The sequence below is a fragment of the Acrocarpospora sp. B8E8 genome (assembly GCF_039871605.1).
Lineage (GTDB): Bacteria > Actinomycetota > Actinomycetes > Streptosporangiales > Streptosporangiaceae > Acrocarpospora > Acrocarpospora macrocephala.
On record NZ_JBDPLV010000088.1, the window covers coordinates 1 to 42,907 of the forward strand.

Annotated in this window: 41 protein-coding genes and 1 tRNA gene; 19 read left to right on the plus strand and 23 right to left on the minus strand. The window is 66.4% G+C overall.

Annotated elements, in window-relative coordinates; all coding sequences use genetic code 11:
* Window positions 1–105: 105 nt before the first annotated feature.
* From ABGB08_RS47260 to ABGB08_RS47285, 6 genes are all read right to left on the minus strand, one after another.
* The gene (locus ABGB08_RS47260) at window positions 106–870 is read right to left on the minus strand and encodes a LysR family transcriptional regulator (protein WP_347604687.1); all 765 of its coding nucleotides are present in this window, start codon (window positions 868–870) and stop codon (window positions 106–108) included.
* Between the two features lie 172 nt (window positions 871–1,042).
* The gene (locus ABGB08_RS47265; protein WP_347604690.1) at window positions 1,043–1,873 is read right to left on the minus strand and encodes a carbohydrate ABC transporter permease; all 831 of its coding nucleotides are present in this window, start codon (window positions 1,871–1,873) and stop codon (window positions 1,043–1,045) included.
* On the minus strand, window positions 1,863–2,804 hold the full coding sequence (locus ABGB08_RS47270; protein ID WP_347604693.1) for a sugar ABC transporter permease: 942 nt from the start codon (window positions 2,802–2,804) through the stop codon (window positions 1,863–1,865). Before ABGB08_RS47270 ends, ABGB08_RS47265 begins: the two co-directional genes overlap by 11 nt.
* Window position 2,805: 1 nt before the next feature.
* Window positions 2,806–4,080, minus strand: a complete 1,275-nt coding sequence (locus tag ABGB08_RS47275; protein WP_347604696.1) for a sugar ABC transporter substrate-binding protein — start codon at window positions 4,078–4,080, stop codon at window positions 2,806–2,808.
* A gap of 41 nt (window positions 4,081–4,121) precedes the next feature.
* Window positions 4,122–5,726 carry an FAD-dependent oxidoreductase gene (locus ABGB08_RS47280; RefSeq protein ID WP_347604699.1) on the minus strand — a complete coding sequence of 535 codons (1,605 nt, stop codon included), beginning with the start codon at window positions 5,724–5,726 and terminating at the stop codon, window positions 4,122–4,124.
* Window positions 5,719–6,759: a LacI family DNA-binding transcriptional regulator gene (locus ABGB08_RS47285; RefSeq protein WP_347604702.1), complete on the minus strand. Its 1,041-nt coding sequence runs from the start codon at window positions 6,757–6,759 to the stop codon at window positions 5,719–5,721. The genes ABGB08_RS47280 and ABGB08_RS47285 overlap by 8 nt, the downstream gene beginning before the upstream one ends.
* 185 nt (window positions 6,760–6,944) lie before the next feature.
* Here ABGB08_RS47285 and ABGB08_RS47290 point away from each other — a divergent pair, with 185 nt between their 5' ends.
* Window positions 6,945–7,922 (plus strand): hypothetical protein, encoded by a 978-nt coding sequence (locus ABGB08_RS47290; protein ID WP_347604705.1) that lies wholly within the window; start codon window positions 6,945–6,947, stop codon window positions 7,920–7,922.
* Here the strand turns inward: ABGB08_RS47290 and ABGB08_RS47295 are convergent.
* Window positions 7,833–8,825, minus strand: coding sequence for a LysR substrate-binding domain-containing protein (locus ABGB08_RS47295; RefSeq protein WP_347604708.1), 993 nt, complete (start codon window positions 8,823–8,825; stop codon window positions 7,833–7,835). The genes ABGB08_RS47290 and ABGB08_RS47295 overlap by 90 nt on opposite strands.
* A 253-nt stretch (window positions 8,826–9,078) precedes the next feature.
* Between ABGB08_RS47295 and ABGB08_RS47300 the strand changes: the two genes are divergently transcribed.
* A complete protein-coding gene (locus ABGB08_RS47300) occupies window positions 9,079–9,645 on the plus strand; it encodes a hypothetical protein (protein ID WP_347604711.1) in 567 nt (188 codons plus the stop codon).
* A 349-nt stretch (window positions 9,646–9,994) separates the two neighbouring features.
* Here the strand turns inward: ABGB08_RS47300 and ABGB08_RS47305 are convergent, their stop codons facing one another.
* Both ABGB08_RS47305 and ABGB08_RS47310 read right to left on the minus strand, forming a co-directional pair.
* A complete protein-coding gene (locus ABGB08_RS47305; protein ID WP_347604714.1) occupies window positions 9,995–10,309 on the minus strand; it encodes a SpoIID/LytB domain-containing protein in 315 nt (104 codons plus the stop codon).
* Window positions 10,310–10,416: 107 nt separating this feature from the next.
* Complete coding sequence (locus ABGB08_RS47310) at window positions 10,417–11,103, minus strand: hypothetical protein (protein WP_347604717.1); 687 nt, start codon at window positions 11,101–11,103, stop codon at window positions 10,417–10,419.
* 494 nt (window positions 11,104–11,597) lie between these two features.
* Here ABGB08_RS47310 and ABGB08_RS47315 point away from each other — a divergent pair, with 494 nt between their 5' ends.
* The 4 genes from ABGB08_RS47315 (at window position 11,598) to ABGB08_RS47330 (ending at window position 13,926) form a co-directional block, all read left to right on the plus strand.
* The gene (locus ABGB08_RS47315; protein ID WP_347604720.1) at window positions 11,598–12,080 is read left to right on the plus strand and encodes a hypothetical protein; all 483 of its coding nucleotides are present in this window, start codon (window positions 11,598–11,600) and stop codon (window positions 12,078–12,080) included.
* Window positions 12,080–12,652, plus strand: a complete 573-nt coding sequence (locus ABGB08_RS47320) for a transcriptional regulator (RefSeq protein WP_347604722.1) — start codon at window positions 12,080–12,082, stop codon at window positions 12,650–12,652. The genes ABGB08_RS47315 and ABGB08_RS47320 overlap by 1 nt, the downstream gene beginning before the upstream one ends.
* Window positions 12,653–12,828: 176 nt before the next feature.
* Window positions 12,829–12,969 carry a dihydrofolate reductase family protein gene (locus ABGB08_RS47325; RefSeq protein ID WP_347604725.1) on the plus strand — a complete coding sequence of 47 codons (141 nt, stop codon included), beginning with the start codon at window positions 12,829–12,831 and terminating at the stop codon, window positions 12,967–12,969.
* Window positions 12,970–13,032: 63 nt separating this feature from the next.
* Entirely contained in the window at window positions 13,033–13,926 is an 894-nt protein-coding gene (locus ABGB08_RS47330) for an LLM class F420-dependent oxidoreductase (protein ID WP_347604728.1), read from the plus strand.
* A gap of 174 nt (window positions 13,927–14,100) precedes the next feature.
* Here ABGB08_RS47330 and ABGB08_RS47335 read toward each other — a convergent pair whose 3' ends face one another.
* Window positions 14,101–14,592 carry a metallophosphoesterase family protein gene (locus ABGB08_RS47335; protein ID WP_347604731.1) on the minus strand — a complete coding sequence of 164 codons (492 nt, stop codon included), beginning with the start codon at window positions 14,590–14,592 and terminating at the stop codon, window positions 14,101–14,103.
* Between the two features lie 149 nt (window positions 14,593–14,741).
* On the opposite strand from ABGB08_RS47335, the gene ABGB08_RS47340 reads away from it, so the two are divergent.
* Window positions 14,742–15,419, plus strand: a complete 678-nt coding sequence (locus ABGB08_RS47340; RefSeq protein WP_347604734.1) for a hypothetical protein — start codon at window positions 14,742–14,744, stop codon at window positions 15,417–15,419.
* Here ABGB08_RS47340 and ABGB08_RS47345 read toward each other — a convergent pair.
* The 3 genes from ABGB08_RS47345 to ABGB08_RS47355 form a co-directional block, all read right to left on the minus strand.
* Window positions 15,388–15,846, minus strand: coding sequence for a PASTA domain-containing protein (locus ABGB08_RS47345; RefSeq protein WP_347604737.1), 459 nt, complete (start codon window positions 15,844–15,846; stop codon window positions 15,388–15,390). The two genes, ABGB08_RS47340 and ABGB08_RS47345, sit on opposite strands and share 32 nt — an antisense overlap.
* Window positions 15,847–16,478: 632 nt before the next feature.
* Window positions 16,479–16,787 carry a hypothetical protein gene (locus ABGB08_RS47350; protein ID WP_347604740.1) on the minus strand — a complete coding sequence of 103 codons (309 nt, stop codon included), beginning with the start codon at window positions 16,785–16,787 and terminating at the stop codon, window positions 16,479–16,481.
* A gap of 259 nt (window positions 16,788–17,046) precedes the next feature.
* Complete coding sequence (locus ABGB08_RS47355; protein WP_347604743.1) at window positions 17,047–17,865, minus strand: DUF6461 domain-containing protein; 819 nt, start codon at window positions 17,863–17,865, stop codon at window positions 17,047–17,049.
* 476 nt (window positions 17,866–18,341) lie between these two features.
* Here ABGB08_RS47355 and ABGB08_RS47360 point away from each other — a divergent pair, with 476 nt between their 5' ends.
* The 3 genes from ABGB08_RS47360 to ABGB08_RS47370 all read left to right on the plus strand — a co-directional run bounded on the left by ABGB08_RS47360 (window position 18,342) and on the right by ABGB08_RS47370 (window position 21,281).
* On the plus strand, window positions 18,342–19,016 hold the full coding sequence (locus tag ABGB08_RS47360; RefSeq protein ID WP_347604746.1) for a DUF2637 domain-containing protein: 675 nt from the start codon (window positions 18,342–18,344) through the stop codon (window positions 19,014–19,016).
* A gap of 366 nt (window positions 19,017–19,382) precedes the next feature.
* On the plus strand, window positions 19,383–19,766 hold the full coding sequence (locus tag ABGB08_RS47365) for a hypothetical protein (RefSeq protein ID WP_347604749.1): 384 nt from the start codon (window positions 19,383–19,385) through the stop codon (window positions 19,764–19,766).
* Between the two features lie 57 nt (window positions 19,767–19,823).
* Entirely contained in the window at window positions 19,824–21,281 is a 1,458-nt protein-coding gene (locus tag ABGB08_RS47370; protein ID WP_347604752.1) for a DNA phosphorothioation-associated putative methyltransferase, read from the plus strand.
* Between the two features lie 38 nt (window positions 21,282–21,319).
* On the opposite strand, the gene ABGB08_RS47375 is transcribed toward ABGB08_RS47370, so the two are convergent.
* The 8 genes from ABGB08_RS47375 to ABGB08_RS47410 form a co-directional block, all read right to left on the minus strand.
* Window positions 21,320–22,096, minus strand: a complete 777-nt coding sequence (locus ABGB08_RS47375) for an FtsK/SpoIIIE domain-containing protein (protein WP_347604755.1) — start codon at window positions 22,094–22,096, stop codon at window positions 21,320–21,322.
* Between the two features lie 87 nt (window positions 22,097–22,183).
* Complete coding sequence (fxlM, locus tag ABGB08_RS47380; protein ID WP_347604758.1) at window positions 22,184–23,437, minus strand: methyltransferase, FxLD system; 1,254 nt, start codon at window positions 23,435–23,437, stop codon at window positions 22,184–22,186.
* 76 nt (window positions 23,438–23,513) lie between these two features.
* Window positions 23,514–23,753, minus strand: a complete 240-nt coding sequence (locus tag ABGB08_RS47385) for a hypothetical protein (RefSeq protein ID WP_347604761.1) — start codon at window positions 23,751–23,753, stop codon at window positions 23,514–23,516.
* Window positions 23,754–23,879: 126 nt separating this feature from the next.
* Window positions 23,880–24,758: a helix-turn-helix transcriptional regulator gene (locus ABGB08_RS47390; protein ID WP_347604764.1), complete on the minus strand. Its 879-nt coding sequence runs from the start codon at window positions 24,756–24,758 to the stop codon at window positions 23,880–23,882.
* 23 nt (window positions 24,759–24,781) lie between these two features.
* Window positions 24,782–25,306, minus strand: a complete 525-nt coding sequence (locus tag ABGB08_RS47395) for a DUF6879 family protein (RefSeq protein ID WP_347604767.1) — start codon at window positions 25,304–25,306, stop codon at window positions 24,782–24,784.
* Window positions 25,303–25,557: a hypothetical protein gene (locus ABGB08_RS47400; protein ID WP_347604770.1), complete on the minus strand. Its 255-nt coding sequence runs from the start codon at window positions 25,555–25,557 to the stop codon at window positions 25,303–25,305. Before ABGB08_RS47400 ends, ABGB08_RS47395 begins: the two co-directional genes overlap by 4 nt.
* 504 nt (window positions 25,558–26,061) lie before the next feature.
* Entirely contained in the window at window positions 26,062–26,556 is a 495-nt protein-coding gene (locus ABGB08_RS47405) for a hypothetical protein (RefSeq protein ID WP_347604773.1), read from the minus strand.
* Window positions 26,557–27,067: 511 nt separating this feature from the next.
* Window positions 27,068–27,156 (minus strand) — tRNA-Leu (locus ABGB08_RS47410).
* Between the two features lie 132 nt (window positions 27,157–27,288).
* Here ABGB08_RS47410 and ABGB08_RS47415 point away from each other — a divergent pair.
* The 3 genes from ABGB08_RS47415 (at window position 27,289) to ABGB08_RS47425 (ending at window position 31,361) form a co-directional block, all read left to right on the plus strand.
* Complete coding sequence (locus tag ABGB08_RS47415; RefSeq protein ID WP_155356513.1) at window positions 27,289–28,584, plus strand: M20/M25/M40 family metallo-hydrolase; 1,296 nt, start codon at window positions 27,289–27,291, stop codon at window positions 28,582–28,584.
* 94 nt (window positions 28,585–28,678) lie between these two features.
* Window positions 28,679–29,236, plus strand: coding sequence for a hypothetical protein (locus tag ABGB08_RS47420; protein ID WP_347604776.1), 558 nt, complete (start codon window positions 28,679–28,681; stop codon window positions 29,234–29,236).
* A 193-nt stretch (window positions 29,237–29,429) separates the two neighbouring features.
* A complete protein-coding gene (locus ABGB08_RS47425; RefSeq protein ID WP_347604779.1) occupies window positions 29,430–31,361 on the plus strand; it encodes a chaplin family protein in 1,932 nt (643 codons plus the stop codon).
* A gap of 163 nt (window positions 31,362–31,524) precedes the next feature.
* Here the strand turns inward: ABGB08_RS47425 and ABGB08_RS47430 are convergent, their stop codons facing one another.
* Entirely contained in the window at window positions 31,525–31,710 is a 186-nt protein-coding gene (locus ABGB08_RS47430; RefSeq protein ID WP_155348430.1) for a DUF5703 family protein, read from the minus strand.
* Between the two features lie 205 nt (window positions 31,711–31,915).
* On the opposite strand from ABGB08_RS47430, the gene topA reads away from it, so the two are divergent.
* Both topA and ABGB08_RS47440 read left to right on the plus strand, forming a co-directional pair.
* Window positions 31,916–34,576, plus strand: a complete 2,661-nt coding sequence (gene topA, locus ABGB08_RS47435) for a type I DNA topoisomerase (RefSeq protein WP_347604784.1) — start codon at window positions 31,916–31,918, stop codon at window positions 34,574–34,576.
* Between the two features lie 337 nt (window positions 34,577–34,913).
* On the plus strand, window positions 34,914–36,233 hold the full coding sequence (locus ABGB08_RS47440; RefSeq protein ID WP_347604787.1) for an FAD-binding oxidoreductase: 1,320 nt from the start codon (window positions 34,914–34,916) through the stop codon (window positions 36,231–36,233).
* 325 nt (window positions 36,234–36,558) lie between these two features.
* On the opposite strand, the gene ABGB08_RS47445 is transcribed toward ABGB08_RS47440, so the two are convergent.
* Window positions 36,559–37,788, minus strand: a complete 1,230-nt coding sequence (locus ABGB08_RS47445) for a metallophosphoesterase (RefSeq protein WP_347604790.1) — start codon at window positions 37,786–37,788, stop codon at window positions 36,559–36,561.
* Between the two features lie 193 nt (window positions 37,789–37,981).
* Between ABGB08_RS47445 and ABGB08_RS47450 the strand changes: the two genes are divergently transcribed.
* From ABGB08_RS47450 to tmk, 4 genes are all read left to right on the plus strand, one after another.
* Window positions 37,982–38,140 (plus strand): hypothetical protein, encoded by a 159-nt coding sequence (locus tag ABGB08_RS47450; RefSeq protein WP_347604793.1) that lies wholly within the window; start codon window positions 37,982–37,984, stop codon window positions 38,138–38,140.
* Between the two features lie 129 nt (window positions 38,141–38,269).
* Complete coding sequence (locus ABGB08_RS47455) at window positions 38,270–39,661, plus strand: solute carrier family 23 protein (RefSeq protein ID WP_347604796.1); 1,392 nt, start codon at window positions 38,270–38,272, stop codon at window positions 39,659–39,661.
* Between the two features lie 11 nt (window positions 39,662–39,672).
* The gene (locus ABGB08_RS47460; RefSeq protein ID WP_347604799.1) at window positions 39,673–40,416 is read left to right on the plus strand and encodes an isochorismatase family cysteine hydrolase; all 744 of its coding nucleotides are present in this window, start codon (window positions 39,673–39,675) and stop codon (window positions 40,414–40,416) included.
* 276 nt (window positions 40,417–40,692) lie between these two features.
* Window positions 40,693–42,747 (plus strand): dTMP kinase, encoded by a 2,055-nt coding sequence (tmk, locus tag ABGB08_RS47465; RefSeq protein WP_347604802.1) that lies wholly within the window; start codon window positions 40,693–40,695, stop codon window positions 42,745–42,747.
* Window positions 42,748–42,907 lie beyond the last annotated feature (160 nt).

The window sequence follows — 42,907 nt, forward strand, 5'->3', positions numbered from 1 at the left end:
GCCGGACCACCAGCGCGGCCAGCTCGTCATACGACGGGCGGCGATCCGGGGTCTTCGGCACCCAAAGATCATCCCATCACCAGGGCGGTACTCACACCCAGATGATCAAGAACTGCTGAATGCATACCGTTCGGGCGCGATGGTGGCCAGCCGGGTTCCGGCGAGCAGGAGCAGCGGCACCACGAAGCTCTCAGTCGTCAGCTCGACCGGAACGTGCACATTCAGCGCCTCCAGATCCACGTTGGTGATCGGTGAGACGGTTCCCCCGCTGAAGGCGACGTACCGGAGTGAGGTGGCCTGTTCGGGTGTCACCGAATCGCTCACGTCAGGGTGGTTCCGATCGACCACCAGCACGTAGCGATCGCTGAACAGCGGCTCGTGGGGGAAGGGGATCTTCCGGTCGGCGAGCTTGGTCGGGATGATGACCATGTCGACCGCTCCAGAGCGGAGCTGGTCGGCGAAATCGGCCTCGACCGGACGCATACAGATTCGAAGGTGCGGCGCCTCTTCGGCGATCGATTCCAGCAGGGGGCTCAGGAGCACGATCGTGACGTAATCCGCCGCCATAATCGTGAATGCGGCCTTGTCCTTCGCCGGGTCGAAACTCGGCGAGCGCAGTAAAACCGCCTCGGCGGCGCTCAGCGTCTCCCGCACCGGCCCGACCAGCGCATCGGCGAGCGGCGTTCGCTGCAGGTTCCGCCCTTCCCGCACCAGCAGCGGATCATCGAAATGTTTGCGCAGTTTCGCCAGCGAGGCACTCATCGCGGGCTGCCCGACCGACATTCGCTCGGCCGCCCGCGTGACGTTGCGCTCGGTCAACAGCGCGTCCAGCGCGACGAGAAGGTTGAGGTCGACACTTGTCAGCCTCATGAAGGGCTCCGGCCGCTTATCAGACAGATCGACAACTCTCCCCGGACGCTACCACTCCCTGAAGCGCAGCGCGCACCCACGGAACGGCGCAGCCATCCGGTGGGTGCGATGGCTGCGCCCGTCCGGCATCAGAGGGCGTACCCGGATGTGGAGGGCCAGCGAGGGCGGATCATCATCCCTTCAAGCCCGTGTGCGCCAGCCCCTCGATGAACTGGCGCTGGGCCAGGACGAATACGACCAGGATCGGCAGTGCCGTCAGCGAGGCCGCGGCGAGCTGGATGTTCCACATGGGCCCGCCGTAGGCGTCGACGAACTGGGTGAGGGCCTGGGGCAGGGTGAACTTCTCCGGCGTGGAGAGGAACACGATCGGTTCCAGGTAGAGGTTCCACGAGTGCAGGAAGGTGAAGATGGCGACCGCGCCAAGAGCAGGGCGGGCCAGGGGGAGCGCCACCTTGCTGAAGGTGCCGAAGCGGCCCAGCCCGTCGACGCGGGCGGCCTCCTCCAACTCTCTCGGCAGGCTGATGAAGAACTGGCGCATGATGAAGGTCGCCATCACGCTCGGTGCCCCGAGGATCGGCACCAGGATCAGCGGCCAATGCGTGTCGGTGAGGCCGAGTCCGTGGAACATCTGGAACAGCGGCACGATCGTCACCTCGCTGGGGATCAGCAGCCCGATCAGCACGACGACGAAGAGCACGTTCTGGCCGGGGAAACGGATGCGCGCGAAGGCGTATCCGGCCATCGCCGAGACCGCCATGGTCCCGGCGGTGACCAGCAGGGCGATGTAGAGGCTGTTGACGTACTGGGTGGTGAAGGGCTGCAGCTCGAAGACCTGCCGGTAGGCCGACGTGTCCCACGAGGAGGGCAGCAGGGCGGGCGGGAAGGCGAAGATCTCACTGTCCGGCTTGAACGACGAGGTGACCATCCACCAGGTCGGGAAGACGAAGGGCGCACACAGCACGCAGAGCAGGCCGTACAGAGTGATCCTAAGTTTAGGACTCATGGAAGACCCACTTCCTGCGCATGCGCCACTGCGCGAGGGTGAGCGCCGCCACGATCGCGAACAGCAGGGCCGACAGGGTCGCACCGTAACCGAAGTGGTGGAACTGGAAGGCCTGCTGGTACAGGTAGTAGATGAGCACGGTCGTGGACAAGCCCGGCCCGCCCTGGGTGAGGACGGCGATCTGGGCGAACACCTGGAGCGAGCCGACGACCGTGATGATCGAGGTGAGCAGGATGGTGGGGCTGATCAGCGGCACGGTGATGCGGACGAACCGGGTCCACACCCCCGCGCCGTCGACGCGGGCGGCCTCGTGAAGCTGGCTCGGCACGCCCTGCAGGGCCGCCAGGAACAGCACCATGTTGAGGCCGACGTTCTTGAGCACCTGGACCACAACCACCGACACCATCGCCGTGGTTTCGCCACGCAGCCAGTTGGGTCCGTCTACCCCGACGGCACCGAGCAAGCCGTTGACGCCGCCGTCCGCCTGGAGCAGGAACCGCCACACGATCGTCCACGCCACCAGCGAGACCACGACCGGGGAGAAGAACAGGGTTCTGAAGAACGTGGTGCCGCGCAGGCGCTGGTTGAGCAGGATGGCCAGCAGCAGGGCAAGGCTCAGGTTGAGGATGACCAGGCCGACGGAGAACATCGCGGTGCCGCCGAGCACCTCGCCCAGCTTCGGGTCGTTCAGCAGCTTGGCGTAGTTGTCGCCGCCGGTGAACTCGAAGGTCCCGGCCAGCACGTTCCACTCGTGCAGGCTGTACCAGAGCACCAGCCCCAGCGGAAGCAGCACGAACAGCGCACTGCCGACGAGCTGCGGCGCGATGAACAGGTAGCCGACGAGGTTGTCCCGGCGGCGGAACGTCCAGTACGGGGAGACGACGGCCCGGCGCCCCGGCCTCGTCGTCTCCCTGGTCCGGGTGAGGGCCACGTCACGCGCCGATCATTGGCTGGATCTTCGCGCAGACTCCGTCCAGCACCGCCTTGACGTCCGCGTCGGCCTTCCACAGCGGGTCGAGCTCCGCCCGTACGGTCTGCGACAGTTCGGCCTGCCCGATGTGGCTCGGCTTGACGACGGCCTTCGCGATGCCGTCGATCACGACCTCCTTGAGCTGTTCCGGCTTGAGCAGCGGGTTGGACTTGGCCAGCGTCTCGGTGGTGAGCTGGGAGGCCCGGGGCGGCGGGAAGTAGGCGGCGAGCTTGGCGGAGTTGGCGGGGTTGGTGAAGAAGGCCAGGAAGTCGATGGCCTGGGCGGCGTTGGGGGACTTCTTCAGTGCGCCCAGACCGGCCTGGCCGATGACCGCGTAGTCGCCCTTCGGCCCGGCGGGCAGCGGCACCAGGTCCCACCCGAACGTCGCCCCGTCCAGCAAGGAGGCGCGGGAGATCTGGGTGATGGTCATCGCCGCGTCACCGGCGAAGAAGTCGACGGTGGTGCCGGGGCCCGGCAGCGCCTTGTCCACGAAGATCGCCTTGTGCAGGAACGTCATGGCCTCGAGCATCTCGGGGCTGTTGAAGCCGCACGTCTTGCCGTCCTCGCTCCACGCCCTGGCACCCCAGCCTCCCCAGATGGAGGCGAGGTTGTCCCAGCTCTTGTAGTCGAAGTCACGGACGATCAGGCCCGCCTTGCCCTCCTTCGCCACGGCCGCGTTCATGGCGACGGCGTTGTCCCAGGTCCACTCACCGGCCTCGATGAGCTCGCGCGGTGTCTTCTGCCCGGCCTTCTTGACCAGGTCGTCGTTGACGAAGATGCCGAATGGCGACGTGGAGAACGGGTAGGCGTACAGCTCGCCGTCCTGCTCCCACAACTTCGTCGCGGCCGGAGTCAGGTCGGCCAGCTCGTACCCCTGCGCCTTGCCGAGCTCTCCCTTCAACGGCGCCAGCGCGCCCGAGGAGACGAAGTCCGGGGCGGAATTCTCCAGCACCCAGGCCAGGTCGGGGGCGTTGCCGCCGGCGATCTGCGTGGTGAGGGTGGTGGTGTAGCTCTCGAAGGGGATCGAGTCGAAGGTGATGGCGCCGACGTCCGGATGGGTCTTCTTGTACTCGGCCGCGATCTCGTTGAAGAGCTTCAGGTGGGCCTCGTTGGACGTCCAGATCGTCATGCGCAGCGGCTGCGGGCCTTGCTCGGCAGGTGCCTGGCCGCCGCCGCACGCGGTGACGGTGAGCAGGGCGGCCACGGCGAGAGCGGCCAGTGTCCTGGTTGGCTTCATGGGGTGATCTCCTTATGTGGCTTCCCCCGAACGGTCATGTGTCAGTAACCAGAGACGTCGGGCCAGCGCAGCTCGACGCCGTCGCGGGTCAGGCGCTGCTGGAAGTCCGCCAGGAGGGTTTCCTTCTCCCGGACGGCGTGTGGGGTGGTGGCCTGGTCCAGGCAGAACGCGGCCAGCGCGCCCGCGGCCTCGCCGGCGTTCCATTCCACCGGGTGCAGCCGGTAGGCGCCGTTGGTGATATGGGTGGTGCCGATGTTCTTGCCCGCGGCCAGCAGGTTGGTCATGCGGCGCGGGATGAGTGCGCCCAGCGGGATCTCGAACGGCGAGCAGGCCACGTCGATGTAGTTGTCGCCGCCGGTCGAGGGGTGCAGGTCGATGCGGTACATGCCGATGCCGACCGAGTCGGTGTAGGAGACCGCGCCCTTGTCGCCGCGTACGGCCAGCGACAGGTCCTGCTCGGTGACGGTGCACAACGCCCGGATGCGGCGGGACTCGCGGATGTAGGCCGCCTGCGCCAGGCCGTCGGCGCCGCCCGTCACGTCGCCGCGCAGCCGCAGGCCAGGAAAGCCGGTGCCGCCGTCAGCACGGGGCGCCTCGGTCTGCAGCCAGTAGAAGACCGAGCGCGACAGCTCGCGAGCCGCCTCCAGGTGCCGGGCGGCGTCCGGCACGTCGATGACCGGCCCCTCCAGATAGTCGATCATCGGCCAGTTGACGAGCGTGATGTCGCTGGCGTACGCGCCCTCGGTGAAGTTGCGGCGGGCGGCGATCCTGCGGAAGGTCCACAGGTTGGCATCGCCCGGGTTGACCCGCTGGTCGGCCTCGACGAGCTGGGGATGGTCGTCGGGGTTGGGGGTGAAGGAACGCTCCATGATCGCGAGCGTGCGCGGGTTCGGGCACCGCCACGACAGCAGCTTGTCCCCCCAGAACGGCGGTTCGTAGGCGCGCCAGAAGTCGTAGGAGGCGGGCCGGTCGATCGTGTGGTCGCCGTCGACGTGATCGATCGCGAAGCAGACGGACACGGCCTGCATGTTCAGCGGCTGCGCCTCGGCCGGAGCGCTCGGCTCGCCTGTCTCGGACTGTGCCTCGAACCCGGTCACGTACTCGGTCCCCGTCAGCGGCAACAGCTCGCCGGTCTCGGTGGCGTCCAGCACGTACGGTGCGCGGAGCACGACCTGCTCGGCGGTGTCGCGATGGGCCAGCCGTACGGACGTGACGCGGTCGCCGTCCACCTCCGCGCCCACCGGCCGGTACGGCTGAAGCACCCGCAACCGGCCCGAGCCCCGGTAGGGGGCGAGCATGGCCTCGATCACCGCGACCGCGACCCTGGGCTCGTGGCACAGGCGGCTCACATGTCCGGCGCCGGGGTTGAACTCCCGCTGCGCCCGCGCCCGCTCGGTGAGCGGGTAGTGGTCGCGGTAGTAGCGCCGGATGCCCTCGCGCAGGGCCCGATAGCTCGCCGTGACGCCGAACTTTTCCACCCAGGAGTGCTCATCGGGTGGTACGGCCTGGCTGGTGAGCTGCCCGCCGAGCCAGTCGTGCTCCTCCGTGAGGACCACCGTGCGGCCGGCCCGCAGCAGGGCGAGCGCGGCGGCGACGCCCCCCAGCCCGCCGCCGACGACGACCGCGTCTGCCGATATCTCAACCACGGGGGAGGTCTCCTGTCAGATTGGGGGCCGGGGCCAGCGTGGTGCCGTCGACCAGCTCGCAGGGCAGCAGTTCCTGCGGGGTTCCGCCGGCCTCCAGAATTTCGGCCAGCAACTGGACGGCTCTGCGGCCCATCTCGCGCCTGGGGATGCGAAACCCGGTGAAATCTGTGTCGATCTGGACGGGTCGGGTTAATGCGCCCAGGGTGAGGATGGAAAGGTCGTGGGGCACGTGGACACCGCGCTCCGCGGCAGCTGTGGCGATCGCGACGCAGTCGGCGTACTCCTCGACGAAGACCGCCGTCACCCCGGACGCGACCACGTCCCCCAGCGGCACGTCCGGGGTGAAGTGACGGCCGTCGGCGCCCGTGGCGGCCACACCCTCATGGAATCCGCGCAGGCGGTCGGCCATGGACTCGCCGCCCGTCCCCGCCCCGACGTAGCCCAGCCGCCGGTGGCCGAGGGCCACCGCCCGCTCGACCAGAGCCAGGACGGCCGGAGGGTAGTCGGCCCCCACGTACGGCACGGGCCCGCCCGCGTCGTCGCGGCGGCCGACGGAGACGAACGGGATACCTTCTGCCAGCAGCCGGGCCAGGTCCTCACGGTCGACCGTTCGGCCGAGTAACACGCAGCCATCGGCCAGCCGTACCCGGCTCTCCTCGTTGAAGATCCGTCGCCGCGCGCCCGAGGCCGCCTTGGCGCTGGTGAACAGCAGCAGGTCGCAGCCGATCTCCTGGGCGCACTCCTCGATGCCGACGAGGAAGGGGTGGTAGAAGTCGGCGCTCTCGGCGGGGAAGACCGCCTCGTAGGTGAACACGCCGAGGATGCGGTTGCGCCCGTAGGCCAGCCGCCGCGCGGCGGGATCGGCCACGTAACCGGTCTCCCTGATCACCTGCAGGACCCGTTCGCGGGTCTCGGGCGCGATCCGCACATCGGCGTCGCCGCGCTTGTTGAGCACTAGCGAGACCGTCGTTTGGCTCACGCCGGCCATCCTGGCGATGTCCTGCTGCGTGAGACGCCGACCTTGAGTAGTCACCGTCCGTATCCTTCATGATCAGGTAATGCGCATTAGCCGTTGGTGGAGCATCATCCTGGACAAGGCCCCCCATTGTTGTCAAGAGCCGATATTTCCTGAAGTAATTCGCATTAGCACCTTGACGCGGTATTCCTCGCGGGATGAACGTGTGAATCCGCACCACGACGTAGCGTGAAGGAGCAGACGTGGAAACTCCCCAGCAACTGATCGGACGGCGGACCGTGTTGCTCGGCGCGGCGGCGGGCGTGGCCACGGGCCTGGGACTCGGATCACCCGCGAGCGCGGCGGCGGGCCCCGCCGGGATGCCGACCTACCGCTACCTGCGCGACGCCCTGTCCTTACCGCTCAGCCACAACCCCACGGGGGAGTTCATCTTCCCCTGCATCAGAGGGATGTACGACAAGCTCAGCAATCCCCGGGCGCGCTACTACCTGTACTACGCCCCCCACGAGAACCCCGGCGGCATCTGCGTGGCCTTCGCCAACTCCCTGGCCGGACCGTTCGACGACTACTCGGGCAACCCGCTCATCGACAACCGCCTGCCGACCACCACGGTCTCCCACGTGTCCTCACCACACGTGACCTGGGACGCCGCCACCAGGCAGTTCTTCTGCTACTTCCACGGCGAGAATTTCACCACCCGCGTGGCCCGCTCCACCGACGGCATCAACTTCACCAACGAGACCCCGATCCTGAGCACCCGCCTGGTGCCCGGCACCTCCGAGACCTCCTACGCGAGGGTCTTCGAGCACTCGCTGCCCGGCCGGAACAACAAGTACGTGATGATCTTCATGGGCGTACGAAACGGCCGCCGCCTCTTCTACGGCTGGTCGCCCAACGGCTGGGACAACTGGCAGTTCAGCGCCACCGCGCTGGTGAATCCCGAACCCGACGGCCTAACCGACATCTCCGGCCCGCACCTCGTCAAGCGCAACGGAACCGCCTACGTGGCCTATCACGGCAACGACGGCAGAATGCGGATCACCGAGGTCGGCAACGCGTTCGACCGGGAGACACACCTCGGCGTCTTCCACTCCCCGATCCCCTCCGACAACGGCAGGGTGGCGGCACCGTCATTCGGCACCCAGGACGGCGTCTCCTACATGTTCTACGAGGCCGGGCCGCGGCTGAACGCACGCATCTGCATCGCCCGAGCCGTCTGAGACATGTGGTCGGGCCGGCGTCATGTCGCGGACCACGTTGAGCAGTGGGCGCAGCAGCGGGGAATCCGCGTCGGCGGTGCGCCACAGGACGACCTCGAGCGTTTCGTGGTGCAGGCCGGCGACCGGTCGCCAGACGGCCGAGCCGAGGGCCAGGTTGGCGGTGTGGTTCTCCGGCAGGAACGTCAGGCCGTCGCCGGCTGCCACCAGCGTGATGATGGCCTCCAGGTCGGTGATGTGGGTACGGATGTCCGGGTGCACGCCGCGCGCCCGGACCATGGCGAACAGGTCGTCGTGCAGCCTGGGATAGAGGATCCAGGGTTGGAGCAGCACGACCTGTCCGTGGAAGTCCTCGACCCGGAGCGCGTCGCGGGCGGCGAGCGGATGGTCGTGCGCCAGGACCGCGCCGAGCCGGTCCCGGGCGATGATGGCCGAGGTCAGCGTCGGATCGTCGGCCGGGTGGAAGCCGTACCCGAGCGCGATCTCGCCGGCGCGCAGCGCCTCCCACTGCTCGGCGCCGGTCATCGGGGTGAGCTGGATCGTGATGCGCGGCTCGCGGCGGCGCGCGGTGCCCACGATGCCGGCCAGCTGCCCCCAGTAGGCGGTGCCGGTCTCGAAGCCGATCGTGACCGTGCCGATCTGGCCGGCCGCCACCTGTCGCGCGCCGTCGACCGCGGCCTCGGCGGAAGCGACGATCGAGCGTGCCCGGTCCGCGAAGTAGCGGCCGGCGGCAGTGAGCCGCACCCCGCGGCCGTCCGGTTCCAGCAGTTCGACGCCCATCTCGTTCTGCAGGTCGCGCATCTGCCGGCTGAGCGGGGACTGCGACATGAATAGTCGTTGCGCCGCGCGGTGGAAGTTCTCCTCCTCGGCGATCGCGATGAAGTAGCGCAGGTGTCGCAGTTCCACGGCGTGCCCCTCGTTTTGATGCCTTCGAGGTCTCAATATTGTGCAAATAATATCTTGGACGACAGAATGGGGTGCGCTGAAGAATCGGCGCCATGAACCGAATCACGACCGCTGGCGACCTCGAGGCGATCATCGGGCGTCCCGCGGACCTCATCCTCGCGAAGGAACTGCCCGCGCTGGACGACGCTGCCCGGCATGTGCTCGCCACCGCGCCGATCGCGGGCTTCGGCTACCTCGACGCGGACGGGCGGCCGTGCACCACCCTGGTCGGCGGCCGGCCGGGCTTCGCGGAGTCCACGTCGCCCACCAGCATCGCGATCCCGGCCGACGTCGACGGGTGCTCGACGGGCGCACGCTCGCCATCCCGGACCGGCGCGGCAACAAGCGCGCCGACACCGCGCACAACCTGCTCGCCGACGCGCGGATCTCCGCCGCGATGCTGGTGCCCGGCCGCACCGACGTGCTGCACATCAGCGGTACCGCCTACCTCACCGACGATCCGGCGCTACTCGCGGACATGGCGCTGGGCGGCGCCGTACCGCAGACCGCGCTCATCGTCACGCTCGCGCTCGCGGAGGTGCGGCGCAGTGACGCGATCGCCGCCGGGCGAATCTGGGACCGGGCCGGGCACGCGGACGCGGACACCGCGCGGACGCTGATGGCGCTGTCCATGCGGCAGATCGGCGAGATGAAGCCCGCGTTGCGCTGGCTGGGGAAGCCGCTCAGCGCGCTGGCCCGGCCGATGCAGTGGCTGCTCGACAGGTCCTACCGCCGTGCGCTGAAGAGCGAGGGGTACGGCGACGGCGACGCTCGCGCGTGACCCGGCTGGCAGGTGCCGGTCGTCGGTGACCACGACTTCATTAGCGTACGGGTCGCCGACTAGCGCCCCGGTAGAACCTCGTGGCCGGTGCGCAGCCGCTTCCAGTCGTCGGCGGGGGATGAGGCGGACGGCTTTCTGCACGCTCAGGTCGCCCGGCTCCGCGCCATTACCGATTCGAGTTGAGTGAAGTCGGTGGGTGCTGTTAGCTTCGCACGGTGGACGACAGCCGTGCACGGACGGAGACAATCGAGGACTTCGCGGCGACCCTACGGGAACTGCGCAATTCGCCGTTCTGCGACATCCAGTCCCCGTTGACCCAATTGCCGCACGCCGTCGTCGTGGCGCAGTATTAGGCCCGGAAGATCTTCCCGTTGCGAGTCAGCCGGGTGCCCCACGTCGCGTCCACCGCGGCGCTCGTCACCGCCTTCGCGGAGCCGGGCTTGTACACCTGGCTCGACGTGTGGTCGTAGACGTCGAAGCACTGGCCGCTCGCCGTCTTGCGGTTCGAGTGCAGCGCCCAGTACCAGCCGAAGTTCTTGACGGCCATCGCCCCGGCCCTGAGGGACTCACCCGGCCAGCTCGACACCCACTCGTTGGGCAGGACGTTCTTGACGTACGTCTCGAACGCCACCCGCTCCACGCGATTGAGGGACTTCCGGTACACCAGGATCGTCGTGGGCAGCCTGGTGTCCGTGCCGTCGGTCTTGCACCCGGTCGGCGGTGCGGAACTCAGGAGCTTGTGCGAGGCGTTCTGGTTCTTGAGGGTGGAGTTCAGGTTGCCTTTGGCGCCTGGGCTGAAGTCCTGGTATGTGCCGGTGTGGCCGGTGTTGTAGTAGACGCGGACGGTTTGCTGCTGCGGGTTCCAGACGGAGGCGGCGGCGTTCTTGATGCATTTGCCCTTGCCGTTGCCGGGTCCCTTGAAGTCGTAGCAGGAGGGCTGCTTGGTGGCGTAGTCGGCGACCGATCTGGTGAAGTCGGAGACCGATCCTTGGTTGTTGCTGTTGAAGTAGTAGCAGAACTCGCCGGCCTGGCAGATGCCGTCGCGGTTGGCGGCCGAGGCGGGGGATGCGGTGGCGAGACGTCGACGACGCCGCCGCCGTCGTGGGTGCCCGCGGACGTGGGGTCGCCGCCGGGGTTGTACGAACCCTGATCCAGCGTGAGGTCGCGGCCGAGCAGCCGCTTCGCCTCGGCCAGCATGCTTCGCGTGCGGGTGTTGATGACGAAACCGCCGGTGGACACCCGGGTGCCCGGGTCGATGACGTTGGTGACCTTGAAGCGGCCAGCTCCGAGCCTGGTGAGCGACGTCTTGCCCGGCAGGCCGTTGGTGTCGAGGCCAGTGAGGCCGAGCGACTTCTGGTACTTCGCGTAGGCGGCAACCGTTGTGGTGCCGAAGTAACCGTCCACCCACTTCGCGTCGAGGAGGCGCCGGTCGCGCAGCGCCCGCTCAACGAGGAGCACGCTGGCCTTGGCGCCCGGGGCCAGCGTGTCGTCAGGCCGCCGCGGGTCGAGTCGATCTGGGCCGCCTTGACCGTGGCTTCCATGTTCACGCTCGGAAGGGCCCTAACGTCGGCCGCCTGTGCCGCCGACGTCCCGGACGCTCCGGTCAGCGAAGCGAGGACGGCCGCCATGAGGGCAGCGGCGTATGAGGGCAGCTTCATCGTTACTCCTGGATTCAGGCGCTGGGGGCGATTCCTGTGCGGCCGAATCCAACGTTTCGGATTGCTCGCGTGTCCTCAAGAAGATCGGTGTTGTCAGCCTGTTCGACAGGCTTCCCCGTACGGGCGTACGCGCCATCTGACAGGCGATCCGATGGCGAGTGAGACGCACCGCCCGCAACCGCGCAGGTTCTGGCGGGTGCCTGAGAATGTCGATCTCTGCGGCGGCGACAGAAAGTACTTGACGATGTGGAAAGTAGAAAGTACTTTCCGAGTAGGAAAGTCGAGGAGGTCATCATGCACATCACCCCCGAAGAGGCAGCGCAGTCGCTGGCCCAGATCCGCGAGACGCAGCACAGGGCGCTTCGATCCGCACCCCCCATGTTCCCGTCCTGGTACGTCGTGGCGGTCTGGGTCTTCGTCACGGGCGTACAGTTCTTCACCGAGGTCACTCCCCTGTGGGCGCTCTGGATCGCCCTCCCTGTTCTCTCGATCGGGCTCATAGCCGCCGTGCTCAAGTTCGTCATGGAGGTTCGGAACCAGTCCGTGCGCCCCCACCCCTCCGTGGTGGATCCATGGGCATGGGGTGGCTTAGCGATCTGGATCGTCCTCACGGCACTCGGAAGCGCGGGATTGGCGCTGGGGTTGCAGGCGCTCGGCGTCGCGTACCCGCGGACCGTGATGGGCGTCACAATGACCGTGATCGTGGTGATCACCACGCCTATCCTGACCCGATGGATGTCCATGCGGACCGTTCGCCGGGCGGAAATGAAGAACTGATGACCTCGCAACTCGATCCGGTCATCCACGCCCCGACCCGGCTGCAGATCGTCTCCCTGCTCGCCGCCGCCGAGGAGGCCGAGTTCGCCTTCGTGCGCGACAGCCTGGACATCAGCGACTCGGTGCTGTCCAAGCACGCCAGCGCCCTAGAGGCGGCCAGGTACGTGAAGATCCGCAAGGGACATGTGGGCAAGCGCCCGAGAACGTGGTTCAGCCTGACGCCCGCCGGCCGCAAGGCGTACCAGAACCACGTGGCCGCCCTCCAAGGCATCGTCGCTCAGTCCGGCCTCTCGGTCGTTGACGTGCAATCCGGACAAGGCTGGAGTGCCGATCTCCTGGGAGAGGCAATGGAGAAGGTCGTGATCGACCCTCATGACGTACGAGCTAGCGACCAGGACCGGGACAAGGTGGCCGAAATGCTGCGTGTCGCAGCCAGCGACGGCCGCATCACCATGGACGAACTGACCGAGCGCATCGAGCGCACCTACACTTCGCGAACAGTCGGCGAATTGGCTGTGATCGTGGCCGATCTGGGGCCGACCAACGTGCTGTCATCGACCCCGATATGGTAGGCCAGGCTGCTTCGGCCGACAGTCCGGACACGTTTCCCAGCATTCCGGCCGCAAGCACCGCTCCGCCTTGCCTGCCGTGCTGGCCGGTCGTTACGTTCGCTCGGCGTGGCCGACCAGTCGTCTCGACCACGCTCAAGAACCCGCGGTGGAACAACACGACGGTCATCGGAGGGAACGTGGTCGACGAGGTTGCCAAGCTCAAGCAGCGGTTCGAGCGGGACATCGTCGTGCATGGCAGCGCGCAGCTCGCACAGACGTTGATCGAGTACGACCTCGTCGACGCCCTGCACCTGCTCGTCTACGAGCGGGCAGCCTGAGATGCCACGGCTCGTATTGCAAATGGGGATGTCCCTTGAGGGGTACGTCACAGGAGAACTGCCATGCGGTTGAGCATGAGCGTCACCAACTTCTCGCGGCGGGACGAGCGCCGCGGCCTGGGGGAGCAACTCGCAGAGATCGCGGAGGCGGCCGACCGCGGCGGCCTCTACGGCGTCTGGGTCTCCGACCATCTGCTGCAAGCCGACCCGTACGGCGCCCGCCCCGGCGAGACCGAGATGCTCGAGGCGTACACCACGCTCGGCTACCTCGCCGCGCGGACCTCGAGGGTACGGCTCGGCACACTGGTGACCGCGGTGACCTTCCGCCCGCCCGCGCTGCTGATCAAAGCCGTGACCACACTCGACGTGCTCTCGGGCGGCCGCGCGATGTTCGGCCTCGGCGTCGGCTACCACGCCGAGGAGGCCGCCGCGATGGGCCTGCCCCTGCCGCCGGTGCCGGAACGGTTCGACCGGCTGGAGGAGACGCTGCAGATTGCGCTGCGAATGTGGACCGGAGACACCTCGCCCTACCGCGGCCGGCACTACACCCTCGAGGCTCCAGTAGGGAGCCCTGCGCCGGTCGCCCGTCCGCACCCGCCCATCCTGATCGGCGGCACCGGTGAGAAGCGGACCCTGCCGCTGGTCGCGCGATACGCGGACGCGTGCAACGTGTTCGACATACCGGACGGCGGCGCGACGGTGCGGCACAAGCTCGGCATGCTGCGCGGGCTGTGCGATGAGATCGGACGGCCGTACGAGCAGATCGAGAAGGTGATCTCCACCCGGCTGCAGCCCGGCGAGTCAACGCCGTCGTTCGTGACCCGCTGCTCGACGTTCGCCGAGCTGGGCATCGACCACGCCACCGTCATCACAACCGGACCCTGGACCGGCGAGAGCGTCGCCACCCTAGTGGAGGCCGCCGACCAGATCGCTGAACTTGCCTCCCAGGACAAGTAGCTGATCCTCTCGCCATGGCGGCTGGGGAAGCTGCTCCTGGCCGACCCCGAGTTCCGCGCTGCCAGCGCGTCCTTCTCCGATTGCTGGGCAGCGATCCCGTACTGGTGCTTTACGGCAATCCAAGCCTTGGCGTACGTGCGAGTCGCCGGAGCTTCTGTCGCGATCTGCGGCCGGTCAGGTGACGGGCACGATCTTCACCTCGGCGAGCGTGCCGTTCTCGATCTGCAGCAACCCCAGCGTGCCGTACGGCTGGCGCCTGCGGTCGGTGGGTGAGCCCGGGTTGAGGATGCGCAGTCCGTCGGTGCTTTGGTCCATGGGGATGTGGGAGTGGCCGAACACCACCAGTTCGGCTTCGGGGAATCTGGCCCGCATTCTGGCCAGTCGCCCCTTGGCCTGGCCGCTGTCGTGGATCATGGCCACTCGCAGGCCGCCGAGCGTCAGCTCCAGCGTCTGCGGGGCGTGGACGTCGGGGCCGTCGTTGTTGCCCTTGACGGCGTGGACGGGCGCGTAGGCGGCCAGTTCGTCCAGGACCCGGCCGACGCAGACGTCCCCGGCGTGCAGGATCGCGTCGGCGCCGCGCAGGTGTTCGGCCACTGTGGGAGGGCACGTTTTCCAGAAGCGCGGCGCGTGTGTGTCTGACAGAACGACGACCTTCATCACTTCCATGATGCGGCAGAAGGTCTGCGGTCAGGACGGTGAGGTGGCCGACCTCGGTCCGGGCGGTGCGGAGGCAGCCTTCGGTGCGGTTGCGTCGTCGGCTGTTCTGGCGTTACACGCTGGTTTGGCATCACAGGCCGTCTGGAAACGGTGAGTTCGTGTACGAGTCCGTAGATGATCAGCCCCAGCCGCTGTCGGCCTGCTGGAATTACTGGATCGCGGTATCTACCGGCGATCAGGCGGGCGTCATGGAGATCTTGGGTCTGACCGAGCCCGAGCCCGTGTCGTTCGCGGCCGCCGCGGAGATCATCGACACTGACGGCCACGATGGGTATCTGGGTCGCGTGTTCGTGACACCTGAAGTCGGTGGCTGGACGCTCGTCATGGGTGCCTGGTGTGATCCTTACGGCATTGAGCGGCGCGAAGACGTGCTCCGGCTGTGTACGGAACTCAGCGAACGTTATAGCCGGGCGCACGCCTATTACTACAGCGAGCAGGCCGACGGTTCGGCGTGGCTCGTGACCGAGAACGGCATGGTGGTACGGCGGTACGCCGCCGCCGGGGAGCCGGGGGACGAACTGCTGGCACTCGGTGAACCACTGCCCGTGGAACAGGCGAAGCGGACCGAGTTGGGGCTGCCGACCCAGTGGGATCCGGCCGCGGAGGACGACGAGGAGTGGTTGGGCGCCGCGTTCGAGTTGGCCCCGGAGGTCGCCTCGGCGCAGGGTGTGAGTCCGCTCGTCCTCACGGCCGACACACCGTGGAGTGGGGTGGGCGTCTTGGCGGTTACGCCGTACGCGGACGCTATTCGCCGATCTTCTTTGCCCAGAGGGTGACGACTGTGGAGATGGGGAGCGTCTGGTCCGCTGGGGGCTCCTGGCGGGTGACTATCCAGTTCCGGTCGTTGACCTGGAAGCGGTTCTGGCCGGTGGCGTCGCGGTCGCGGAGGAGGTAGAAGCCTGCGGCCTGCATGGTGTCTTGGGCCTGCTGGAGGTTCATGCCCACGACGGATGGCAGGTTGGCGTTGGTCGTGGTCTGCGGGTCCCGGGTTTGTGCGGCGGGCTGGGTTTCGGCGGGCTGGGTCGTTGCGGGGGGTGGCTGGTCGGCGGAGGATGCCTGGGCGTAGCAGGTGTCGTACTTGTCGGTGGAGATGTCTTCTCTGATGGTCTTTCCGTTGACCTTGATCCGGCAGATGATCTTGCCGGTGTCGTCGGCGTTCTCGACGGAGAAGGAGACGGGGTCGGTGAGGTCCTCGACGTTCACGGTGACCGAGTATGGGAGGGGTACGGCCGTTTCCTGCTTCAGGTCGGAGCCGATGGTTCGGGTGATGGTCTGGGCGCGGGCGGCGCCTGAGCCGCCCTCAGCTTCGAAGGTGATTGTGGGGGTGGTCAGAGCGGGTTCGTTCGAGGGGGCGGTGGTTTCGCTGGGTGGGGCGGGTCCGTCTGAAGAGCTGGGTTCGGAGGATGCCGCAGCGGTGGGTGCTGTTGCCGGCTCTTTGTCTGCGGTGGTGCCGTTGAAGGCCACGTAGCCACCGGCCAGGGCTAGGACGGTTCCGAGAATTAGCAGGATGATGCGCTTTTTGCCCCGTTTTGGTGTGGTTGGTGGATAGTCGTAGGTGGTTGGTGGCCCGGGGTGGGTCTGTTGTCTTTCGAGTGGGCCATAACGCGAGGGTTCGTAAGGGTTTGACATTGTCGCTCCAGGAATTGGGGATGCCTGAGAGGGACGTTTCTTGATGGCGCGAGGTTGCCGTGCGTTATGAGATTGCGATTGCCTAAGTGAACCGTGAGAAATTCGCGGAACGCTTGCCTGGGCGCATATTCGCGGTTGCGTGATCTATTGGCCAATAGGCCGCAAAGCGGTCAAATGACACAGTGCTGCCGATCGATCGTGAGTTGTCAGGCGTTGGCGGGCTTCCAGTGCCAGGTGTTGCTGGGGTATCGGACGCACTTGTAGCGCTTGGTGTGGGCGGCGGCTCGCATGGAGTAGCCGTAGTCGTTGTACTGGGATTTGGCGCAGTAGGCGCCCGGCGATACGCAGTCCCAGTGCTTCTTGTGTGCGTAGTAGTACTTGCCTGAGGGTTGCTTCTTTTTGCACCAAGCGGCTGAGGTGGCGTGCGAATGAGTGTCGGTGGCCGAAGAGGCGGGGGCGCCGGAGGCGAGCAGCAGTGTTCCGACGGCGAGGGCCGCGGTGATCAATTTTCGCACGGTGATCACGCTAATGGTGAGTGGTCACGTTTTGGGATACTTTGCGGAGGTTTCTTTTAAGCGTGTGTCGTGTGAGCTCGACCTGATGGGCGAGGTTTTGTGGTTTGGCAGGAGATGCGGGTGGTGTCGGGGCTGGATGTGGGCGATGGACATCTCGGGAAATTGGACCCACCCTGGCCTTCCTCTTGATCATTGCGGCGTACCACAGCGATCTCTACATTTAGCCCGCAAGGAAGTAGGGGGATGGCTTGAGGTCGGTTCAGTCCACCTCTTGGCTGATGCGCTCGCTCACGTTGCCCAGGACCAACAGTCGCATGTACGAATCCCGGCCCGGCATGTCCAGGCCTTGCGCCATCCGCGCGGACGATCTGGCAGCCTCCGTCAGGATGGGGTCCAAGGTGCGGTCGAGAACGAGTAGGGCCTTGTCTGCGAGGGTCAGGCGTTGCGCCTCGAGTCGGTCGGCCCGGTTCGCCTGTTCCATCAGCGTTCCGGCGTCCTGGACCAGACGTCCGCGTAGCCTTTCGCGTTCCCCGCGGGACCGTTCACCATGGTCGAGCAGCCTCAGCACCTCTTCTGCCCGCGCCTGCTCGACCGCCGCGATCGCGATCACGGTGACCGCGACCTGCCGGGCAACGGCCGCCGCCATGCTGGGCGACGGGTCGGCGAGAATGCGCGCGAACTCCGACTCGTCCAAGAACGGTGCCCGTGGATGGCGGTAGGCGAATGGGACGAGATCGTCGGGGAGCGGAGTGCGGAGCGCGAGGACATACCGCGGCCGGCGCAGCCACTCGGGAGTGAGCAGGGCTCCGCTGAGCCTCTCGCCCAGTGCCAGTGAGCGGGCCTTGCGTTCCGGAACCGTCAGTCCCGCACGCAGGCCGACCTCCTGCAGAAGCGGGTCCAACGCTGAGGGATCAGCTCCGACCCGCCGCTCGACCTCGACCAGATCGAAGGCGGTATGCACCACACCGTCCGCGGCGTAACCGACGGAACTGTCCAGTTCGACGTTCCAGTGGACGCCCAAGGCCCGTGCGCCGGCGGACAGCGACTCCAGGACCAGTCCGCTCTCTTCGCCTGACATCGATCAGGCTGCGTTGCAGCCCCGACATGAAGAAAGCCCCGCTGAGCAGGGCTTTTCATGGTGTCCGAGGGGGGACTTGAACCGTTCGCCTATCTCCTGAGCAGTACCGACGCTCCATGGCTGGACATCTCATGCCCGGAGTAGACGCGCAGGGAGGTGGTGTCCGCACCCACTTCAACGAGATCGGGCCCTACTTCGCGGCACACGCCCATGCCGGGGAAGTCCAGCAACCGCCAGCTCAGGATCTTCAGCAGACGATCTCAGCTGCGCCCAGGGCAGCGGTAGTAAGGGGGCAGGGGCTCGGTGATTGCAACACCGAACGCCTTCCTGCATCTCGGCAACCTGATCAACCCGGAAGCCAGGCCGTGCGTCCCTCGACACCAGCGATTGCCGGGGAGGTGGTGCCGGTAGAAGGGGCTTGGGTCGAGCGCACTCAGCGTGATCGGTACGGGGACCGGATCATCCTGGGCTTTGCGGTGGCTGTCCTGCTGGGGGTGGCTGGCGCGGCTGCCTACGTGTCCTACCACCACTTCTATGGTCTTGCAATTGCTCTGGGTGAGCGGCGCGACATGGCCATCCTGTATCCGGCTATGTCTGACGGCGTGATCGTCATGGCTTCGCTGGTGATGGTCTACAGCTCGCGTCGTCGGCTTCGTGTGCCAGTGCTGGCGTGGGTGGCGCTCGCCCTGGGAGGCGCGGTGACGCTGGCGGCGAATGTGGCGCACGGTTGGTCCGGTGGACTCGGATCGCGCCTGGTCAGTGCCCTGGCACCGCTGGCTTTCGCGGGAGCGTACGAGCTACTGATGTGGATCGTTCGCAACAATCGGCGACCCTTGGAGGCGGTCGAGGCGCAAGAGCACGTGTGCCAGCTCAGGGAGACCGTGGTCGAGGTGGAACGGGTGGTGCCGGTGCTGCCTATCGACCGGCATGAGGCGGCACGGCTCAGCTACATCGACAGCCTTGGCGAGGGTAAGCAGCGCATCGGTCGGCGCCCACTGATGCGCCGGTGGGGATTGGAGCAGCGCGAAGCGGAAGAGATCATCGCTGAGGTGGAGAAGGAAAGGACGCAGTCCACCGATGTGGAAGGGAGCGAGGCGTCCGATACGGAGGGCCTGGCGCCGCCGAGCCCCAAGTATGGGGACGGGGAGTAAAGGGCAGCCGATCGCTGCAATGTGCGGGTGTCGTTCTCGCCTGCGATCAGCGAACACCACGACGGGTAGGTCCGCGTTTCCCTCTCCACTGCCCTGGTGGAGAGGGAAGTGAACTCCTACTCATCCGTCACCTGAGCCCTGCGCCTGCTACGCCGATTCCTTCGCTGCTGGCCTCCCTTGGCTCGCGCACCGGCCTGTAGTGGTCGCCTTACAGGATGAGATCTCCCCGCTCGCCCACGGCGCATCCTCCGCGCCTGCCTCGGAGAAGCCCACACAGGGAGGTCACAAACGAGAACGACGGCACCAATACGCCAAGGGCGCCACCGACTCCGCGAAGGGGCGGCATACGTCGCTTCGCTGGCCGAGGTGTACGCCGAGCTGGACCGACGCGCGGAGGTCATCGACGGCCTGCCTCGCCACTGGGCGCCCGAGTTCAAGGTCACGCCCGAGCTCGCGGCCCGGAAGGACCTGGGGCTGCACCCGATGGTGGTCGTGATCGACGAGTGCAACAAGCTGTTCGCAGACGACGAGAACGGCGAGGAGGCAGCCAAGTACGCCAACGCGATCATCGAGCGCGGCCTCCTCGGCATCATCCTCGTCCTTGCCATCCAGCGGCCGGACAAGGACAGCCTGCCCAAGGCCATCAGCGCGAACGCGGGGCATCCGGATCTGTCTGCGGGTAGTTATCGTGGTCGGCCCGTGGTGTGGCAGACTCGCCGCAAGCTGCCGTTGCGCTGGGGTGCCCGCTAGTAACGGATTAAGCGATCGCGGCAACGTCAAGTCGCCTGGTTGGGCGTGGAGGCGCCGATGACACAACAATCTTGGGGCAGCGACAGGCAGTTGACCGCGATCGGCCGCACGGGCATGTCCGTGCCTGCCCGACAAGCCGTCATAGATTTGCAGATGGATCCTGGCACGTCCGTGCTCGACTATGGCTGCGGGCGGGGGGCGGATGTCCGCGCTCTGGAGAGCCTAGGTCTCAATGTATCCGGATGGGACCCGGTGTACTTTCCTCACGGGCGATTGGAGCCGGCCGATGTCGTTCTGCTTACCTATGTCCTGAATGTGATCGAGGATCCCGCCGAGCGACAGCGCACCCTCAGGCGTGCGTGGGATCTGGCGAAGACTGCAATGGTGGCGTCTGCGCGCCTGCGTTGGGATCGGAACCAGATTAAGGGTAGGGAGCACAACGACGGGATCCTCACCAGCCGTAATACGTTTCAGTATCTGTTCGCGGCGGGTGAGTTGCGTGACTACGTCCAAGACGCGACGGGCGTAAGGTGCCTTTCTGCCGCACCTGGCATCGTGTACGCGTTCAGAAGCGACGATGCCCGGTTGAGCTACATGGCGCGGCGGGTGGCACCAGGTGTTGAGTGGCTTGCCTCTGAAGATGCTGCGACCGCTGTCGCTGCCGTTGTTGACCACTTGGAACGGCGTGGTCGCATCCCTCGTCTGGAGGAGATGCCCCTGGCGATGGCCAGGCTTCTTGGCCATCTACGTCCGAGCGAACTCCACCGTCTCGCTCAGCAATCGGCGGATCCGGCGAAGGTTGAGGCGGGCGCCAAGCAGACCACCTTGGACACACTGCTCTTCCTTGCCGTCGAGCTGTTTCACGGCCGCGGGCCATCGAGCAGCCTGCCATTGACAGTCCAACTTAATGTGCGCTCCTTCTTCTCCTCCTACGCAGAGGTGTGTCGACGCGCCGACAGGCTGTTGCTCAAGCTACGCGACGACAGCTACCTTCGGCGGGCAATGACCGGCTCAGTCGCCGGGAAGTTCACTCCGACTGCGTTCTATATCCATCGCCGCGCGATTCACAAGATGCCGGTCGTGCTTCGCTTGTACGAGCACTGTGCCAGCATCGCCGCTGGCCGCCCCGCAGACTGGACGGTTGCCAAGCTTCGGCATCAAGGTCGGGGCGTCAGTTGGCTCGATTACCCTGACTTCGACACCGATCCTCACCCCCGTCTGCACTCGTCCTACACGGTTGACCTTAAGACGTTGAAGTCTTCGTTCTTGTCGTACGTTGATTCAACGAACCGGCCGCTGCTTCACCGTAAGCACGAGTTCCTCACATCCGACGATCCTGACGTGCCCAAGTATCAACGTTTAACTGATGCCGAGCTCAAGGCGGGTCTTTACGAGCAACCACACTTGATCGGCACTGAGGCCGGCTGGCAGGAGGCTCTCGATCGATGTGGTCGCATCCTCCGCGGCCACCGACTGTTACATCGTCAGCATCGAGAGGTATCGCGTGAGGAGTGAAACGCCTGAGGCCTGATGGGCTCAGACGGTCCTCACCGTTACTCTGCGGTGGCGGCACCGCGTTTTAATATTTCGACGACCACGCTGATCTCATCCGGGGTGGCATATGGGACCTGCGCGTAGATCGGGGAAGGCGATCCCTCGAGCTTTGCAAGCAGATGTCCCTTCCCTAGCAGACGCTCAGCTCCCTTGTCTCCGAGTGCGATCTCGGAGGTACCCTCAGAGTCAACGCGCAGGATCAGCCGGTTACCGAGGTTTGCTCTGAGCTGCATTGGCATCACGTTCGCTTCGGGACGCTGCGCGGCGAAGACGAGATAGATCCCGGCCGCGCGAGCCTTTACGCCAAGCCGCTGGACGCCGGAGGCCACTTCCTTCTTATACTCTTCCGTCAGCATCCATTCGGCGAACTCATCATGAATAAGCCATAGCGTCGGCATTCGATCAGGCGGTAGGGCTTGCGCGTTGTACTGATGGACATTCACCGCGCGCGCCTGGCGCATGCGTACGTATCGGGTGTCCATCTCCTCAACCAGATTTCCGATCTGTGCAAGCGCGTGATCCTGCTGATCGATGATCCCGCCTTGCAGATGCGGAAGATCCTCGAAGGCGAAGTAGTCGACCCCTTGTTTCGGATCGATCAGGATGATGCGTGCCTGGTCCGGTCGGTTCGTCGCCGCGATGCTGAGGATGATGTTCTGCATCAGCACGGACTTGCCGCTGCCAGTGGAGCCAGCGATGAGGGTGTGGGGTGCGTGCAGTCGGCTCGGTGAGAGCACGAGAAGATCACCGTCGTCCTCGCGGACTCCAATGAGCATGCTCTGATTTCCGTCCTGCCCCTCGGGGACTGTTGCCCGGTGCCTCCCTCGGGCAGGTCGTTAGCCTCCCCCTGGGTGCCCGGCGGTCTAGGGCCAGGTGATGACGACGTTTCCGTGCCGCTTCACCAGCACGCCGGGGGAGGGAGCTAGCGGGGTGGCGGGCTTTGGGATGTATTGGATCGAAGCGGCGCCGCGGCGGTGGTACTTGTCTGCCCACTGGCGCAGCAACTCCACGTACCGGGCGGCGAGGTCCTCGGCCGAGGGCCCGTGCGCGTAGACGCCGCTCTCGAAGCCGCTGCTCATGTCGTGGTTCGGCCTCGTGGCCCGGTAGGCAAAGCTGTTGCCGCTGATCAGGACGGGCACGCCCTTGAGCGCCGGGCGTGCTACTAGGTCCAGGTCGACGGCCTCCTGGTCGGCGTGCAGCAGCGCCATGTTCGGGTCGTTGGTGAGCAGGAACAGCATCTGCTCGTCGGGCATGTCGAACACAGCACCGGACCAACGTTCGATTCTGGGCAGATGCAACGCCCGGCGCAGCGCGTCCCTATCAACCTCGATGTCCTCATCGTCCAGCCGCAGCACCACTCCGTCCTCAATCGTGACGTTCTGCTCGGTGTAGGAACCGGCTCCCTGGAACGGCACGAAGACGCACAACCCGTAGTCGCAGCTGACGAGGCCACCCAAGCTGTCGCGGTCGAACGCGATCCAGCGGGTCGTCCCTTTCAGCCGGAGAGGGACGACGATCCGGCCGTCGTCGCCGAGTTGCTCGATCCACGCGGGCGGGATGTCCCAGCTCCCGGCTGTAACAATGATCCGGTCGAACGGAGCAGCCTCGGGGATGCCCTGTTCCGCGTCGGCCAGTGCCACGTGGACGTGGTCGTAGCCGGCCTCATGGAGGAAGGTGCCTGCACGCTCGACGATCTCAGGGTCGATGTCCACCGTGATGACACGTCCGCTGTCGCCGACGAGTTCGGACATCAGCGCGGCGTTGTAGCCGCCGCTCCCCACCTCGCACACGCGCATGCCGGGCTTGATCTCGACCGCCTCCAGCATGATGGCTTGGAGGTGGGGGGCGGATACGGAGCTGAGGGTCAGACCGTTGTCGTCGCGCTTGACGATCGGCGCGTTGTCCACGCCGTAGGCGACCTCCAGCGACTCGCCCGGCGTGAACAGGTGGCGCGGTACGACGGCAAAAGCCGCCGCCACGGGCTCAGACTGGATCGCCCCCTGGCCACGGAGTTCGCGCACCATGGCGGCACGCAGCGCGGCAGCGTCCCCTACGCCCGGGCCATGAGCGGCTTGTCCCGCATCTGGCCAGGCGGCATCGGCCTGACTGGCTGGCATGAGTTCCTCCCTGGAAACGTGGGGTTGTGGCGCACGCTGGGTGTTAGCAGTCAGTGGCGAGCAAAGACCCGGTCCGCTACCGGTGCGGTGCGGCGGGGAGACGACACCGGGCCGCCGCACGTGGCATGGTACGGCGCGCGAGGTGCTCCGCCCTGGTGAACACCATGGCGTCTGCCCATCTAGACAGCCGAGCGGGCAGCCCCTGCACGTGATTGAGGGACAGCCCCGATTCCCGGTACTCGACGACCTCAAGGGCCCGCTCCGGGAACGTGGCCACGGCTTCCCAGGGCGACAAGGGGACGAACGCTGAACTCACGGCAATCTCCAGGTCAGGACCGTCGATGGCGCTGTCAGCGTGACACGGACGCGAGGAGAACGGCGAGAAAAATTCTAGAGATTTCTCGATACCCACCGGCCAGGCGGGATGAGGTGAAACATCGAGCTACGACGTCGTGGCGCTTTCGTCATCGTTGTCGGGCAGCGCCGAACGGAGTTCCTCCATCACCTGGGTGATGACCGCGCGAGCGCTGGCACCGTAGGCCGCGACGGATGCCATCGCCCCAAAGACCTTCTCGTGCAGGTCTATCTCCCGGGCCTGGGTCAACGTCAACTCGGCCGAGAAGATCTCCACGAGTACTTGACGGTCATCGAAGACCCAGAAGCCGCACCCAGGGGCAATGACGAACGGCGTGCCGAACGGGATGACCCCGAGCCGCACGTTGGGCAGCGTCGAGGCGGCCACCAGCCGATCGAGCTGGGGCAGCATCAGCTCTGGCGGGCACAGTCTGTACCGGAGAACAGCCTCAGTGATCACGAAGTGGAAGCGTTTCCGTGGATCGTAGAGGATTTCCTGACGGGCCAGCCGGGCGCGAACGGCGTCGTCGATGTCATTCGTGATCCCGAACACGGTGATCGCCTGAGCCAGCCGATGACGGGCGTATCCCGCTGTTTGAAGCAGCCCGGGAATGAAGGCGGGCTCGAAGACTCGAAGACGAGTAGCCCGCCGTTCCATATCGGCCCATGTGCCCTGGTGATGCCGGGTGCCCCCGCTCAGGAGACGCTGCCACTCCGCATGCGCAGACTCCATCGTGCGCAGCATGGCCAGCACCGAGGCACTGTCCTGTTCGTCGCCGGTCGTGGTGCCGACCCAGCTGATGACATCGGCCTCGGTGGGGGTCTGCTTCCCCGTCTCCAGCTTCGAGATCTTCGAGGCAGGCCAGGCAAGACGCTCGGCAAGTTCACGGCCGGTCAGACCGGCGGATGCACGCAAAGCGCGCAGTCTGGTGCCGAGCGCCTCTCTGGCTTGCTGGACGCTGGTCACGCCCCCTTTTTTACTCAGCCGTCCTACTCTCGTGCCAAGCCGGCGAGGAACTGCTCACGAGTGCACGCCCGATGCCAGGCGTCGTCACGAGCCGCCGCCAACTCGACCACGGTGAGTGGGTCGGTGACGATCTCGGCACCGAGCAGTACATCATCCTCGTCGAACTCCAGCCGAGCGGCCCACTCGGAGTCGAACAGCCAATAGTCGAACTCCGGCAGACCGGCCGCCTGCGCCCGGTTCAGATAGCGAATGTCCTCCCCGGCCCCGATGGCGAACTCCGCACACCATAGGCCGAAGCGGGAGTAATCCGACAGCGGGACGGAGACAACACGTACGCGGTGGACGAACTTGCCCTTGGCCGCGTGCTCGGCCATGAGATCGAGCCAGGGCCGATTCCAAGCCAGGTCGTCGGGCTCGCCGGCGAGGAATCTGCGGAGCGGCTCGTGCTCGCCCGAGGAGTTGTAGCGTTCCCTCGGCTCCAGCCGGAACGCGGTGTGCTCGAAAGACCTGAACAGATCCCCGAACGCGTCGCCGGAAACGAGGGTCAACGCCCCTCCCCGGCGCTTTCGTTGGCCTCAGCGGTCGTAGCCGCGTCGTGAGTGGCGGGGGCCTGGTAGAAGCTCAGCAGCTCCAGGGGGATTTCGATGTCGGCCTCACCGGAGGGCACCTCCCCCAGATCGGCGAGTGCCTGCGGGTCAGTGATGCGGTAACCGCGCACCACGAGACTGCCCCGGTCTGTTGCATACAGCGTGGGGGAGCCGCCGTTCTGCGAGGTCGAACCGAGGAACGTAACCCTCATACCTGCCTCCACGGAGAAGATTTCGAGAACATTCACCATGAGAGGACTACGACTCGACGTGGCCGTCAACCCTCCATACGCGATCGCTCTAGGGTGTCGTACCGACCTCGGTCAGGGTGGTGCGGGCGGAGGCAGGGCCGCCGGAGAGGTTGCTGCCCTATGGCGGATGGCTGCCCGAACACTGCGGCAACAGTCCTGGTCAGCTCTACATCCAACCAGGACTCCATGGGCGAATCGAACGTTTCCGAGGGGGACCTGAACCCCCATGGAAGGGTCGGAGACAGCGCGGGCGACCAGCAGAATCATGGTTCTGACCTGCCGAGACATCGCCCTTACAGTGTTCGGGTGTTGGGGTCTGGATCGGACTGTTTTGGGTGCGGGTTGCATCCTCTGATGCAACCCTGAGAGCGATTCCGAACGTGGCCAGTCGTCGATCGGCCGTCAGCGTCGCGGAAGAGCGAGAACCTTCTTCGCGCGTGCCGATGGAGCTGAATTAGCACGGATTTAGGCCACGCCCACGACGTCTAGGATCTCCTCCACATGGGCTAGGTAGGGATTCTGGCGCAGTTCCTGGTGCGCGGTGTACAGCATCGACATGGCCCGAATCGAAGCGAGCCGGTGGAATTCGAGAAACTCCGTGAACAAGACCCGGGCTTCCTCCGGCTGACCCTTAGCCCGGACCAGCACGTGCTCCCCCGCAAGCCGGCAGGCGAGCGTGATCTGATTCCTTGAGGCTGCTGCCTCGACGAACCCTTCTCTGATCAATGATCTCCTGATCAGCTCAAACGTCAGTATGAGGTCAACCACCGGGATAGTGAGGTACCTGCGCTGAATGCTCAGTTGGGCAATGGCCAGGTCCACTGCCACGTGGAAGTAGTCGAACAGGAACGCGTACTGGTCCACCTCCTGCGGGGGCACGTTCCTGCCGTTGCTACGCGGACTCCATTTGTCCGTCCATGAATCATCGAAAGCAGATGGGGTGTATTCGAAGGTGATCACGTCAGGGGCTCCCTAGTAGCCGCGTTGGAAATGCGCTCCTCATTCTCCCCTAATCGTCCACGGACACCCGCAGGCCGTATTGGTTGTTTCGTCCGGCTGCGCCGTTGAAGTGTTATCCATTCCTGGATGATCCGGAAGTAGTCCTCTCTGTCCGCTGGCTCAGGGGTGATCAGAAAGCGGGCAACGGACACACAGCAGGCGGTTCGCTCCATCCTGAGCGAACGTCTCGTCTCTTCAAGGCGAGGATTGCCAAGCATGGGCTGCCAGACGTACGGCCGCACGATCTCCAACACACCTGGGCGATGCTCGCTCTCAAGGCGGGCATGCCCGTGAAGGTCGTTCACGAACGGCTCGGAAATGCCAATTTGTCGATCACGTAGAAGATCTACGCACGTCATCAAGGGCATGCAGGCGGAGGCCGCCGGAACCGTGTCCGCTCTCTTCGCCTGACGTCGATCAGGCTGCGTTGCAGCCCCGACCTGAAGAAAGCCCCGCTGAGCAGGGCTTTTCATGGTGTCCGAGGGGGGACTTGAACCCCCATGCCCATCACTGGGCACTAGCACCTCAAGCTAGCGCGTCTGCCTATTCCGCCACCCGGACGTGGTGCCTGCACGCGGGACCGTCATCCCGCGTCGGCTGTTAAAGGCTAGCACTCGCGGGCCTGTGGTTCATCCCGCTATCCGATCGGCCAGGATGGGAGGCGCAAGCCGTACCGACTCTGGAGGAAACAGGATGGCCGGCCTTGGTGAGGATGAAGTTGCAGGCCTGTGCGGCGATCTGATCCGGATCGATACGCGCAACGCGGGGGACAACGCGGGGCCGGGTGAGCGGGTCGCCGCGGAGTATGTGGCGGAGAAACTCGCTGAAGTAGGGATCGAGGCGCGGATTCTGGAGAGCGATCGGGGGCGGGCCAATGTGGTGGCCCGGATCGCGGGGGAGGATTCGACGCGGGACGCGCTGGTGCTGCATGGGCATCTGGACGTGGTGCCCTTCGATCCGGGCGACTGGCGGGTGCATCCGCTGAGCGGAGAGATCGTCGACGGGTGCGTGTGGGGGCGCGGGGCCGTCGATATGAAGGACATGGACGCCATGATCCTGGCGGTCGTCCGGAAGCGGCTCAGCGAGAAGCGGCGCCCGCCGCGGGATGTCGTGCTCGTGTTCACCGCCGACGAGGAGGCGGGCGGGCGTTACGGCGCGCAGTGGCTGGTCGAGAAGCACGCGGACGTCTTCGAGGGATGCACCGAGGCGATCGGCGAGGTCGGCGGGTTCAGCGTGACCGTCGGGGAGCGGCAGCGGGTCTATCTCATCGAGGCGGCCGAGAAGGGCATCGCCTGGATGAAGCTGACCGCTACCGGGCGCGCGGGGCATGGATCCATGCTGAACAGCGAGAACGCGGTCACCGAGCTGGCCGAGGCGATCGGGCGGCTGGGCCGCTACGAATGGCCGGTACGGCTCACGCCCACGGTCCAGGCCTTCTTCCGCGAAGCGTTCGACATCGAGATCAAGGCCGACGACGCGGAGCAGGCCGTCGCCAAGTTGGGACCGCTGGCCCGGATGGTCGGGGCGACGCTGCGGAACACCGCCAATCCGACCATGCTCGACGCCGGATACAAGGCGAACGTGATCCCGCAGACGGCGACTGGGCATGTGGACGGGCGGTTCCTGCCGGGGTTCGAGGAGGAGTTCTTCGCCACCATCGACGAGCTGCTCGGGCCGAATGTGACCCGGGAGCACGTGTATCACGATGTCGCGGTCGAGACGGCCTTCGAGGGGCGGCTGGTCACGGCCATGTCGGAGGCGCTGCGGGCGGAGGATCCGTGGGCGAAGGCGGTGCCGTACACGCTGTCGGGGGGGACGGATCTGAAGGCGTTCAGCCGGCTGGGGCTGCGCGGGTTCGGGTTCGCGCCGCTGAGGTTGCCGCCGGAGTTGGACTTCTCGGGGATGTTCCATGGCATTGACGAGAGAGTTCCGGTGGATTCGCTCAAGTTTGGGGTCCGAGTTCTTGACCGGTTCCTCGATTACTGCTGAGAAAGCCGTTGCGTTGACGGTGGGTGGTGCTAACGTAACGCTCCGTTGAGGGGTTGATCCGCATCGGGCGGCTCGACGGAGTTCGGGAGGTCGCGTGGCACGCACGCAGGGGGTTCAGCAGGGGGCTGTTTCGCCCTCCGCTGGCCTGTGCGTGCCCGCGGCCGACCGCCGTCCTGCCCGGGACGATCGGATGGCGCGGTTCGCGGCCGACTCCCGGCTTGCTCGTCTGCTGGTCATCGGCGGTCTGATCGCCGTCGGATGGCTGGTCGGCGTGATCTTCGGTGTCTTCGGCACGGCTTCGGCCGTGGCCGAGACGGCGCCCTCAGCTGTCGTCTCCGAGCCGGTGTCGCACACCGGCGGTTTCCCCACGGGCGGCGGCATCCACGCCTCGGTCAACGCCGAGGCGATGGCGGGTCGGAACGTCGACGGGCTGACCAGCCAGTCCACGCCCGTCCTGCCCGCTCCGTCCACCGCTGACCACACCCCGGGGAACGGTCTGATTCCCCAGAGCAGCGGTGGCTTGATCCTGTTCGGGGATGTCGCGAGGTCCTTCGCCGACCCGCGGCTCACGCACTCGCCCGCCCCACTGGCGGCGCTCGTGCCCCCTGTCGTCCGCACTGCGGCGGACGACCCTTCCTTCTCTCCTGACTGACCCCGCCTCCATACCGGTCCCTCGTCCAGAGCGACCGGTGGCGGAGCGTGCCCTTCGACTATCTCCGTCGAGCCGCTCCGATGCGGGTGACGCGGAAATCACACCACCCTCGCGACGTTCCATGCCTCCGGCCTGGGACATCTCTCGCGAGCTGTCAGGTAACCCCCAAGAAGAACCACTAGGAGCATTCATCATGCGAACGTGGGCGAAGGGCTCAGCCCCCGCCGCGCTGCTCGCGGCCGGCGTCATGGCCCTCGGCAGCGGTACGGCTATCGCCGACACCTCCGGCACCAACTCCGTCGGTGGCGGCAACCAGGTCAACCTGCCCATCTCCCTGCCGATCGACATCAGCGGAAACGCGGTCGGCGTGGCGGGCGACGCGACCGCCGGGTCCAAGGGCGGCGCGTCCGTCGAGAACACCACTAAGGGCATTCCCGGCAAGACCTCCGGTAACGGCAGCGTGCTCGGCGGCAACCAGGTGAACGCGCCGATCAGCGCGCCGGTCAACGCCTGCGGCAACGCGGTGTCGCTGTTCGGTGGTTCCGACGCGGGCTGCCTGGGCGGCTCGTCGGTCAAGAACTCCGGCCAGGGCGGCGCCGGTGGCAACACCACCAACGGCGACCACAGCCTGCTCGGCGGCAACCAGATCACGGCGCCGATCAGCGCGCCCGTCAACGCCTGCGGCAACGCCATCGCGATCTTCGGGGACGCCGTCGCCGGGTGCAAGGGCGGCTCGTCGGTCAAGAACACCGGGGTCGGCCCGGGCGGCAACACCACCTCGGGGCGGTCCTCCGCGCTCGGCGGCAACCAGATCATCGCGCCGATCAGCGGCCCGATCAACATCTGCGGGAACACCGTCGCGATCTTCGGTGAGGCGTTCTCGGGCTGCAAGGGCGGCTCGTCGGTGACCAACACCGGCAAGCCCGGCAAGCCTCGACCGCGCTACCACACCGCCGCGGGCTCGACCGGGAACGACACCGACGGGCGGTTCGGGGCCGGCAGCGGCAACCAGGTGATCGCGCCGGTCAGCCTGCCCATCAACCTGTGCGGCAACTCCGTCGGCGGCGCCATCTCGGGCTGCAAGGGCGGCACCGACGTGCAGAACACCGTGCCGGGCACGGCCGCCGGTGGCAACCGTACCGACGGGAAGTCCGGGGTGCTGGCTGGGAACCAGGTGGTCGCGCCGATCACCGCGCCCATCAACATCTGCGGCAACGCCGTGGCCATCGCGGGGGAGGCCTTCGCGGGCTGCGTCGGGGGCTCGTCGGTGAAGAACGGTGGCAAGGGCGCCGGGGGCAACACCACGTCGGGGCGCTCGGGCGTGCTGGCGGGCAATCAGGTCGTGGCGCCGATCACGGCTCCGATCAACGCCTGCGGTAACGCGGTGGCCGCGCTGGGCGCCTCCGAGGCGCACTGCAAGGGCGGGGTCTCCGCCGATGGCGGGCCTGGCGGCGGTGGCAACCGTACCGACGGGAAGTCCGGGGTGCTGGCCGGGAACCAGGTAGTGGCGCCGATCACGGCGCCGATCAATGCCTGCGGCAACGCGGTCGCGGTCCTGGGTGACGCCGCCGCGGGTTGCCTGGGCGGCTCGCGGGTCGGCCCGGCCGCGGTGGCCCAGTCGGCCGTGGACGACGGTTACGCGTACTGGACCAAGAGCTGGGGCAAGGTCAACGCCGCCCAGGCGAGCGGCATGCTGCCCGGTCTGCCCTCGGTCCCGGCCCTGGCGGGGGTCAAGGATGTGGGCAACTTCACGCAGAAGATGAGCGCCGCGGGCCTGCCCGCGCTGCCGGTCGTGGGTGACCTGCCGGGCATGCTCGGCCTGCCCGCGCTGCCTGGCCTGCCTGGTCTGCCCGGCTCGCCCGCCGCTCCCGCGGCCCCGTCTCGTACGGCTGCCGCCGCCAGCCCGTTGAGCGATCTGGCCGGTTCGCTGCCGGTGGCGAGCTCGCTCGGCCAGGCGGCCGGTGCGCTGCCGGTCGGTGGCCTCGGCCTGATGAGCGCCGCCCAGCCGGTCGGCGTGACCGGGATGAACGCGGGCTCGCTGGCAGCCCTGCTGCTCGGCGCGATGTTCGCGGCCTCGGCGACGCTCTTCGCCTCCACCCGTCGCTTTCGTCCCGGCCGGAGGTAACAAGGCCGTCGGTCGAAGGTAACGGTTTTCTCACCCTTATCCGGGTGACCACAGACGCTCCCCGCATCCAGCGGATGGGAGCAGAGAAGCTTTGCCCGTTCCGGGGGCGCGGCCCGGGACGGGCAAAGCCTTTTTCACGCGGAACTGGCGTGACTTGGGACGATCACATGGTTCGGGCGACACGTATGATCTTTCGCCGTAGGCGTACGCGCCGGCTTCCGTCGGGATACAGTCGCAGCCGGTCCAGTTCCCAATGCCCGTACTCCGCATGCTCGGTCAGTACCTGGCGAGCGGTTTCGCGTGATGTTCCGCGCGGCAAGTACAGATCCATGTAGGAGTACTCCTGCATCTGCGATTAGTCTCCCGTTGGGACGGTGGAACCTCTTGGGCTCTATTCTGCGTCCTCGTGGAGAGACGGGTCCAGGCGGTGACCGATCCGGGTAGCCCGTGGGGGTAGGACTACCGGAGACGGGTTACCGTCGAAACGGAGTCGGCAGAGCCACGACTCCGGTAAGTACGGGGATACGACAGCGAACAGCGAGGTAGGTAGCAGCGTGCCAGCCAACAACGGCAACGCCGGCGGAACCCGCCTGGTGATCGTCGAGTCGCCCGCGAAGGCGAAGACGATCGCTGGGTACCTCGGGCGCGGCTACATCGTGGAATCCAGCATCGGTCACATCCGTGACCTGCCAGGCAAGGCCGACGACATCCCGGAAAAGTACAGGGGAGAGTCGTGGGCCAAACTCGGCGTGAACGTAGACCACGATTTCGAGCCGCTGTACGTCGTGAATCCGGACAAGAGGTCCCAGGTAACGAAGCTCCGGGCGCTCCTCAAGGACGCCGACGAGCTCTACCTCGCGACGGACGAGGACCGCGAGGGCGAGGCCATCGCGTGGCACCTGCGCGAGGTGCTCAAGCCCAAGGTCCCGGTGCACCGCATGGTGTTCCACGAGATCACGCCGCAGGCGATCCAGGACGCGGTCTCCAACCCGCGCGACCTGGACCTGCGGCTTGTCGACGCCCAGGAAACCCGGCGAATTCTCGACCGTTTGTACGGATACGAGGTCAGCCCGGTCCTGTGGAAGAAGGTCAAGCCCCGGCTGTCGGCCGGGCGAGTGCAGTCGGTCGCGACCCGGCTCGTGGTCGAGCGGGAACGCGACAGGATGGCGTTCACGTCGGCGGCCTACTGGGATCTGGCCGCCGTTTTCGACACCGGCCGCGAGGCCGACGACCCGAGCCGGTTCGGCGCGACGTTGACCGGCGTGGCCGGTAAGCGGGTCGCGCAGGGGCGTGACTTCGCCTCCACCGGGCAGCTGAAGAACGGCGATGTGCTGCATCTGGACGAAGCGGCGGCGACCTCGCTGGCGGGGCGGCTGGCCGGGGCGTCGTACGCGGTGCGGTCGGTTGAGCGCAAGCCGTACACGCGGAAGCCGTACGCGCCGTTCCGGACGACCACATTGCAGCAGGAGGCCAGCCGGAAGCTGGGTTTCTCCGCGAAGTACACGATGCAGGTGGCGCAGAAGCTGTACGAGAACGGCTTCATCACCTACATGCGAACCGACAGCATCACGCTGTCGGAGACCGCGGTGGCGGCGGCGCGGAGCCAGGCGGTCAAGTTGTACGGCTCGGCGTATGTGCCGGACAAGCCGCGGGTCTACACGAGCAAGGTCAAGAGCGCTCAGGAGGCGCACGAGGCGATCCGGCCATCCGGGGAGGAATTCCGCACGCCCGGCGAGACCGGGCTCTCTGGGGACATGTTCCGGCTGTACGAGCTGATCTGGCAGCGGACCGTGGCCTCGCAGATGAAGGACGCGGTGGGCGAGTCGGTGTCGGTGAAGGTCCTCGCCGATCGGGAGGAGGCCGAGTTCAGCGCCACCGGGCGGACGATCACGTTCCACGGGTTCCTCAAGGCGTACGTGGAGGGGGCCGATGATCCGTCCACGGATCGGGACGACTCCGAGAAGCGGCTGCCGAACCTGGCCGAAGGGGACGCGCTGACCGCGCTGGAGCTCAACGTGGCCGGTCACGCGACCAAGCCGCCGGCGCGATACACCGAGGCGTCGCTGGTCAAGGAGCTGGAAGATCGGGAGATCGGGCGGCCCTCGACGTATGCGTCGATCATCGGAACGATCCTGGATCGCGGGTATGTGTTCAAGAAGGGCACGGCGCTGGTGCCGTCGTTCCTGGCGTTCGCGGTGAACAACCTGCTTGAGCAGCATTTCGGGAATCTGGTCGACTACGACTTCACGGCCGAGATGGAGAAGGTGCTCGACGACATCGCCAATGATCGGGCGGAGCGGGTGCCGGAGTTGCGGCGCTTCTACTTCGGCGAGGGCGAAGGGGACGAGGGCCTCAAGGAGATGGTCAGCGATCTTGGCGACATCGACGCCAAGGAGATCAGCTCGTTCCCGATCCGGGGGAGTGACATCGTGATCCGAGTGGGGCGGTTCGGGCCCTATCTGGATCGGGATGGGGCTCGGGTCAATGTGCCGGAGGACATGACGCCGGACGAGCTCACGGCGGAGAAGGCCGAGGAGTTGTTCGCGCGGCCGAGCACTACGCGTGAGCTGGGCAAGGATCCGGAGACCGGGTTTGTGATCCAGGCGCGGGACGGGAAGTACGGGCCTTATGTCACGGAGGTGCTGCCGGAGCCGGTGCCTGCCGCGGATGGGGCCAAGAAGCGGACGAAGAAGGCGGATGTCCCCAAGCCGCGGATCAGTTCGTTGTTCAAGTCGATGGATCTGCAGGAGATCACGCTTGAGGACGCGCTGATGTTGCTGACGATTCCCCGGGTGGTTGGGGAGATCGATGGCGAAGAGGTCGTGGCGTATAACGGGCAGTTCGGGCCGTACATCAAGAAGGGGACTGATTCTCGGTCGTTGGCGGCTGAGGAGGAGCTGCTGACGGTGACGATCGAGCAGGCCAAGGCGTTGTTCGCGCAGCCGAAGCCGCGGGGGCGTGGGCGGGCTGCGGCGCCGCCGTTGCGGGAGTTGGGGGATGATCCCAACTCGAACAAGCCGGTTGTGGTGAAGGACGGGCGGTTCGGGCCGTACGTGACGGATGGGGTTACCAACGCGTCCCTGCGTAAGGGGGACACGGTGGAGGAGATCACGATCGCGCGGGCGGCTGAGTTGCTGGCGGAGCGGCGGGCGCGGGAACCTGCGCCCAAGCCGAAGCGGGCCACGCGGGCGCGGCCGGCGGCGACGAAGAAGTAGTTTTTGCTGGGTGGTTCTGGGCTCGTGGCCGTTGCTGGCTGCGGGCCCTGACCTTTGGGTTTTCCAGAGTTTCGGAATCCGCTCCAAGATCGAGATCATCGCGTGTGCCTGAACCCCTTTTCCCTGGTTGATATTGGCTGATATTTCGGGCTAAGGGGTTGGGGGTCCGGGGGTCTTTGTGGGTTCTCGTGTGGTTGATGGCTTTTGTGGGTTGGGGTTGCCTGGTGGTTAGGGTGGCGTTGACCTGCGGATAAGTGGGGGAGATTCTGTCGGAGGCGGTGTCTAGGGTCGTCGGGTAGGAACAACGTGTCCCCCTATTCGACTCGTGGAGCCGGGCATGACCTTGAACGATCTGCGCCAAACGATCAAAGGCCGCGTGGTGCTGCGTGGCGATGAATGTTTTGACGAGGCCAGGAAGCCGTGGAACCGGGCGATCGATCAGTGGGTGCTGGCGGTGGTGGAGGCCTACGACGCCGATGACGTGGCCACTCTGGTGACGTATGCGCGGCAGGAGCGGTTGACCGTCGCCGCGCAGCGGGCCGGGCATCGGCCCAGCGGGGACGTGGACGGTGTGATCCTGCTGCGGACCGATCGGTTGAACGATGTGGCGGTCGATCCTGTGACGCGTACGGCTCGGGTCGGCGCGGGGGCGACCTGGGGTCAGGTTCTGGCGGCAGCCAGCCCGCATGGGCTGACCGGTTTGGTCTGCAGCTCTGCCACGGTCGGTGTGCTCGGCGCTGTTCTGAGCGGGGATGTCGGCTGGTTCGGCCGCAAGTACGGCTTCGCCGCGAACACCGTTCGGGCCTTCGACGCCGTGGACGCCGACGGGCTCCCGGTCAGGGTGACGCCGGAAGCCGATCCTGATCTGTTCTGGGCGCTGCGCGGGGGCGGCGGTGACTTCGCCGTCGTCACCGCGATGGAGTTCGACCTCTCGCCCGCTCCGAAGTTGTACGGCGGGCGGATGCTCTGGGCGGCTGATCGGGCTTCTTATGTTCTGGATGCCTATCGTGAGGTCACCGCGACGGCTCCCGAGGACCTGGCGGTTTGGTTCAATCTGTTCCAGCCGCCCGATGCCGCGCCCTCGGTGGCTGTCGATGTGACGTTTCTGGGCGAAGCTGGTGAGGCGCAGAGATTGCTGAGTCGCCTCGAAGCGGTTGAGGGGGTGATCTCGGATAATCGTGGCGTCATGCCGGTCGAGGAGTTGGGCGGCATTTGCGCCGAACCCATAGATCCGAGCCCCGGGCTGTGGCGCAGCGAACTTCTCACCGTCTTGGACGACACGGTGGCCCAGCTTCTGCTTGCCAATGCCAAGTCCATGGAGCCGCTGACCGGTCTGCAACTCCGCCAACTCGGTGGAGCTGTAGCTGTGGATCGGCCTGACGGCGGGGTGGTTCCGCCCTTGATCGAGCCCTTCCTGCTCTCCATGTTTGGAGTTCCGTCGGATCCCGAGGCCAGGATCGCCGTCGAGGCCAAGATGGCGGAGATGGCGGATGCTTTTGATGGGTATGTCAGCGGGCCCAAGCCGTATATGTGCTTGGCTCCTGGCGAGGATGCGTCCAAGGCTTTTCCGGAAGCTACGCTGCTCCGGCTGCGCGAGCTGAAGCGTAGCCGCGATCCGCATAACGTCTTTCGCGGCAATTTCCCGATCTTGCGATAGCAGGGGAGTGGCCCACGGTCTGTGGGGCCGGCGGCTCGTGGCCCTTGTTGGAGGGTGCCCCGGGGGCGGGGCGGAAGCCTCTGAGCGGGCCATGCCCTGAAGCGGTCCCTCGCCCTCGGTTCACTCACACCCCCCGGAGCGCCCCGGGAACAATCCCGGAGTGGCCCACGGCCCCGAAGGGCGGAGCCCATGGTTCCGGGGGGAGGGGCGGTAGCCCCGGTAAGAAATGAAGGGTGGGATGGGTGGGAGTTTCACGGCAATCAATTGGCAGCGCGGAGACTGGGTGCGCAGTGTGAGACCTGGGGCCGTAGCGGGTGGGGCCCGGTCATGAGTGGAGTTCGAGTAGAGAGATTTCTGGAGGGGCGCCTACGCGGACTGGAGGGCCCCAGAAGCCGGCGCCGCGGGTGACGTAGATCTGGGTTCCGTCGACTATGTCGAGGCCTTGGACGACTGGTTGTTGTAGGGGGACGATGAGGTTGAAGGGGGCCATCTGGCCGCCGTGGGTGTGGCCGGAGAGTTGTAGGTCGACGCCGTAGCTTGCGGCGTCGTGGACTTGGACTGGCTGGTGGGAGAGGAGCACGACCGGGCGTGTGGTGTCTCGTCCGGTGAGGGCGTTGGCCATGTTGGGGCCATCGTCCATGGTTGTGCCGTTGATGTCATTCACGCCGGCCAGGTCGAGGGCGGCACCTGCGTGGGCGATCTCTACGCGTTCGTTGCGCAATGAGCGCACTCCGAGCGTGTTGAGTTCGTCGATCCACTCCTTTGGTCCGTTGGCGGTGTAGTACTCGTGGTTTCCAGTGACGAAATATGACCCATAGCGTGATTCGAGGTTCCGCAGGGGACGGGCCAGCGGGCCCAGTTCGGCGACCGTTCCGTCCACCAGGTCGCCAACGATCGCGACGATGTCGGCCTCCAGGCCGTTGATCATTCGGACGATTCGCTCGGTGTGGTTGATGCCGGTGAGCGGGCCGAGATGGATATCGCTCACGACGGCGATGCGGAAACCGTTCATCCGCGGATCCAGCCGGGCCAGCCGGACAGGGACTCGCTCGATGATGGGATCGCCCAAGGCGGTGCGCATGCCGTACCCGACCGTGGCGATCGCCCCCACGCCCGCGACGGCGGCAGCCGTACGAGAAAGGAACAGGCGTCGGTCGAGTTGGGGCAGGACAGGGCTCTCGTCAGGCGCGATCTCGACGGGCGGCGCGCCGCCGGCGGGCACCGGAACCGGGAGCGCCTGGCTCGGCTTGTGCTCGCGGCGCCTGAGGGCGATCAGTGTGATCGCCCTGGGAATCTCCAGCACGATCAGGATGACCGCCAGGTAGAACATGATCGCCAACCAGAGGTACCCAGGCCAGGCGAGCGCGTGTCCCGTCTCCGAGGGGAAGATCCTGGTGCCGATCAAGGCCGCAACCAGCAGTCCGGCGAGCACGACCAGCGTCCATGTCAGGATCCGCCGGTTCCGCCCAGGAGCCGTCGTCCCCCGGATCAGCCGCCGCCACAAGTAGTAGTGGATCCCAAAGATCGCAACCAGAACGAAAGCGAGAAATCCCACGACCTGCCCCACTCCGACCTCCGCCGCCCCGGGCGGGCCGGCCGCCATGTCCCCCCGCAATGCTACGAGCCACCCGGCGACCCAGCCGCAGCCTCTCAGCTGCCCCTCAGGATCCCCCGTCACCCCGCCAGCCGGCCGGTGCGCCATCACGAACGGCCCGGCCTGCTTGTGGACATCAACCGAGCGTCCGATCTTGCCGGAGCATGGACCGTGGGCGACCGCGGCGGTCCGCGTCTTCGGCGGCATCGTCACCGACGCCCGCAAGGTGATCATTGGCGCGCTGCTGGGCTTCCTGCTCGGCTGGATCGGGTTCGGCCGAGGCGATCGTGTTTTCAATGTCGTTGAATCATGACGCTAGATTTGCTGCCAAATTTCAACACAGCTGTAACATTGACGTCTTTCGGGGCGCGTAAGCCACGTGATAGGACTTCATCTGTACTGAAGTCGGTACAATCACACCGCATACAGATCGGTGATCAACATGGACCAAGCCCCGTCGGCAACTTTGGCCATCGGCATCGAACAGCGACTCTCGGCCCCCAGGACCGGGCTGTTCGGCCTTCAGCACCTGCTCGCCCTCACCGGAATCTGGATCTTCCCGGTGCTCATCGGTCAGTCCCTGCAGCTGTCGCAGGTGCAGGTGAGCTACATCGTCCAGGGTTGTTTCCTGATGACGGGGATCATCACCGTCCTCCAGTCGAGCCGCCTGCTGAAGCTGCCCATCGTCCAAGGCCCCACCGCCGGGTTCTTCGTGGCCCTCAGCGCGGCCGGCGCCACCTTCGGGCTCGGCACCGCCTTCGGGTCCATGATGGTGGCCGGGCTGATCTGCATGGCGCTCAGCATCCCGATCAAGCAGTTCGGGCTGTTCGGTCACATCTCCAAGCTCTCCTCCTCGCCCATCGTCTTCGGCACGCTGTTCGTCATCATCGGCGCGCAACTGGCCAGCATCGGCGTGAGCGGCTGGTTCGGGGTGTCGGGCACCCCCGGATACGGGGCGCCCAACTTCTGGGTCAGCGTCGTCACCGTCATCACGGTGCTCGGCTGCCTGATCTTCGGGGGCAACTCGGTGGTACGGCGCGCGGCGATCGTCTGGGGCATCGCCGCCGGAACCCTGGTCGCGGCGGTCGCCGGCCTGTGGACCCCGTCCGGCGCCGGGTCCGTTCCGCTCGTTCACGCCCCGACCTGGCTGCCCTTCGGGTTCGGCGTCGAATGGTCGGTCGTCGTTGTGATGATGCTCGCCTTCTTCCAGGCCGGCGCCGAGTCCGCCGGGATGTACAGCCTGGTCGGTAGCTGGGGTGGGCAGCGGGTCGGGCTGAGCCGTACCAACCGGGGCCTGTTCACGGAGTTCTTCGGTACGACGGTGGGCTCGCTCTTCGGCGGGATCGGCACCACGTCCTACCCGGAGAACGCCGGGATCGTCCGGGTCACCGGCGTGGGCAGCCGCTTCGTGACGGCCGCGGCGGGGGGTGCGGCCATCGTGCTGGCGTTCATCCCGGGCATCAGCCTGTTCATCGCCGGGCTGCCCTCGCCCGTCCTGTCGGCCGCGTCCACGATCCTTTTCGGGATCATCGCGATGAGCGGCGTGCAGTTGCTCTCCACCGTCGAATGGGATGACCTGAACCTGGCCGTCGCGGCGCCGGCGTTCATCATCGCCCTGGGGCTCCAGTTCCTGCCCGCCAGTATCATGGCCGGGATCTCCCCGAGCGTCGCCGCCATCGTCGGCAGCCCGATGATGCTCGGGATCATCATGCTGGTAGTCCTCCACCTGATCGTTAACGTCGGCATCCGGCCGATGCTCGAGCGCGGGAGGCCCGCGGACGCCGTGCCGCTCGCGGTCACCGCGCCGGCCGGTCAGCCCTCGTCACACGTCTGAAGGCGCACACCATGCCCCATCACTACGTCTACGAAGAACGCAGGCCGCTGCCGGACGACGGCCGCTACCACGACTTCGTCGTACCGGACAGGACCGCTGTCGTCTCCATCGACATGCACCAAGGGCACCTCTCGGACTCGCCGCTGTGCCCCTGCCCCGCTCCCAGGGGGCGCGACATCGTCGCGGGGATCGACGCCTTCCACCGGGAGGCGAGGGCGGCCGGCATCCCGATCATCCACGTACGGTCGGAGCTTCGCTCCTCCGGTGTCGACGACGTACGGGGCATCCCGAGCGCCTGGCGTACGACGTTCCCCGAGTTTGTCGGCGACATCCCGAACGCGGCGGAGCACGCGCTCGCCGGCAGCCCGTGGACCGCGTTCGCCACCGAGATCGACCCACGGGACGAGATCGTCACCGGCAAGAAGCGCCTGTCCGCCTTCTACCCCACCGACCTGGACTTCCTGCTCCGGCAGATGGGCGTCACGGCCGTGGCGCTCGACGGCATCATGGCCGACTGCTGCGTGCTCAACACCGCCTTCGACGCCTCCAACCTCGGCTACCGCGTCATCGTGGCCCGCGATCTCGTCCGCGGCACGGACGAGCGGCTCGAACGGGCCGCCCTGAGCATGATGTCGCTGCACATGGCCCTGGTCATGGACGCGGACGACATCCTCGGCGCCTGGGGCGCCACCACCGACCGGCTACCTCCAGGGCCCGAGAATCCGAGTTCGGTCAGGCGAGATCGATCACGGTGAGGTGGGGTCGGTTGATTGGGGTTGGGGTCTATCTGGTGGGTGTGAGCAGCCGGAACGGGTGTGGCGGGCTGGGGGATTGATCGAGGTCAGGGGCTGGCTGGCTGAGGTGAGCAGGGGGAATGGAGGGGCGGAGGGGCTAGAAAAGGGGATGACGATCGCGTTGACCTGACTGCGCCAGACAGCTGTGACGTAATACCCTCAGGCGATGAGCAGGCGGGGCAAATCCGGCCCGCTCACACCCCCCAAGCCCAGCGAACACCTGGATACGCTGACATCATGAGCTCCCCTGGCCGGGCGGTCCCTCGCCGCAAGCCGCCGCATGTGCTGGCGAACGCGCCTTTCCGCAGGTTGTGGACGGCGATGTCGGTCTGCAGCCTCGGTGACTGGCTCAACATCATCGCGCTCACGGCCCTCGCCGGTAACCTCACGCAGGACGACGGTTACCAGACGCAGAGCCTGGCCATCGGCGGTGTCTTCATCGCCAAGATGCTGCCCGCGATCCTGCTCGGCCCGGTGGCCGGAGCCTTCGCCGACCGGTTCGACCGGCGCCTCACCATGGTCCTGGCGGACGTCTCCCGGTTCGCCGTCGTGCTGTCGATTCCGCTGGTCGGCAGCTACCAGTGGATCGTGATCGCGACATTCCTGGTCGAATGCGTGAACCTGTTCTGGGTTCCGGCCAAGGACGCGACCGTCCCCAATCTGGTGCCCAAGGATCGGCTGGAGGAGGCCAACCAGCTGAACCTGCTCGTCACGTACGGCACCGCGCCGCTGGCCGCCGCGCTGTTCGCGCTCCTGTCGGTGACGGTGAACGTGATCGCCTCGTTGGCGCCGTCGTTCAGCGGGCAGCCTACGGATCTGGCGTTGGGGATCAACGCGCTGGCGTACCTGGTGTCGGCTGGGTTGATTTTCACGTTACGTGACATTCCGAAGGGGCATGTCGGGACTGCGGCGCCGTCGGTGCTCCGGCAGATCGTGGAGGGATGGCGGTTCGTGGGTGCGAACCGTACCGTCCGGGGATTGATCATTGGGATGTTGGGGGCGTTCGCCGCGGGCGGGGCCGTGGTGGGGGTCGCCAAGACGTACGTGGAGGTGCTTGGGGGAGGCGACGCCGCGTATGGAACCGTGTTCGGGGCCGTCTTCGTCGGGATGGCGCTGGGCATGTTCTTCGGGTTGCGGCTGCTGAGGGAGCTGTCGCGGCGGCGGTTGTTCGGGTTGTCGATCATTCTCGCGGGCGCCGTGCTGGTGGCGATCGCGCTTGTCCACAACCTGGTGATCGTGGTCATGCTCACGGTGGTGCTGGGAGCGTGCGCGGGGATCGCCTGGATCATCGGGTACACGATGATCGGGCTCGAAGTCGAAGATCAGTTGCGGGGGCGGACGTTCTCGTTCCTGCAGTCGCTGGCCCGCGTGGTGCTGCTCCTGGTGGTCGCGTTCGGGTCCACGCTGGCGGGGCTGTTCGGCAGCCATCCGTTCGCGATCGGCGGGATGAGTTACCGTTTCGACGGGTCCAACCTGGTGATGCTCATCGGGGCGCTGGTCGCGGTGATCGTGGGCGTGCTCGCGCTCCGGCACATGGACGACCGGCGTGGCATTCCGATCAGCGTCGATCTGCTGGCCGCGTTGCGTGGTGAGAAGTTCGTTCCCGATGAGGACGAGCAGGCGCGTGGCATGTTCATCGCGTTCGAGGGCGGGGAGGGTTCGGGCAAGACCACACAATCCCGGCTGCTCGCCATCTGGCTGCGGGACCAGGGCTTCGATGTCGTCCAGACGCGCGAGCCCGGTTCGACCAAGATTGGCATGCGGCTGCGGGCGATCCTGCTCGACTCCACCCATCAAGGGCTTTCCGCCCGCGCGGAAACCCTGCTGTACGCGGCCGACCGGGCCGAACACGTGGAAAAGGTCATCCGCCCGGCTTTGTACCGGAATTCGATGGTCGTCTGTGATCGATATGTGGATTCGTCCCTCGCGTACCAGGGCGCCGGGCGCTCCCTCGACACCGAGGACGTGGCCAAGGTCAACGCCTGGGCCACCGGCGGCTTGGTGCCCGACCTGACCGTCCTCATCGACGTCCCACCCTCGGTGGGCCTGCGCCGCTTCGCTTCCCCTGCGGACCGCATCGAATCCGAACCAATGGACTTCCACGAACGAGTCCGCCGCGAATTCCGCTCCCTCGCCACAGCCGAGCCCGACCGCTATTTCGTCGTCGACGGCACCCTCGCTCAGACCGACGTCACCCGCTTGATCCAGGACAAGGTCCGAGAAATCCTTCCTGATCCTGTCCCACTTGAGGCAGAGGCCAACACGGGGACCATGCCGGCCATCCGGGATTAGGCAAGTCCCGGCAGAGAGCGCGCGAAGCCAGGCGGAGCGTGTGGAGCGTGTGGGCTGTTCTGGAGGGCGAAGCCCCCTAGAGCCGTCAGTTCCGGGCGAAGCCCCGGAGAGCGGGCGGGCCCGGGCGGAGCCCGGGGAAACAATAAAGGGTGGGTGGGTG

Bases quoted from the DNA above. Each gene is read 5' to 3' on its own strand.
- ABGB08_RS47260 (WP_347604687.1), bottom strand. From the start codon at position 870: ATGAGGCTGACAAGTGTCGACCTCAACCTTCTCGTCGCGCTGGACGCG.
- ABGB08_RS47265 (WP_347604690.1), bottom strand. From the start codon at position 1,873: ATGAGTCCTAAACTTAGGATCACTCTGTACGGCCTGCTCTGCGTGCTG.
- ABGB08_RS47275 (WP_347604696.1), bottom strand. From the start codon at position 4,080: ATGAAGCCAACCAGGACACTGGCCGCTCTCGCCGTGGCCGCCCTGCTC.
- ABGB08_RS47315 (WP_347604720.1), top strand. From the start codon at position 11,598: ATGCACATCACCCCCGAAGAGGCAGCGCAGTCGCTGGCCCAGATCCGC.
- ABGB08_RS47320 (WP_347604722.1), top strand. From the start codon at position 12,080: ATGACCTCGCAACTCGATCCGGTCATCCACGCCCCGACCCGGCTGCAG.
- ABGB08_RS47330 (WP_347604728.1), top strand. From the start codon at position 13,033: ATGCGGTTGAGCATGAGCGTCACCAACTTCTCGCGGCGGGACGAGCGC.
- ABGB08_RS47335 (WP_347604731.1), bottom strand. From the start codon at position 14,592: ATGGAAGTGATGAAGGTCGTCGTTCTGTCAGACACACACGCGCCGCGC.
- ABGB08_RS47355 (WP_347604743.1), bottom strand. From the start codon at position 17,865: ATGTCAGGCGAAGAGAGCGGACTGGTCCTGGAGTCGCTGTCCGCCGGC.
- ABGB08_RS47370 (WP_347604752.1), top strand. From the start codon at position 19,824: ATGACACAACAATCTTGGGGCAGCGACAGGCAGTTGACCGCGATCGGC.
- ABGB08_RS47375 (WP_347604755.1), bottom strand. From the start codon at position 22,096: ATGCTCATTGGAGTCCGCGAGGACGACGGTGATCTTCTCGTGCTCTCA.
- fxlM (WP_347604758.1), bottom strand. From the start codon at position 23,437: ATGCCAGCCAGTCAGGCCGATGCCGCCTGGCCAGATGCGGGACAAGCC.
- ABGB08_RS47400 (WP_347604770.1), bottom strand. From the start codon at position 25,557: ATGAGGGTTACGTTCCTCGGTTCGACCTCGCAGAACGGCGGCTCCCCC.
- ABGB08_RS47415 (WP_155356513.1), top strand. From the start codon at position 27,289: ATGGCCGGCCTTGGTGAGGATGAAGTTGCAGGCCTGTGCGGCGATCTG.
- ABGB08_RS47425 (WP_347604779.1), top strand. From the start codon at position 29,430: ATGCGAACGTGGGCGAAGGGCTCAGCCCCCGCCGCGCTGCTCGCGGCC.
- ABGB08_RS47430 (WP_155348430.1), bottom strand. From the start codon at position 31,710: ATGCAGGAGTACTCCTACATGGATCTGTACTTGCCGCGCGGAACATCA.
- ABGB08_RS47440 (WP_347604787.1), top strand. From the start codon at position 34,914: ATGACCTTGAACGATCTGCGCCAAACGATCAAAGGCCGCGTGGTGCTG.
- ABGB08_RS47455 (WP_347604796.1), top strand. From the start codon at position 38,270: ATGGACCAAGCCCCGTCGGCAACTTTGGCCATCGGCATCGAACAGCGA.
- ABGB08_RS47460 (WP_347604799.1), top strand. From the start codon at position 39,673: ATGCCCCATCACTACGTCTACGAAGAACGCAGGCCGCTGCCGGACGAC.
- tmk (WP_347604802.1), top strand. From the start codon at position 40,693: ATGAGCTCCCCTGGCCGGGCGGTCCCTCGCCGCAAGCCGCCGCATGTG.